This is a genomic window from Pseudomonas sp. WS 5146 (genome assembly GCF_012985495.1).
GTDB classification, from domain to species: Bacteria; Pseudomonadota; Gammaproteobacteria; order Pseudomonadales; family Pseudomonadaceae; genus Aquipseudomonas; species Aquipseudomonas edaphica.
The window spans coordinates 1-57,406 of sequence record NZ_JAAQWL010000004.1; the positions used below are offsets into that span (position 1 = coordinate 1).

Consider the following 57,406-nt stretch of genomic DNA (forward strand, 5'->3'; position numbering starts at 1 on the left):
CCCGTTAACCACGATGGCCGAACGCAGGCTTGAATCCGTGGGTAACCCGGCAGGACGCCGGGTTAGCCGCGCTGGGCCAAGGATGGCCCATCGCGGCGGCCCACGGATTCAAGCCGGAGTGAGGGCATGCCGAGCCCCAGCGAGGCACCGAGTGGTGGGGCGAAGACCTTTTGGTTACTTTTGGGGCGTTTGCCAAAAGTGACCCGCCGTAAGGGCGGAACCATAGGTAGCCGTTACCGCAGCAACGGATATGTACTCAACAACCCCCGCTACAACCGAGACTTGCGCAAAGGAAAAAGACTGTTAAGCGTATCAATCAAGCGCACCAGATAAATGGGCTTGCGAAACAAATCCAAAACCTGCAACCGCAGCATGTCACTCACATCATCCATCTCCGCATGCCCAGACATCACAATCACCGGCAAATGCTGACGATCCGTGTGCTCACGCAAGCGCTTGATCAACGATATCCCACTCTCCTCTGGCATACGCAGGTCAGTGATAACCAGGGCAATGTCAGGATTCAGCGTCAGTTCCTGCAATGCGTAAGTCACAGAGCTGGCGGTAAAACAAACGAAGCCCTCGTTCTCCAGCGACTCCGCCAGTTCTACGAGGGCATCTTCTTCGTCGTCCACCAACAGGATTTGTTGACGGAAAGGTACAGCTGCAGCATTCATGGGCACTACCTGATGTCACCACTCAAAACCATCTGAAATCAACAGCAGGCCGTCCCAAACTCACAACGCGGTGATCGCCGCCTGAATTCTGGCAAAGAAGGCCGTAATCTGAGGCCCCAGCGTCGTCCCGGCTGCCAGTATCACCAATGCTACAATCGCCACGAGAATGAGGTACTCAATCGCGGTCGCGCCCTCTTTGCGATGAAAAAGTAGCTGAAGTTGAACATGGAGTTTAATCAACAGTTCGAGGATCATCGTACTACTCCTATGGGCGACCAGACGCCCTAGCTCGGTGCTGCACAGTAATTGCCATGTGCCACCTGAGCATTGTCAACAAACCCCACCCTCACAACTGTAAGAACTGATTAATCACAAAGTAGTGGTCGTTTTGCTGGCGCCTGAATCCCTTGTTTTCAAGGCTATCGAGGCGCGCCACGAAGAAATCTTTCTGTCAGTAATGGCATTTTGTCCTAGCTGAACTACCTTCAAATAGCGAAATAGTTAGTCACTGTTCATAGCAGCCGAGTTGCGGAATTAGCCTGTTGGGATCGACGGATTTTGGTGCAACAGGAAAAGGAGAGCCGTCATGAACACGCGTCTCAGCATGGTACTTGCCGGTGTGCTCTTGGTCGGTGCGCTGTTTGCCGGTTATTGGGGGTTGGTGCTCAGCCGCGAACCTGCCCCGGCGCCGCCACCACCGCCCACCGCACCGGTAGAAAAAGCCGTCGCCGTGGTCGAGGACCAGACCCGCCAATCGGTGGTGGTACTGGCCCACGATGTACCGCCCTTTATTGCCCTGACCGCCGCAGACCTGAGCATCGAAAAACTGCGCACAGCGCCAGCGGGCAGTATGACCAGTGTTGACCAGGCCATCGGCCGCACACCATGGCGCGCCTTGCAGGCCGGCACCTGGCTCAACGATGAGAGTTTCAGCCCTGGTGGCCCACTGGCCCGCATGATCCGCCCCAACGAACGCGCCCTCGCGGTTGCCGTCGATGAAGTGATTGGCGCTGCCGGCCAACTGAGCCCTGGCGACTATGTGGACGTGTTGCTGTACCTGCGCCAGGACGTCGCCAACGTCGAACAATCCGCTCAAGTGGTGATCCCTGCCATGCGCCTGCTCAGTGTCGGCGATCAAATGGGCCTGACCAACGACGGCGTTCCCGCTTCACCACCAGCAATGACCGCCGAAGAAAAAGCCCAACGCCATGCCCCCTCTCGCACCGTGGTGCTGGCCGTGCCCGAACAACTGCTGAGCCAACTGATGCTGGCGACCCAGGCCGGCACCTTGCGCCTGGCGGTGCGCAGCGCCGATGAACGCTTGCTGAGCCACTACTGGGCCGGTGAGAGCGATGCACCGGGCAAGCTGCAAAGCGCTAACCGCGACCTCTACCAATTCACCCAGCTGGCCTTCGTCCAGGCGCCCAAAAAAGTCGCCCAGGGTGGCCCCGCGCGCCGCACCGGTGTTGAGGTAATACGCGGTAATCAAGCAACCCAACAAACACCCGACTGAACAAGGATGCTGTGCATGAACCGACGTTTCGCACCGGTGTTCACGCTGAAAATCGCCTGTGCCCTGATGCTGTCGAACTTGTCTGTGGGGCTCGTTGCAGCCGCCCCGGGCAACTGCGGCAGCCTGGGCCAATTACCCGCAGCACTCTCGGTGGGCGAGGGCCTGCAACAGGAGCTGCAATCCCCTGTCGCCATCACACGCCTGGCCATTGGCGACCCGAAAATTGCCGACGTACACCTCAATGGCGATCGCGGTTTCCTGCTCACCGGCGTGGCCTCCGGCACCACCAGCCTGATGGTCTGGACCGCCTGTTCGAACACGCCGCGCCAGAGCATGGTGTTCGTCAAAGGCAAGGCTACCTCGGCATTGACCAGCCTGTCGCTGTCGCCGTCGGAAGACCCGACGCTGCCCAGCCAGGTGCAAACCGACATCCGTTTCGTCGAAGTCAGCCGCTCCAAACTCAAGGAAGCCAGCACCAAGATCCTCGGCATCGGCAGCAACTTTTTCCTCGGCAGCCCAAAATTGCTCTCGCCTACCGTCGACACGTTCAAGCTGCCGGTGAGCACCACCAACTTCAATATCGGCTTTGGCGGCGGGCGGGTTTCTGCCCTGATCAATGCCCTGGAAAGCAGCGGTTTTGCCTACACCCTGGCACGCCCAAGCCTGGTGGCCATGAGCGGGCAAAGCGCGACGTTCCTGGCCGGCGGCGAAGTGCCGATCCCGGTGCCCAGCAGCGGCAGTAACAACATCTCGATCGAGTACAAAGAGTTCGGCATTCGCCTGACACTCACCCCGACCGTGATCGACCACAACCGCATTTCCCTCAAGGTAGCGCCGGAAGTCAGCGAGCTGGACTACACCAACGCCGTGGTCATCCAGAACATCCAGGTGCCGGCGCTGACCATCCGCCGCACCGACACCAGCGTGTCACTGGCCGACGGCGAAAGCTTCGTGATCAGCGGCCTGATCAGCAGCACCAACGTCACCAGCATCAGCAAGTTTCCAGGCCTGGGCGATATCCCGATTCTCGGTGCGTTCTTTCGCGATTCCTCGGTTAACCGCCAGGACAAAGAGCTGCTGATGATCGTCACCCCGCACTTGGTGCAGCCGCTGGCCGCCAACGCCCAACTGCCGTCCTTGCCCGGCGAGAAGCTGCGCAACTACGACCCGAACTGGTACCGCCTGTACTTCCTGGAAAACGGCAATTTCGACCGACTCAATGGGTTGTCTCAATGAGCGATAGCCTGAGCCAGACGTTTCTGGCAATCACGCGCAACACCACCGACCTGGAATGGCTGCAGGGCGCGCTGGCACCGCTTGGCCAAGTGGTCAGCGCCGGCAGCGGCACCCTCGACGAGTTGCTGGCGCTGGTGGACGTGACCTTCGCCAACCTGGTGTTTGTCGGCCTCGACCGCGAACACGTGGTGGCCCAAAGCGCGCTGATCGAAGGCGCGTTGGAGGCCAAGCCGATGCTTGCTATCGTCGCCCTCGGCGATGGCATGGACAACCAGCTTGTACTCAATGCCATGCGCGCCGGCGCCCGCGATTTTGTCGCCTATGGCTCACGCTCCAGCGAAGTCGCCGGGCTGGTACGTCGCCTGAGCAAACGCCTGCCGCCGGTGACCACCAACACCCAACTGGGTGGCCTGACCGTGCTCTACGGCACCCAGAGCAATGCCGACGGCGCATTGCTGACCAGCCACTTGGCGCTGGTGGTGCAAAAGAGCGGCCAGCAAACCCTGTTGCTAGACCTGGGCCTGCCGCGCGGTGACAGCCTGGCGTTGCTGGGGCTGGAAAGCTCGTTCAATTTCGGCGATGCCTTGCGCCACCTCAGGCGCCTGGACACCACCTTGATCAACAGCGCGTTTACCTGCGCCGAAGAGGGCCTGCGCATCCTTGCCTACGCCCCCAACGACGAGCCCCTGGCACAGACCAGCGCGGCCGAGCTTTACATGCTGCTCAGTGCCTTGCGCCAACACTTCCAGCACATCGTGGTGAACCTCGCCGGCCAGCCCGACAGCGAAGCGCTGCGCACCTTTGTCAGCCATTGCGACAAGCTGTTGTGGTGCACCGACCAGAGTGTGCTGGACTGCCGTCGCAACCTCGGCGTGCTGAACCAGTGGCGCGAAAAAGGCATGAAGCTGGAACACGCCAAGCTGCTGGTCGACCGCTACATCAAAGGTTGCGCGCCCGACGCCGAAGCCCTGGGCAAAAGCTATGGGCTGGAGGTGATCGCGGTGCTGCCGCTGAGCCCGGAGGTGCGCCTGAATGCCAAGAACCAAGGGCAAACCCTGTTCGCCCTGGCCCCACGCGAAACCCTGACCCACAACCTCAAAGCTTTGGGCGAGCGCCTGGCAAAGCGCTCCGAAGGCATGAAGCAACCCTCGCACACCTGGTTTGAACGCCTGCTGAGGGCTGGCAAATGAACGGTGAAAAACTCTTCGGCGCCCCCGCTCGCGGCCTCGGTGGCAACACTGACCACGACGGGCTCAAGCTGGTGCTGCATCGCTACATCATCGATGCCATCGAGGAGTCAGGCAAAAACTTGCTGGAGGGTTCACGCCCGCTGTTGGCGCAGTTTGTCATCGACAAAGTGGCTGAATACATCAACCGCATGCACCTGGCGATTTCCCGTTATGAGATGGAGCGCCTGGCCGAAGAGATCGTCGATGAACTGACCGGTTTCGGCCCGCTGGAAGTGCTGCTGCGCGACCCGTCAGTGACCGAAATCCTGGTCAACGGCCCGCACCGGGTGTTTATCGAACGTGACGGTTTGCTGCATCAAAGCGACCTGCGCTTTATCGATTCGCACCACGTTGAACGCGTGATGCAACGCATCCTCGCACCGCTGGGTCGGCGCCTGGATGAATCGTCGCCGATGGTCGACGCACGCCTGCCGGATGGCAGCCGGGTCAATGCGATCATCCCGCCGATTGCCCTGGACGGGCCGTGCCTGTCGATTCGTAAGTTTCGCAAGGACATGCTCAAAAGCAGCGACCTGGTGGCGATGCAGACCATCGACCAGAACATCTTTGACTTCTTCCAGGAAGCCGTGGGCAAGCGCTGCAATATCCTGATCAGCGGCGGTACCGGCACCGGTAAAACTACGCTGCTCAATATTCTCAGCCAACTGATCAACCCCCATGAACGCCTGGTCACCATCGAAGACGTGGCCGAGTTGCAATTGGGCCACCCCCACGTGGTGCGCCTGGAAACCCGCCCGCCGAATGCCGAGGGCCACGGCGAGGTCAAGGCCAGCGACCTGATTCGCAACGCCCTGCGGATGCGCCCCGACCGCATCATCCTTGGTGAGATCCGTGGCGTGGAAGTGCTTGATGTACTCACCGCCATGAACACCGGCCACGACGGTTCCATGAGTACCGTGCACGCCAACAACGCTGCCGATGCATTGCTGCGCCTGGAAACCCTGGTGGGCTTGACCGGCCGTGTGGTGGCGGAGAAAACCCTGCGGCAAATGATCTGCGCGGCGCTCGATGTGGTGATCCAGTTGACCCGTTTGCCGGACGGGCGTCGTTGCGTCAGCGAAGTGGTGGAGGTGGTGGGTATCCGCGAAGACGTGTACGTGACCAATACCCTGTTCCGCCATGACCGGCGCACTGGCTTCGGCTTCTTGCGCGAGGCGGTCAACCCTGCCGGCGATAAACTGCGCCGCGAACCGGCTTAGCCTTGAAAGGGACATGACCATGACCGGGGCCATCCTGCTACTTATCTGTTTGATCCTGATCGGCCTGTCGATCCGCTCCTTTCAGAACGGCCTGCGCCGTGCCCAGACCGAGCGGGTACTGAGCCGGCTCGCCGAGGGCCAGCCGCAGCTCACCGAAGAAGCCAACCAGTGGAGTGGCGTGGAGCGGATGTTTCTGCGCGCAGGCCTGGGCAAACCCACGGACAGCCTGGGCCTGTGGCTGGCGATCTGGGCCCTGGGCGTGGCGTTGGGGCTGCTGGTGGCCGGCTGGCTCGGCCTGCTGGTGATGCTGGTGCTGCCGCCGGTGCTGCTGCGCCTGTACATCGCCTGGCGCTACCAGCGGCGCATCAAGCGCATGATCGAACAGCTGCCGCAATTGCTCGACCACACCGTGCGCAGCCTCAAGGCCGGGCGCACCCTGGCCGACTCGGTGCTGGGCGGTATCGAGATCACCGAAGACCCGCTGCAACAGGCCATGGGCCGTATCCAGCGCAATGTGCAGTTGGGCGTAAGCCTGCCGGAGTCGACCCACGACTTTGCCGAGTTCTACGAGCGTGATGAGTTTCGCCTGTTTGCGCTGGGCTTGAAGATCAACCATCGCTATGGCGGCAATGCCAGCGAACTGTTGGAAAACCTGATCAAGATGATCCGCGAGCGCGAGCAGGCCGCCCGCCAGTTGCGCGCCCTGACCGGCGAAACCCGCGTGACCGCCTACGTGCTCGGCGCCCTGCCCATCTCGATGATCGGCTACTTCCTGGTGGTGAACCCGGCGTACCTGATGACCATGTGGAACGACGGCACCGGGCGCACGCTGTTGTTCGTGGCACTCGGCATGCAACTGCTGGGCTGCTTCACCTTGTGGCGCATGCTGCGGAGTGTATGAGATGGCTATCCCACTGCTGATCAGCGCCGTAATGCTCCTGGCCGCCCTGGCGCTGGTGCTGGCCAACCTGCTCAAACACCGGCGCGGCCAGCGCCTGGTCGCCCAGCGCTTGCAGGGCCAGATGGGCCGTGAACGCACGCTCAATACGTTGATGCGCCAATTGGGCAACAGCCCTATCGCGCAACGCTCGGTCAGTCTGGACAACGAAACCCAACTGCTGCTCAGCCGCGTCGGTTGGCGCCAGGCCAGCCAACGTTCCATGTTCGCCGCCCTGCAGGTCGGCACGCCGCTAGTGGCGCTGGGCGTGGTGCTGTTGGGCCAGGAGCTGCTGTTTCCTCACACGGCCTCGCCGTGGCTGGCGCCCGCAATCGGTATGGGCATCGGTTACCTGTTGCCCAAACGCATCCTGGCCTGGGCCGCCAAGGCGCGTCAGCAGCGCATTTCCCGTGAGGTCTCGACCTTCATTCCGCTGCTGCGCATCCTGTTCGAGTCCGGCATGGCGGTTGAACAAGCGCTGCGCGTGCTGAGCATTGAAGCGCAGCGCCTGCTGCCGGACCTGACTTATGAACTGCGCCTGATCCTGACGCGTGTCGACTCCGGCCTGGAGCTGAGCGAAGAGCTGGGCAAGACCGCGCGGATGCTGGCCGTGGATGAATTCACCGACACCTGCACCATCCTCCAGCAACTGGTCCAGCAAGGCGGCGGTGCAATGAAATCGCTGCTGGCGCTCAAACAATTGCTCGACGACCGCCGCCTTACGCGCATTCAGGAATTCGTGTCGAAGATGTCGGCAAAGATGTCGGTAGTGATGATGGTGTTCCTGTTTCCCGCCCTGCTGATCGTGCTCGGGGGGCCGGCGTTCATCGGCATCTCCCGGGCCTTGAGTAACTTATGAGGACCGCCCGATGAAAGCCTTGATAGCCGGTTTGAGCCTGTTGCTGCTCGGGGGGTGTGCCACCAACGGCCAAACGCCGTGGGCGGCCCTGACAGCGGGCGGCAGTTGCCCCAAACCTGGGTCGGACCAGGAACTGGCGCTGAACCTGGCCGATGAAATGGCCGGCGACGGCAAGCTGCACGCCAGCCTGGCGAACCTGCAGAGCCTGCCGGCCAACCTGCCCCAGGTGCGCCTGCGCCAGGCCAAGGCGTATCGCCTGCTCGGGCGTAGCGAGGCACAGCCGCTTTATCAAAGCCTGATCGGCACCTGCATGGCGGCTGAAGGCGAACACGGCCTGGGCCAGTTGGCCTCAGCCAAGGGCGACAACGGCCAAGCCATGGCGCACTTGCAACGCGCGGCCCGGTTGGCGCCGACGGATGAAAAAATCCGCAATGACCTGGGCGTGGTGTACCTCAACCAACTGCGCCTGGAAGACGCACGCTTCGAGTTCATGACTGCCATGGAGCTCAAGCAGAGCGACCCGCTGGCGGCGATCAATCTGGTGACCCTGATGATCTATCAGGACAACTGGAAGCAGGCCGCGCAGGTGGCCAGCCAAATGAACCTGAGCCCGGAACAAGTTACCGACGCCCAGGCCCGCGCCGAGAAACTCAAAGGCGCCAGCGTTCCCGTCGCCAAGGTCAAAGACCAGGTGGCTACCATGAGTGATACCGCAAGCACCCCGAGGAATTGATCATGAAAATGCTATATCTCACCAGCCTCGCCGTGCTGGCACTACCCCTCAGTGTCATGGCCATTGAGCCCGGCCCGTCATCGCCGCAGCAGGCGGTGACCGAAAGCTGGCTGACCTTGCAGTCCAGCGGGAAAGCGGCCTCAAGCACCCAGCAAAAAGCCTCAGCCGCCGAGCGTGACCTGGCGGCGCAACGCTTGCTGGAAAGCTACAAGCACCCGATTCCGGAGTACTTCGATCAGAAGGCGGGCGGGACAGCCCAGGGCGGTAGTTGATAGCAGGACGCGGAGCGTCCTGGGCGGCATTCCCACGCAGAGCGTGGGAACGATCATTCAGACACAAGCGGGCTTTCTGTGGCGAGCAAGCTTGCTTGCGCTGGGGTGAGAAGCGCCCCCAAAAAAGCCGGAGACTGCTGCGCAGTCAACGGGAGCAAGCTCCCTCGCCACAGCAAGCCCGCTCCCACTCAGTGGGCGGTGACTCGCTGGCGCATCGCCGAGTTGTTGGGCGACAACGCCAGCGCCAACTGCGTGCGGTTATGCATGTGCGTCAGGCGCAGCACCTGGGACACATACAGCTTCACGGTGTTCTCGGTAATGCCCAGCTCACAGGCAATCTGATAATTGGTCTGCCCCTTGCCCACCAGCCGCGCAACATCCAGCTGACGTGGCGACAGTTGGTTGAAGATCGCCGGAATCTCCACCGGCCCGGCCTCCTCGGCCGACGCCTCGTCATTCTCATGCCCTGGCGGGCTGCGGCGTGCTTTGTCGAGGTCCTGGTACAGGTCGTTGATGGACTCGGAAAGAAATTGCAGCTTCTGGTTCAAGTGCCCCAGTTGCAGCTCTTTCTTGCGCTCCTCCAACGCCGCTTCCTGGCGCTGCAAGCCTTCGAGCAGCTCATCGAGGTTGATTGGCTTCTGGTAGTAATCTGCGATCCCCGCACGCAGCGCCTTGATCACATCCTGCTTGTCCGCACGGCCGGTCAACATGATCGCCTCAAAGGCGCGCTGCTTGCCCGCAACCTTCTGCAGGGCCTGGACCAACTCGATGCCGTCCATGTCCGGCATATGCAGATCGCACAGCACCAGGCCAATCTCGGCGTCTTCGGTAAAACGCTTCAAGGCCTGCTGGCTGGATTCACACGGGACGCAGCGGAAACCGCTGCTTTCAAGAAATTCACAGAGCTCTTCCACGATCAGCGGTTGATCGTCGACCACGAGCACTTTTACTGCAGAGGTAAGCTTGTTCACGCGCTACTCCATGCATTGCAAGCCAAAAGTTTGACTAATCCTTCACCACGAATATTCCCGTACATCTACGTATTAAACGTAGACGTACTTTCCGACTATGTACATAGCGTTAATACCCTCAGACGATTAATGGATCCAAAACCAGGTGGCGGCGAACCCCACCAGTAAAAACGGCGCAAACGGCAGTTTTCTTGACGGGTCCGGCGCCAGATAACCCAGATGCTTTTTAACCCCTTGACTCATAAGCGGCCAAAGCTTTGGCGCTGCCAATAGCCACAGCAAATTGGCGATCGCGGCCCCCACAAATGAACCCAGCAAATAGTCGGCATTGGAGGCCAGCGCCAAGGCCGCGAGCAGCTTTACATCCCCCGCTCCAAGGCGGCCCAGGGCGTAACCGGGCAAGGTCAGCAGCAGCGCCAGGAAAAACGCCCACAGCCCCTGCCCGACGGAGGCGCCGAGCCAGGTGTTGCCCGTCCACACGAGGTAGATCAACGCCAACAACGCCGCGCCCAGCGTCAGGCGATTGGCAAGCAAGCGCTGGCGAACGTCCTGCACGGCACACAGCCCCAACCACAACAGCACCACTGCACTATGGATCACGTAAAAAACATCCCTTTTCGCCGATTGATTCTATGCTGATATCAAGTAGTAGCCGTCAGGGTAGACGCGGTGATGAAAACAAGCCTCCCGGAAAAGCAAAAAGGCGCGGCAGCCATCGAGTTCATTGCCGTGTTTGTGATTTTTTTTGCCGTGTTCTACGGCACGGTCAGCTATAGCCTGCCGCTGCTGCTGTTGCAGTCGTTCAACCAGGCCACCGCCGAAGCCGTGCGCCAGAGCGTAGGGCTGGACCCGAATATGCAAGGCTACCCCGCCGCCGTACAGGCCACTGCCAAAACGGCGGTCGCCAACCGTTTGGGGTGGATTCCCAACGCCTACAAATTCGACGCTTCCACCCAAGTCACCACCACCTTCACCAGCGGGCTGTTGTCGGTGCAGATCAACTACCCGTCGGCCAACCTCCAGGCGGTGCTGCCCTTTATTGTCCTGCCGGGCATCGGCACCGTGCCGCAGTTACCGGCAACTCTGCAGGCCCAGTCGAGCCTGCAGTTTTGACTTCGGGGGACAGACTTTTCGGGCGCTTGCTCGGTCGCAATGGCGCGCTGGAAATCGACACGCCCGCGCCGCCGTCTGCCGGGTTGCATGTGCAACTGGATAGCCAAGGCCGCGTGCTCGACCTCAGCGGCACGTTGCGCCCACAGTTGCCGCCACTGGTTAACTCGCCGCGTTTGCAAGAACTGCTGAGTGCCCATAGCGCCGTAACGGTTGAAGGCGTGCCCGCCGACTGGCAGCGCCACAGCCTCGACCTGGATTTTCACGGGATCGCCGGGCAAACCCTGCACACCCGCGGCACGCTTGAACCCCACGACAATGGCTGGCTGCTGCATGCCGTAGACATTGGTGATTTGCTCGGCGGCCGGCAATTGGCCGAGCAGCGCGAACAGAACCACCAATTGAGCAGCCGCGTCAGTGAACAACTGCGCGTGTGCAGCCTCAGCCGCCTGCCCGAGGTGTTCAACGAACAGTTAAGCAGCGTGGCGCAGCGCTGGCGTATCCCCTGCGTGGCCCTGGCGCTGCTCGATCAGGAAGACCAGGGTTGGAGGGTCTACAGCCAGTACGCCAACCATGATGCACCGTTGTTCTGGCACACTGGGCAACGCCTCGGGACCTGCCTGGACAGCCTCAACGGCACCACGCCGCTGAGCCTGAAAGCGCCTTATGGGCGCGGCGAGCACCCGCGTTTGCACAGTATTTTCGGCAATGCCGATGGGTTCCTTGTGCCCTATCGCGATGGCCAAGGCATCGCCGCATGGCTGCTGTGCGGCGCGTACAGTGGCCAACTGCACAGCAACGACCGCGACTGGCTGAACCTCGCCGCCGCCCTCGCCGCCCCACTGCTCAGCCGCCTGCGCGAACACCGTCACCATCAACAACTCGAGCGCCAGGAAGCGTTGCAAGGCCTGCTGGGCACGGGCTGGTTTGAGTTATTGCCCGCCAGCGGCGAAATCCAGCTCGCCCCCCAATTGATGCGCAACCTCGACCCGGAAGACGGCCCGACCCGGCAACCCCTCGAAGCGTGGCTGAACCACATTCACCCCGCCGACCGCCAGGAACTGCACAGCCGTCTACGCGACCTGCAAACCCTCGGCAAACCCTTGCTCGCCAGCGCGCGCCTCAACCGTGGCGACAGCGTCGCGCCGACCTGGTATCGCGTGCAGGGCCAGGTGCTGGGCGCCGGTGAACAGCGGCGCTGGGTCGGTTTTATGCTCGACATCAGCGACATCCAGAACCAGCAGCTGCAAGCCGATGCCGCCCGCGCCCGCCTGGATAACCTGATTGCCAGCTCACCGGCGGTGATCTATGTGCAGCGCTATGTGAATGGCGCGCTGCAGCCGGTGTTTTTCAGTCACAGTCTGCTGCCCTTGCTCGGTCGCACCCTGGCCGAATGCACCCATGACAGCCTGGTGCAATGGGTACACCCGGACGACCGCGACCTGTACTTCCAGCGCACCCGCCAATTGCTGCGTGAAGGCAGCGTGCGCAGCCGTTACCGCGTGCAAGACACACACGGGGATTACCACTGGCTGCTCGACGAAGCCAAGCTGCTGCGCGACGACTTGGGCGTGCCGGTAGAAGCGGTCGGCCTGTGGCTGGATGTGACCGAGGCAACCTTGGCCGCCCAGCAGGTCAAGGACAGTGAGGAGCGCTATCGCATCCTTGTGGAAGACTCCCCGGCAATGATCTGCCGCTACCGCCCGGACCTGACCCTGACCTTCGGCAACACGCCGCTGGCCAATTACCTGGAGTGCCTACCTGCGCAGTTGCGCGGGGTCAACCTGGGTGAATGGCTGTCGACCGAACAGCGCGAAGCGTTTGTGCAGCGCATACAGCAGTTGACGCCGGAGTTCCCGGTGAGCACAGCCGAAATCAGCCTGCAATTGCCCGGCCGCGAACATGCCTGGTGGGTGTGGTCGGACCGAGGCGTCTTTGATGAGCACGGCACCCTTGTGGAAGTGCAGGCCGTGGGCCGCGACAACACCGAAGTGCGGCGCTCCCAGCAGCAACTTACGCAAAGCGCGAAAATGGCCACCCTCGGTGAAATGGCCACGGGCCTGGCCCATGAGATCAACCAGCCGCTGAACGTGATGCGCATGGCCATCGTCAATGTGCTCAAGCGCCTGAGCAATGGCGACGTGCAGATCGACTACCTGACCGAAAAACTCCAGCGCATCGACGCCCAGGTACAGCGTGCGGCGCGGGTGGTCGACCATATGCGTGTGTTCGGCCGCCGCTCGGAGGTCGAGCAGCAACCTTTTGACCCGGCGCAGGCGTTGGAGGGCACCTTGTCGTTGCTCAGTGAAGGCCTGCGTGGCAAAGGTGTTGAAGTGCGCCTGACCCAGGCGGATATCCCGGTGCAGGTCAAAGGCTACGTCGACCAGCTTGAGCAAGTGCTGATCAACCTGATGGTCAACGCCCGCGATGCGCTGTTGAGCCAGCGCGGAAAAAACCCCGAGCTGCGCCCGTGGATTGCCTTGCACACCGAACACGACAGCCGCCACGTGCGTATCTGGGTCGAAGACAACGGCGGCGGCATCGACCCGCGCTTGCTGGAGCGCATCTTCGAGCCGTTTTTTACCACCAAGCCGATTGGCGTGGGCACCGGGTTGGGCTTGTCGGTGAGTTACGGCATCGTCGAGAACATGGGCGGGCGCCTGAGCGTCAGCAACGGCGAACACGGCGCACGGTTCTGCGTGGAACTGCCCAGGGCCATCGACGTTTAAATCACCAGGTAAGCCTCGCCGGTCTGGCCACAGGTGAGGTTGGCGCCGACGTTCACATTCACCAGGCTGATGCCGAGCATACTCAGCAGGTTGTTGAGGATCGGGTTGAGCAGCGGGCCGAGCAAGCCATCCACCACCGGCGTGACAATCGCGCTGACGGCACTGAGCAGCGCTGTGACCGTAGGCGCCAGAATGCCCAACGGGCTTCCTCCGGACGGTTGGTAAGCCGTGATGCCCACGCCATTGAGCGTGGTTGAAAGGCTGCTCACCACATTGGTGGCGGGTGCCGCAGCCTGATAGGTCGGCGCAAGGCCCACGTTCGGCGGCGTGGCAAACGGCGTGGTACTGGAGAACACCAGGGTTTGATTGCTCTGCGCAATCGGACTGACCACCTTGATCGCGATGCCACCACCGGCAAACGGCACGCGCGGGTCACAGCTGCCGATGCCGAGTATCTTGTGGCAGGTCTTGGTACCAATATCGATCAGGGGTAACGGCGCTACCGTCATCGGCAAGGTGGTGGAAAACGCATTGGTAATACTGCCCACATTCAACGACGCCAGCGAGGTGGTGGTGTACGCCGTCAGGCTCTTGGTGCCCGCGTTGCCGGTGGGGCAGCTGTAGGCGGTGACGTAACTGCCCGCGGCCCCGGCATCCAGTACGATGTTAATCGGCAGGTTGCCGGGTAGCACCAGCAAATCCGCCTGCTGGCAACCAGCGCCCAGCAAGCACAAGGCCGAGTTGATCGTGCTCACCAGGTTCAGGTTCAGCAGGCTGCCGAGCACCGGCGTCAGTGGACCCAACAAGTCGTTTACCGCCGTGTTCAGCCCCGACAACGCACTTAATACCGGCAAGCTCACGGTCACTTCAGTGCGCACCTGGGCGGTACGTACGTAAATTTTATTTGGCCCTGTAGGGTTGGCCGCCGCCAGCACCGGGTTGCCGATCGCCGACAACTGTGGCGGTTCGATCACTTTGACCTGGGTGGTGATATTGGCCAACCCCAGCACACTCACGGGCAAGGTCGCCGCCGCCGCGCTTTTGCTGTTGGACAGTTGCACCACCCCTTGGATCAGTTGGAACACCTGCAAGTTGGCATTCAGCGCCGCAGCGGTGGTGCCGGTCTGCAATTGCAGAATCTGCCCGACGGTCAACGGTGCCTGGTTGATCGCGGCGACTTGCAAGCTGCCCAGGGCGGTGATCACGTCCGCCGTTGCGCCGTTGGCGGTCAGTACGGTGACCGCGGCCTGGATCAACTGCGCGGCGGTGACGTTGGTGTTGAGCAGCTGGGTGTAGTTACCGGCGGCCACGTTGAGGTTGACCGCCAGTTGGTTGAGGTAACTGAGCAGGTTGATATTGGTATTGAGCAAACCATTCCACCCGGCGACCGTCAGGTTGACGTTACCGCCGAGCAAGCCACTGAACAGCGGGTTCAACAGGCTCGCACTTGCGGTGTTGACGCTGGCCAGGGTGCTGTTGATGGTCAGTTGGGCCGAAGGTGGCGTGGGCACCGCCGCTACGGCGGTCGCGGTCAATACGGTATTGATGCTCACCGGATTGCCGGAGAACAACGCCCAAACCCCGGCGGCCACGCTGGTGGTCACGGTTTTGCTCACCACCACTTGAATCGCCGATGACACTGCAGGGTTGGCACTGAACATGCGCCGGCCCGACGCGCCGGTGGTCACGGTGCCGCATTGGGTCACCAGGGTATTGCCGCTGCCCACCACAAAATGATTGCGCGCCACACTCTGCCCGGCAAACGCCGCCGCGCTCAACCCGCTCAGGCACGTGCCGCTGCGGCTCACCGCTTCCAGCGCCGCCGTGTCTGCCACGCCTTGCAGCTTACGCTTCTCCAGGTACAGGCGGCCGCTGTCGATCATCAGCAATGTAAAGGCCAGCGCCACCGCCAACACGCCGGCGGCCATCAGGCCGATTGCGCCACCTTGCCTGGAACCAAGTCGGGGAGACATCGAGCACTCCTGTGCCGGCGAGTTGCCGAGCGCTTACTCTCCTGGGATGCAATTGAGTGTAGACAAGGGCTGGAGGTGGTGAAGATCAAAAATGTGGGGCTTGCCCGCGATGGCCATCGATATCTGTACAACCGGTTATTGGCAAGTGGGCTGTTGTGGCGTGCAGGCTTGTCCTGCGTTGGGTCGCGAAGCGGCCCCAGTATAGGCACTGCAGTTTTCCTGAAAGAACTCAGCGTCCGGGTTTGGGGCTGCTTCGCGGCCCAACGCAGGACAAGCCTGCTCGCCACAGGAGAAATTGGCTGCCTTCAAACGTTGTGTAGATACCTGTGCCACGATGGCGGCGGATCAGTCAATGCATCGGTGACTGACAGACCGCTATCGCGGGCAAGCCCGCTCCCACAGGGTTTGGCGGTGGTCTTTAGTGCGGTGGGTAGTTGGAGAGGATCCTGGTCACCGTGCTGCGAATGGCATCACTGCGATCCTGCGGGTTCGGCGTGCTGGCCATCATCTGCTCGTCGCTGCCACGCCATACCAGTTTGCCGTCCTTGCCGTCGAGCAGGTCGATCTGGATGGTCGCCACTTTGTAGGTGATGTTGCGCGTTTCGTTGTACATCGGCCCGCCCCAGTAGCCATTCCACGGGCCGCCCCAGGCGCCGCCGTAGTTGGTGGTGACTTGTTGCTGGCGCTCTTCGACGATCAGGTAGGCCTGTACATTCAGGTCGGCCCTGGTGCCTGCGGCTGCGGGGCGCAGGCCGCGCTGGTCGAGTTGCTCGCCCACGGCCTGGCGAATGCGTTGCTCGGTGAGGTCGCTCTTGATCCGTGGATCATCCGGGCGGTATTGCAGGGCAGGGTCTTTCCAGGCCCAGTTGCGGTACGCGCCAAAATCGCGGCTGGCATCAAAGTCATGGTTGACCTGGCTGGTCTGGCAGCCACTCAACAAGACCACTACAGCGAGTGCAGCAAGGCGACGAAGCATGGGGGTTCTCCAAAAAATGGAATAAGCCTGAGATGAGAATAGCTGCTAACTGGGTGGATAAGCGCTCATTGCCTTCTGCATCGCTTCGCGCAACGCATCAGCGCGTTCGCTCAGGCTACCCTGGCTGGTGGTTTCGGCGCTGGTGCTCCATACCGGCTGGCGCGTGCGGGCATCGAACAGGCTCACGCGGGCCACCGCAACTGTCACTTCATAGGTGCGTACCACCGGCACCGTGTTGTACATGCCGTAGCCATTGCCATAGCGGTTATAGCCACCGTAGCCGTAGCCATAGTCGTCCTGCACCTGGCGCAGGCGTTTTTCCAGACGCACGTCAGCAGTTACCAGCAGGTCGGGGGCGCGGCTGTCATGCAAAGGGCGCAAGCCGCGCTGATCTAGAGCGCCGCTGACCGCTTCGGCTATTTGCGCCGAATCCGCCCAGGCCGTCCCCGCGGGCAACTGGCCGTTAAGCCAGCCCCAACTGCGGTAGGCGCCATAGTCGCGCATCGGCGCCGGGTAGGCGCTGGCATCAAAGGTATTCGCTGCCTGGGCCGGAGCCGGCGGCATCGGGGCCGAGGCGGCCACGTAGGGGTTGGGCGTGGAACAGGCACCCAAGCCGAGGGATAACAGGATCAAACAGAGACGACGCATTTCGACCTCCGCAGACTGGGCCGCTTAAACCGGACGGCAGATCCAGTGCAAATAACGCCCAAGTCCGGCAAAGCTTGGGTGACGACGGTGAGCGAGTTCCATCTCCAACAAGTCCTGCAGATTGGCGCGAGCCTGGAACTCCATCGGCATATAGTCGTGGAACACCCGCACGCCGCTTTGGCTTTCGACCTGCCAAAGCCCTTCGAGTTGCGCCGCCAGTTCCCGTGGGTCGAGCGGTTGTTGCGGGGTAAGGCTTTGCTTCTCGCCGGCCATGTCGTTCTTGCGCATTTTGCGGAAGTGGCCTTTGAGCAGGTTGCGGTAAATCAGCGCATCACGGTTGTAGAACGCCAGCGACAACCAGCCGCCGGGCACCGTGAGCTGGTGCAGCACCGGCAGGATCGCGTGAGGTTCGGCCAGCCATTCGAGCACGGCGTGGCACAGGACCAGGTCGTAGGGCTCGGTGAGTTGGCCGAGCAATTGCTGCCAGGGCGCATGGATAAAAGTCGCGGTCTGCCCGGCGTCGGCAAACCGCTGACGGGCGCCTTCAAGCATCGGCTCGGCGGGCTCGGCCAGGGTCACTTGATGGCCGCGCTCAGCCAGCCACAGCGACATATGCCCCAGGCCCGCGCCGATATCGAGTACGCGCAAAGGGCGCTCGGGCAAGGCTTCAGTCAGGTCGGCCTGCAACACTGCCAGGCGAATCGCGCCTTTGGCGCCACCGTAGATCTTCTCGGCAAAGCGCGTGGCCAACTGGTCGAAGTGACGGTCACTCATGGGCAAACCGCCGTTCGCTGTCGGCCAGTTTGGCGCGTACCACTTCGTTCATGTCCAGGCCCAGCTCACTGCACAGCAACAGCAGGTACAGCACGATATCGCCGACTTCCTGCCCGGCGTGGGTGAGTTTGTCCGCCGGCAGTTGGCGCGACTGGTCTTCGGTCAGCCACTGGAATATTTCCACCAGCTCGGACATTTCCACACTGGCGGCCATGGCCAGGTTTTTAGGGCTGTGGAAGCGCTTCCAGTCGTTGGTATCGCGAATACGGTGCAAGCGTTCGGTGAGGTGTTCGAGGTTCATGCGGGGGCTCCTGAAGGTGTATAGCTTCGGGCGGATGCCGAGCGAAGGCAAGTGAATCCCTGTAACGCGTAAACCTCTATGCTAAAAGGGAACTCGCTTGGTGTAATAACGACCAAAGGCTCAGCGACGCCCACCTCTTCATCAGGACACACACATGCAGGTAGAAAGCTTTTTCGAATGGTTGGGCCAGGCACTGGGGTCCGTCATCCGCTTTATCGTCGACGGGCTCAGCGGGCTGTTCGGCGCCTTGACCCACGCGGGCGGCAACTTTATTGAAGGCCTGTCGCGCACATTGGGCATGGACACCTCGATCATCAGCATCGCCGCCCTCATCATCGGGTTGATGTTGCTGTACTCGGCGGTGCGTGCGTTTATGCGCGCCTCGATCATTATGGGAATTATCTGGTTGATGCTGGGTTTGTGGTTGCTCAGCTGGGTTGTGCATTAATACTTGAAAACACTCACCCTGCTGACAGATTGGCGCGACCGCCGCACCCATCGCCGCGTCTGGGCATTGGCTGCGCCGATGATCTTGTCGAACATCTCGGTGCCGCTGGTGGCCCTGGTGGACAGCATGGTCATCGGCCACCTGCCCCACGCCCATCAACTCGGTGCTGTGGCCGTGGGCGCCAGCCTGTATACCTTCCTGGCCTGGGCCATGGGCTTTCTGCGCATGGGTTCCACCGGGTTTGCCGCACAAGCCGCCGGGCGCGGGGATGGCGCGGCGCTCAGGCAAATCCTGCTGCAAGGTTTGTTGCTGGCGCTGGGGCTGGCCATGCTGCTGGGCACGGTGGGCATTCCGCTGAGCCATCTGGCCCTGGAGTGGATGCAGCCCTCGCCCGAGCTGAACCAACTGACCCGCGATTTTTTCCACACCCGCTTGTTCGGCCTGCCCGCCGCGCTGGCCAGCTATGCCTTGGTCGGCTGGTTCCTCGGCACGCAAAATGCCCGCGCACCACTGGCTATCCTGCTGACCACCAACCTGGTCAACATCGCCTTGAACCTGTGGTTTGTACTCGGTCTGGATTGGGGTGTGGTCGGCTCAGCACGCGCCTCCGTTATCGCCGAATGGACCGGCGCCCTGCTCGGCCTGGCCCTCACGCAAAAAGCCCTGCGCGCGTATCCCGGGCATATCGCCTGGGCCGCTTTGCAGCGGTGGCAAAGCTGGCGGCCGCTGTTGGCGGTGAACCGCGATATTTTTATCCGCAGCCTGGCGCTGCAGTCGGTGTTTTTCATGATCACGGTGCAAGGCGCACGCCTGGGCGATGCCACCGTGGCGGCCAATGCGCTGCTGCTCAATGGTCTGCTGTTGACGGCCCACGCCCTCGACGGTCTGGCCCACGCAGTCGAAGCGCTGTGCGGGCACGCCATCGGTGCGCATGATCGCCAGGCATTGCGCCGCTCGCTGGTGGTCGCTTGTGGCTGGTCATTGATCGCCAGCCTAGGGTTCGCCCTGCTGTTCACCTTCGCCGGGCACTTGTTTATCGCCATGCAAACCGATATCCCCAGCGTGCGCGAAACCGCCGATATCTACCTGCCTTACCTGGCCGTACTGCCGTTGATTGCGGTGTGGAGCTATTTACTGGACGGCCTGTTTATCGGTGCAACCCGCGCGCGGGAAATGCGTAACGGCATGCTGTTGACGGTGGTGATTGTGCTGCCATTCGCATGGGCCTTGCAGGGCTTGGGCAATCATGGGCTGTGGGTCACCTTCCTGCTGTTCATGGCCCTGCGCAGCCTGACACTGTGGGCAATTGCCTGGCGCCTGAACAAACAGGACCGCTGGCTCAGCGCCCGTTAGTAAAGAATGGCCGGTTTGCAGCGTAAGAAAAACTCACAACTGCGCGTGGAGCCTTTGCAAGGGCTACAACCACAGAGGATCCGCCTGGCCCACTCTCGCGAGCCAGAAGGAAACAGGAGCCTGCGTGAACACAGTACTTCCCCGCATTCCCCTCGGCGCATCCGACGCTCCGACATTGGCACCCCAGCCTGAAACGCCCAGCCTGTTGGCACCCACGCCTGACATTGGGCAACAGACACATACGTTGTTCAACGAAGCCAATGTACTGATCAAACGCGAAGTGGAAACCTGGCAAGACAGTGCCGGCAACTATCACTCAGCCAGCATGACTCACATCGTCACCGGCGATCAGGCAGACAATATAAAGATCACAGCCCATGACAGCAGGACATTGACGGCCATCATCAATGGGAAAACCTACCCCTTCCCAATGCCCAAAAGCACAGACCTGCACATGATAAATATTGAGACCCAGGGCGGAAATGACTCGGTGGTCATTGGCCCTGGCGTTAAGGCACCTGTTCGGATCATCACGGGCGACGGCAATGACCGGGTCAAAACCGGCGCCGGCTATGCACGGGTCAATGGCGGCAGCGGCAACGACTCCATTCACCTGGGTAGCGGCGGCGGAATCGCCTTGGGTGGTGACGGCGATGATCGGATGCGCGCAGGCACGGGCAGTGCCGTGCTGAGGGGTGGCAAAGGCAATGACGTGCTGCATGCAGGCAAGGGCGCCAATCACCGACTGGTGTATTTGAACGGCGACCAAGGCAATGACCAGCTGTATGCAGGCGCAGGCATCAACGTTTTAAATGGAGGCCGCGGCGACGATAAACTGGTGGGCGCCCGCAAGACCACGTTTTACGCAGGCGCAGGCCATGACGTGATTCACTCCACGAGTAAAAAAGATCGCATTTACGCCAAAGCGTCCGACAAGATTCATCACAATGGGCCTTCAAACGTCACGTTTATGGAGGTCAAGGACGTCGGGAGAAAAGGGCTGAAGATAGAAGGCAAACCCGAGTTCATCGACGCCGTGCAAGACGTTCTCGACCAGCTTCGAGGTTCGCCTGTCGGCCAGCGGATGCTTGAGCAAATGGACGACTTCGTGGACGACATAAGGTCTCCCGTCACCCTGCGAGAGTCTGCCGACATGAACGCCAGTTACTACTACTTCCGCAATGCCTACAGCGACGCGCTTTCCGCTTGGCAATCTTCGCAGTTTCAAAGCGAATCAGAATTGGGCTACATCAAAAATGAGGTGCCCGGTGCAGTCGCCACTCACGCCGAAATAGAGCTTCAAACCTTTCATTTCGGCCAACAGCTGTCGACCACACCGATGCTTGCACTCCAGCACGAGTTGGCCCATGCCTTCAATGGCGCCACTGGCACCTACCAACCCGGAAACCAACAGGCTTTTGGCCTCGATGGAAACCCCATTGAGCGCTACGGTCAGCCGGTTTTCGTTAATAACGTCGAGTACCAAGCACTCGGCCTCGCCATTGAGGACGGGGAGCTGTTCGATCACGACAACAACCCGCTCACCCGGCCAACCACCCTCAATCCATCGCCCTTCACCGAGAATGCGCTACGCCAGGAAATGGGCGTGCCCTTGCGTGATCGCTACCTATGGGATGAGGCGCCGCACGCAGTTTAATCAATGGACGGGAGCCAACCTGTCAGTTCTCACAGGTTACAAACCCGACTTTCCGGCGTTGAATGGAGATCGCCGCTGAAGAGCCTTCAGCTTAAGGCTGCGATCTTATTGCACTCAAGGAAGAACCCACATGAGTAACAACACCTACTTGCTTATCGGCGCGTTGATAGTGGTCGCATTGATCGCCGCCGCTGTTATTCGCTCGTCCAAGAAGAAACAAGCCAAGCCCCCTGTCGAAGCCGTCGCCGAGCCGTCCGTTCAGGTTCCCCCCGTCACTCCGGACACGGGCGAATGGACACTCAAACTGGACGACGCTCCGTCAACACTCCCAGCGCAGCCCGCCATCCAGAAAGGCGTGGAGGTTTGGAATCAAACGGATTTCCACTTCTTCGTGACACAACAAGGCATAAGAGCGACGCTGCCACCCCAGGGTCGAACACTGATGGACAATAGCGCTAGTCTGACAGTCAGCCCTTCAGCGCAAAACACGCTGCAGTCTGTAGCGCTGGAGGAAACCAGCCCCGAGAGCTCAGCGCAGTACACCCTGATAATCCGGTAAAGCCAGCCTCACTGGCCTGGAGTGGAGCGAATAAACGCCGTGACCCGATCCAGCACCGGCGCCAGCCAGCGCAATGGCTTGGCAATGGATGCCACTAATGTCGCGTGGCTGGTTCTGGTGAAATAAAACGCCTCGACCGGCACCCCCGCTTCGTGCAGCTTTTTCGCCAGCCCGCCCGTGTTGCGTGTGGGGTTGACCAGCGTGTCGCTCTGCGAGGCGATCAACAGGCTCGGCGGTGCATCATGACTGACGTGGTTGATCGGCTGGGAATCGGGCGGTGAGTCCGGGAAGAAAAACACAGGGCGCACATCGCGGTTTTCAATCGGCAGGAAGTCATAAGGCCCGGCCAGGCCGATCCAACCCTTGAGCATCGAGGGTGACAGGTTCACTTCTTTGAGCCAACGCGCATCCAGCGCCAGCATCGAGGCGTTGTACGCGCCGGAGCTATGGCCCATCAGGTAGAGCTGCTTGGGGTCGGCGCCATATTCGGCGATGTGCTGATGAGTCCAGGCCACCGCTTGGGCGCCGTCCTGGAGAAAAGCGGGGTAACGCACTTGCGGATAGAGCCGGTAGTCCGCGACGACCACCACAATGCCGCGTGAAGCCAGGGCTTCGCCAACGAAACCGTAATCATCCTTGGAGCCGCTGTTCCAGCTGCCGCCGTAGAAAAACACCACGACCGGGGCGTTGGGCAAGGCGGTGACAGGGCGATAGACATCGAGCCTCTGGCGCGGGTCAGGGCCGTAGGCAATCGATGAGGTTTTGGTGAACGTGCTGGAAGGGGTCAGTGCGTTGAGCACTTTGATCGGCGAGCAGGCCGAGAGGAATGCGGCGACTGCCAGGGTTAACGCTTGCAGCCATTTGCTCGACATCGTTCAGACCTCACACAGAAGGTACGACCAAACGAAAATCCAAATGTGGGAGCTGGCTTGCCTGCGATGGCGGTGTGTCAGCCCTGAATGTGCGGACTGATACACCGCCATCGCGGGCAAGCCCGCTCCCACACTGGATCTCAGTCACTTTGAGATCCTTGTCAGCCTGGGAGCAGTGTACTTACGAGGACAGGTAGGACGAACGCGTCAGCCCCAGACGCAACGCATCCAGGAACTGCGTACGCTCGCTGGCACTGATCTTCGCGCTGGCGCACTTGTCGCGGTAGTGCGTCATCAACTCCTCCGGCGACAAGTGCACGTAGCGCAGCATGTCTTCGATGGTGTCGTGGGTCTCGATCCCGGCGCTGTACACCGAACCGTCTTCACGCTGGTAGATGTTTACCGAGTCGGTGTCACCGAACAGGTTGTGCATGTCACCGAGAATTTCCTGGTAAGCGCCCACCAGGAAGATGCCCAGCAAGTAGTCTTCACCTTCGTTCAAGCCATGCACCGGCAGGCTGGTCTCGATGCTCTGCTCGTCGACGTATTGCTTGATCTTGCCGTCGGAGTCGCAGGTCAGGTCTTGCAGCACGGCGCGGCGCAGCGGCTCTTCGTCGAGACGGTGCAGCGGCAGAATCGGCAGCACCTGGCCGATGGCCCAGGTGTCCGGCAAGCTTTGGAATACCGAGAAGTTGCAGATGTACTTGTCGGCCAGCTTGTCGTTGAGCTCGTCCAGCACTTGGCGGTGCGAGCGCTGGCGGGCTTTGAGCGAGTTATGCAGGCGACGGCACACGGCGAAGTAACACTGTTCGGCCAGGGCTTTTTCGGCCAGCGTCAGCTTGCCGTCGGCGTACTGGGTAGCCACGTCGCTCATGTAGTGAGTGGCGCGCCAATACGTCTCGGTGACCATTTCGATGTCGGTCGGGCCCAGCAGGTCCACCAGCCACTGCACGGTTTCCGGCAGGCTTTCCTTGTTCTCGATCTGCGGCACGTCGTCGTTGTGTTTTTCAACGTCGGTGACCTGTACCACCAGCATGGCGTGGTGGGCGGTCAGGGAGCGGCCGCTTTCGGAGAAGATGTGCGGGTGCGGCAGGCTCTGCGCGTCGCAGAATTCCTTGAGCATGCCCACGACCACACCGGCGTAATCGTCCATGTCGTAGTTGATCGAACTGGCGTTACGCGAGTGCGTGCCGTCGTAGTCCACGCCCAGGCCACCGCCCACATCGATGTGATCGACCGGCAGGCCGAGGTTGCGCAATTCGCCGTAGTAACGAATGGCTTCCTTGAAACCGTGCTGGTAGTCGGCCAGGTTGGCGATCTGCGAACCCATATGAAAGTGCAGCAGGCGGATGCCCTGGTCCAGGCCGGCAGCGCGGAAGCGCTCGACCACCGACAGCAATTGCGCCGCCGACAAACCGAACTTGGACTTCTCGCCACCGGTGTCGGCCCATTTGCTCGACGCCAGCGACGACAAACGCACACGCAGGCCAACCTGCGGCTTGACCTTGAGGCTCGCAGCCTCTTCGATTACCAGACCGACTTCGGATTCTTTCTCGATCACGATAAACACATTGTGGCCAAGCTTCTGGCCCATCAGCGCCAGACGGATGAACTCACGGTCCTTGTAACCGTTGCAGACGATGGTGCCGCCCTTGGGTGCCAGGGCCAGCACGGCCAGCAGCTCGGGCTTGGAGCCGGCTTCCAGGCCGATCGACACGTTCTGGGTGGCGATGATGTTCTCGATCACCGCTTCCTGCTGGTTCACCTTGATCGGGTACAGCGCGGTGTACTTGCTCTGGTATTCCAGGCGCTCGATGTTCGAATCGAACGCGCCGGTCAGTTGGCGTACACGGTCTTGCAGGATGTCGGGGAAACGCACCAGCAGCGGCAAGGACAGGCCGCTTTTGCGCAGCTCGTCAACTTGCTCGTACAGATCAACCGGCGTGCTGTTCGGGCCGTTCGGACGGACTTCAACGCGACCGGCATCATTGATCGCGAAATACCCGGCCCCCCAATGGCGAATCCCATAAACACTGCGGCTGTCCGCAACTGTCCATTGGCTGCCATCGTCTTTGCGTGTGCGTCGTACGGACATCGAAGTCCCCTATATAAAGTCGAAGATCACCACGCCCTTCTTGCAAGGCTGGCGAAGTCTAAAGAATGAAAATGACGATTTGCCTGTAAGGAAGGTAGACCCCACTCGCAGGACAGAGTTTAGACACCGGTCAGGAACAGGCTCTGTGAAAACCATGGAGACGACAGTTTGCGTTCAGCAAAGGGCCATCGGGGTGGGTTTCACAGAGGCTGCTAGCCGCCGGATTTCTTCGCTTTGTAACCCAGCTTGATCAGCTCGGCCAACAGCAACTCGACGTGATCGCCCTGGATCTCGATGACACCGTCTTTCAACGCGCCACCGGTGCCACAGCGCTTTTTCAGCGTGGTAGCCAGTTCCTTCAGGGCTTCTTCAGCCAAAGGCACGCCAGTGATGGTAGTCACCGTCTTGCCGCCACGGCCTTTGCTCTCGCGTCGTACGCGGGCAATGCCGTCGCCTTCAGGGATCAGGGTCTGTTTGCAGGTACACGAATCCACGGGCTGACGACAGTCCGGGCAGTGTCGACCTGCGTCGGTGGAAAATACCAGGCCACCAAGGGCGGCGAAGGATGCGGCTTTTTTGGCCACCGGCAATCCTCTTGGGAGGACAAAGACTGATCGGAACCCGGCTCTCGTTACAAAAGGCAGCTTACCGACCGCGAAGCCCCACTCAGGCAGGGGCAGCGCTACCGAAACGCCAAGGCGGTTCGGGTGAAAAGGCGCGCAGTGTAACGGCAAAAAGCCGGCTTGCTAAGAGCCAAATAGCGCCAATTTATGCAACTTTAGCGACGTGAGGCCAGATAGCGCCGCAAGCCCTCTTGAGCATCCGGGCAGTAAGGCTTTTGTTGAGCTTCCTGCAGGACCGTTTCAAGGGGCAGAAACCGCGCTTCCATGACCTCCTCGGGCTGCAAGCGCAATGGGCCATCCCAGACTGCCGAGTAAGATTTGCACCAGAGCCGGCTGCCCTCCTCCTCAAAGTAGAAGTGGTCGTGCTCGACCAGTTCCACACCGCCCACGCCGAGTTCTTCTTCCAGCTCACGGGCAGCCGAAACCGCGTAGGTCTCGCCCGCCGCCACCATGCCACCTGCCGCCGTGTCCCAAAAGCCGGGATACAGGGCTTTGCTCAGGGTGCGTCGGTGCACACACAGTTCACCGGCGGAGTTGAACAGGAAGATAAAGGTGCAACGGCCGATCAGGCCGCGCTGGCGCAGGTCGGACCTGACAAGGTCGCCGAGCAGGTTGTCCTGCTCGTCCACCCAGCAGATCAGTTCAGCATCAGAGGCCTCACGGTGTGCGACCTCCTTTTGAGAAGCGTCCATCATTACCCCTGGTTGAGGAGCTGACGCAAATCTATAACTGCAGCGTTTGCCCGGGAAATATAGTTGGCCATGACCAACGAGTGGTTGGCGAGGATGCCAAAGCCACTGCCGTTAAGAATCATAGGGCTCCACACCGGCTCCTGCGAGGCTTCCAGCTCGCGAATGATCTGACGCACGCTGACGGTGGCGTTTTTCTTGGCCAGCACGTCGGCGAAGTCGACTTCAATCGCGCGCAACAGGTGAGACAAGGCCCACGCCTGGCCACGGGCTTCGTAGAACACGTTGTCGATCTGCATCCATGGGGTTTCCACCACTTCTTCATCGACCTGCGGCACTTCACCCGGCGCCAGGGCTTCGGTTTTCAGTGCGGTGTTGAGCTTCACCCGACCCACACTGGCCGACAGGCGTTGCGACAACGAACCCAGGCGCGTGGCGACATCACCCAGCCAGTTGTTCAGGTTGTCGGCGCGGGCATAGAACAGCGCGCCCTTCTGGTTCGGGTCGGACAGTCGTGCCTCGTAGCGGCTCAGGGAGTTGATGCCTTCCTGGTATTCCGACTCGCTGGACGGCAGCACCCAGCTCTTGTTGTCGAAGTTAAAGCGCGGTTCAGCCTTGGCCAAATCCGCGTCTTCAGCCGACTGCGACTGTGAACGGGCGAAGTCTTTACGCAAGGCGCGGGTCAGGTCACGCACCTGCACCAGCACGCCATATTCCCAGCTCGGCATGTTATCCATCCACAGGCCTGGCGGGAAACGGTCGTTGGAAATGTAGCCACCAGGCTTGTTCAGCAAGGTGCCGACCACGGTCTTGAGGGTTTCGACGGTGGTGTAGCCAATCACCATCTGCTTGCCTTCCTTCTCGGCGGCAAGCTGGGCGTTTTGCTGGACCGGGAACAGCGCCGGCTCTTCGCTCCAGTACCAACCCAGGCCGCCGGTGACCAACAGGTACAAGGCCAGCACGCTGAGCAGCGCTTTGCTCATCAGCAGGTTGCGAAAGTAGCCGCGTTGGGTCGACTTTGGCTCAGGGGCGGGGCCTTTGGCACTGCCTGCACGGTTTTTCCAGTCCAGCATGGCGATATCCTTTCAATCACTTGAGTTCATGCACGTCAATTGTCCGGGTGCGGTCAAACACTCCGACCACAACCCTACCCCATCGTGCCCATCGGCGCGGGGCTTTTAACCGAAAGTGGCAGGTGGGAGACGTTCGACTATAAAGGATGCACGCTTTTTACGCAGCGTGACCATTGGGTCGGTAACTGAATCCCCAAGACTTGCACTTAATTGACGTATGACACTCATGCAACAGAAAAGAGGTGCTAGCATAGAGCCATCAGTCGACCTCAGCATGCACCCTCACTAGTAGTCAGGATATGACCGAGCCAGAAGACCCCAGCCGTGAGCGTCTCAAGCACCATTTTGCCCAGCGGGTAATTCATCAGGCACGTCAAATTCTTGAGATCTGGCAACGCCTGCAACGCAGCGAATGGTCGAACACCGATTTGTCCGAACTCAGCGAAGCCAACCTGCGCCTGCTGCGCTTTGCCGAGCGTTTCGAACAGCCGGAACACGGCCAGCTGGCACGGCACATCGGCGAATCGCTCAAGGTGGTGGACGAAAATCGCGGCCGGCTGAGCAGCCAGGTCATCACCGAACTCAACCGCCTGATGCAACGCCTGTCCCGCACCGGTCTGCGCCAGGGTGATCAGCTGGAACAAACCTTACTGCCGCCGATGCGCAAGCCCATCTACGTGATGCTGGCCGATCACGACCGCGCCGAACGCCTGGCCAAGCAGTTGGAATTCTTTGGCATGAGCGCCCAGTCCCTGGACAGTGTGCCGGCGTTTCGTGCCTCCCTCGCCGAGCGCCTGCCGTCGGCGATTGTGATGGATGTGGACTTCTGCGGGGCGGGTCTGGGCCTCAAGCTGGCCGCCGAAGCCCAGGAAGGCCTCGAGCAAAAGCTGCCGCTGCTGTTTTTCAGCTTGCACGAAACCGACACGCCAACGCGCCTGGCCGCCGTGCGCGCCGGTGGCCAGGAGTTCCTCACCGGCACCCTGGAAGCGTCGAGCCTGCTGGAAAAGATTGAAGTGCTGACCTGCGTAGCGCAATACGAACCTTATAAAGTGCTGATCATCGATGACTCGCGGGCACAAGCGCTGCACACCGAGCGCCTGCTCAACAGCGCCGGCATCGTCACGCGCACCTTGATCGAACCGATCCAGGCCATGGCCGAACTGGCGGATTTCCAGCCGGACCTGATCATCCTCGACATGTATATGCCTGCCTGTACCGGCACCGAACTGGCCAAGGTGATTCGCCACAACGACCGGTACGTCAGTGTACCGATCATCTACCTGTCGGCCGAAGACGACCTGGATAAACAACTGGACGCCATGAGCGAAGGCGGCGACGACTTCCTCACCAAGCCGATCAAGCCGCGCCACCTGATCACCACCGTGCGCAACCGAGCCGCCCGTGCCCGTAACCTCAAGGCGCGAATGGTGCGCGACAGCCTGACCGGGTTGTACAACCACACCCATATCCTGCAATTGCTCGAAGACTGCAGCTTCCGCGCCCGCCGCGAGAACAAGCCACTGAGCTTTGCGATGCTCGACATCGACCACTTCAAGCGCGTCAACGACAGCCACGGCCACCCCATGGGCGACCGCGTGATCAAGAGCCTGGCGCTGTTTCTCAAGCAACGCCTGCGCAAGACCGACTACATCGGGCGCTACGGCGGCGAAGAGTTCGCCATCGTGATGCCCGACACCGACCTGGAGTCGGCCTGCAAGGTACTGGACGAAATCCGTGGGCGCTTTGCCGAAATTCACTACCCGGCCCAGCCGCAGGATTTATGGTGCACCTTCAGCGCCGGGCTGGTAGAGCTGTGCGACGGCTCCGACAGCCTGATGATGGCTGCCCAGGCCGACGAGGCGCTGTACCGCGCCAAGGACGCAGGACGCAACCGCGTGCAAGCCGCTCGTACATCAAAGCAAAGTGCCACCTTTTCACCGGAATCCACCGAATCCGTCATAACTTTGTAATGGAAACGCAATAACTTCAGGCACTTATCTTTTGCTGTCGGTTGAAACCACGCATGCGCCTGAAGCTGCTGACCAATCTCAATACCCTTCTGCTGGTGGCCGTGTGCCTGGCCCTTGGAGCGACGCTATGGTGGTCGCAACGTGCGCTGGAACGGCCTTATCTGCTGATGGAACGCTACCTGGGCCTGTCGCAGACCTTTCAGAACCAGGCCGCACGCAACATTGATGATTACCTCTCCAGCGGCGATGCCCTGCGTTTGAGCAGCGCCAGTCAAAGCCTGGAAAACCTGTTGCAGCATCTTGACGAATTGCCGGCAGAACTTGGGCAAAACCTGCGCCCCAGCCTGGTGGATCTGGACACCTTCAGCAAAACCGACCTGCTCGCCGCCGGCAAACTGGCGGGCGACCCGCAAGCCCTGTTGCTGCAAGCCGAACGTGAGCTGGGCGCGAACCTTGAGCAACTGAGCCAATACGCCACGGGCGTCAACTCTCCAGACGCCGCTCGCTACCTGCCGCCCTTGCTGGCCGCGTCCCAGCACTTGGGTAAACTGTCCCTGGCCCGCGACAAACTGGTCAGCAGCGGGCGCGCGGAGTTGGCCGATGACGTGGAGCGCGAAGTCGCCAGTATCCGCACTCAGGCCGACGTATTGGCGGGGTTGCCATTGCTTGGTGTCAAGGCCAGCAGTGAATCCAGCGCCGATGATTTTTCCGCCATGATGGGCCTGGAAAACAGCGAGAAAGCCGAAGTTCAGGACACCGGCGTCGACCTCAAGCGCGAACTCAACAGCCTGTTGACCCGCTACCCCGCCGAACTCAAGCGTACCCGCGAGCAAATCCAGCAGCGCACCGCACTGGCCGCCGCCACTCATTTAAAAATCGCCGCCGTGCAACAGGCCATCTCCGGCCTGGAGCCGGTGGTACGCGCCCAACACGCCAGGATCCAGGGCGAAGTTCGCCTGTTACAAGGCGTGATGATCGGCCTGATCCTGCTGATTGCCTTGCTGATCGACACCCTGCAACGGCGCCTGGCGCGGGTGCTGACCAACCTCGCGCCCGCCCTGTCGACCTGGGCCGAAGGTGATTTCAGCCAGCCGATTGCGCTGGGCAAGACCAACCGCGAACTGCACGATATTGAAGCCTCGCTGAACCGCTTGCGCGCTTACCTGGTGGACCTGGTGGGCACCATTCGCGCAAATGCCGAACAAGTCGCCGGCAGCAGCCGCGCCCTGGCCGAGCTGAGCAGTGGCCTGCACGACGGGGCCGAGCGTCAGGCCGGCGATACCGCGCAGATCCGCGATTCCCTGGGCGAGCTGGAAGCCACCATTCAGCAAGTGGCCGGCGATGCCAGCCAGGCCGCCGGTGCCAGCCGCAGTGCAGGCCTGGCCGTGGAACAGGGCCAACGGGTGATCGGCCTGAGCCTCACCGGCTTGCACGCACTGGTGGGTGAAGTGCAGCAAAATGCGCAGATGATCGAAAAACTCGCGGAAGAATCCGCCACCATCGGCGGCGTGCTCACCGTGATTCGCTCGATTGCCGACCAGACCAACCTGCTGGCCCTCAACGCCGCCATCGAGGCTGCGCGCGCCGGGGAAGCCGGGCGTGGGTTTGCCGTGGTGGCTGACGAAGTGCGCACCCTGGCCCAGCGCACGGCGGGCGCCACCGCTGAAATCCAGGGTTTGATCACCGGCCTGCAAAGCGCCGCCCATCAGTCGGTGCAGGGCATGCGCGCGCAGGTCGAACACGCCGAAGCCACCGCCCAGCAGGCCCAGGCGGCCGACGGCGCGCTGGATGAAATCGTCGGGGCGATCCAGACCATTTCCGACACTGCCGTGCGCATCGCCGATGTGACCGCGCAGCAGAGTGGCGCCGTCAGTGAGATTCGTGACAACAGCGAGCGGATTCACCAGCTGGGCGAGGATAATCTGCTGCGAATCGGCCAAGGCCGCAGCCAGGGTGAGCATCTGTTGGAACTGGGTGGGCAACTGAACACTGCCGTGCAGGCGTTTCGCGTTTAATGCGATCGAGATCGTGCCCACGCTCTGCGTGGTCATGCATCCTGTGACGCTCTGCGTCACGACTTTAGAGCGGGACGCGGAGCGTCCGGGGCGGCATTCCCACGCGGAGCGTGGGAACGATCAATCACTGACCAAATCCAGCCTCACAGTCACAAATTTTGCGCAATCATCGCTAATCGTGCCGCCTACTGCATAGAACTGGACAGTCACAAAGGCTTTGCGGCATAGTCGCCGGGTTCTGACGCACCCACATCAATAACAAGGAACAGCCGATGGCGACCTTACTGGTTCTTCACGGACCCAACCTGAACCTGCTCGGTACCCGTGAACCGGGTGTCTACGGGGCGGTGACCCTGGAACAGATCAACCTTGATCTGGAACGCCGGGCGCGTGAAGCCGGCCACCATTTGCTGTACCTGCAAAGCAATGCCGAGTACGAATTGATTGATCGCATCCATGCCGCGCGTGGCGAAGGCGTGGACTTTATCCTGATCAATCCCGCCGCTTTTACGCATACAAGTGTTGCATTACGTGACGCGCTGCTGGCGGTGAGCATCCCATTTATCGAAGTGCATTTGTCGAACGTGCACAAACGCGAAGCTTTCCGCCATCACTCCTACTTCTCCGACGTAGCAGTAGGTGTGATCTGCGGCCTTGGCGCCAGCGGTTACCGACTGGCCCTGGAGGCCGCCCTGGAACAACTTGAACAACCGGCCAAGCGCCCCTGACCGACCCTTGGGAGTTGATGATTCATGGATATCCGTAAAGTTAAGAAACTGATCGAACTGCTGGAAGAATCCGGTATCGACGAGCTGGAAATCAAGGAAGGCGAAGAGTCCGTACGGATCAGCCGCCACAGCAAGACCCCGGCTCAACAGTTCTACGCGCCACAGATGCAAGCACCTGCTCCGGCTGCCGCACCTGCCGCCGCCCCGGCTGCTGCCGCTGCACCTGCCGCCCCAGCCGCGCCTGCGCTGAACGGCTTCGTGGTCAAGTCGCCAATGGTCGGTACTTTCTACCGCACCCCGGCACCGACCTCGCCAGCCTTCGTTGAAGTCGGCGCAACCGTGAAAGTGGGCGACACCATCTGCATCGTTGAAGCGATGAAAATGATGAACCACATCACCGCTGAAAAAGCCGGCGTCATCGAATCCATCCTGGTAGAAAACGGTCAGCCGGTTGAGTACGACCAGCCGCTGTTCACCATCGTTTGAACCGCGGAGCGCCTTCGATGTTGAAACCTGCGAAGAAACTGCAAAAAGTCCTGATCGCCAACCGCGGCGAGATCGCGCTGCGTATCCTGCGCGCCTGTAAGGAAGAGGGCATCAAGACCGTCGCTGTTTACTCGACGGCCGATACCGAATTGATGCACGTGAAACTGGCGGACGAAAGCATTTGCATCGGCCCGCCACTGGCCACGAACTCGTACCTGAAAGTCTCGAACATCATCGCGGCCGCTGAAGTGACCGGCGCTGATGGCATCCACCCAGGCTACGGCTTCCTCGCGGAAAACGCCGATTTCGCCGAACAGGTGGAAAAATCCGGCTTCGCCTTCATCGGCCCTAAAGCCGAAACCATCCGCCTGATGGGCGACAAGGTTTCGGCCAAGGACGCCATGATCGCAGCCGGCGTGCCAACCGTTCCAGGTTCCGACGGCCCACTGCCGGAAGACGAGGCAACCGCCCTGCGCATTGGTCGCGAAGTCGGTTACCCGGTGATCATCAAGGCCGCCGGTGGCGGTGGTGGTCGCGGCATGCGTGTGGTGCACAAAGAAGAAGACCTGATCGAAGCTGCCAAGCAGACCCGCTCCGAAGCGGCTGCCTGGTTCGGCAACCCGATGGTCTACCTGGAGAAGTACCTGACCAACCCACGTCACGTGGAAGTGCAGGTACTGTCCGACGGCCAGGGCCACGCCATCCACCTGGGCGACCGCGATTGCTCGCTGCAACGTCGTCACCAGAAGGTGTTGGAAGAAGCTCCGGCACCGGGCCTGGACGAAACCGCGCGCCAGGAAGTACTGGCTCGTTGCGTCAAGGCGTGCATCGACATCAACTACCGTGGCGCCGGTACCTTTGAGTTCCTCTACGAGAACGGCCGCTTCTACTTCATCGAGATGAACACTCGTGTGCAGGTAGAGCATCCGGTTTCGGAGATGGTCACCGGTATCGACATCGTCAAGGAGATGCTGAGCATCGCCGCCGGCAACGTGCTGTCCTTCACCCAGGACGACGTCAAGATCCACGGCCACTCCCTGGAGTGCCGGATCAACGCCGAAGACCCGAAAACCTTTATCCCAAGCCCTGGCCTGGTCAAGCATTTCCACGCGCCGGGCGGCAACGGCGTGCGTGTGGATTCGCACCTGTACAGCGGCTACAAGGTTCCGTCCAACTACGACTCGCTGATCGGCAAGCTGATCACCTGGGGCGCCACCCGCGACGAGGCCATGGCCCGTATGCGCAATGCCCTGGACGAAATCGTGGTAGACGGCATCAAGACCAACATCCCGCTGCATCGGGATCTGGTACGCGATGAAGGCTTCTGCGAAGGTGGTGTGAACATTCACTACCTGGAACACAAGCTGGCCAACCAGTAAGTGCTCCACCCAACAAAGCCGCCTTCGGGCGGCTTTGTTGTTTGTGGGCCCGCAAGAACACCGCCGCCCCCATGTGTGCGGGCTTGTGTGGGAGCTGGCTTGTGTGGGAGCTGGCTCCCACACAAGCCAGCTCGCCACAAACTCGCCGCTCGCGTAAACTTGCGCGCTTTCGCGACCCAGCCGTCGCACACTCATTTTTTCAAAGGTGCCCGCCATGCCTTGGCTGCAAGTCCGTCTCGCCATCAGCCCAGAACAAGCCGAAACCTACGAAGACGCTTTCCTCGAAGTCGGCGCCGTGTCGGTGACCTTCATGGACGCCGAAGACCAGCCGATCTTCGAACCGGAACTCAATACCACGCCGCTGTGGTCCCACACCCATCTGCTGGCCCTGTTCGAAGACGGCACCGATGCCGCCGCCGTGCTGGCCCACATGGAACTGCTCACCGGCAGCCCGCTGCCCGAGCACCACAGCGAAGTGATCGAAGACCAGGATTGGGAACGCAGCTGGATGGACAACTTCCAGCCGATGCGTTTCGGCCAGCGCCTGTGGATCGTGCCAAGCTGGCACGCCGCGCCTGAGCCGAATGCCGTCAACTTGCTGCTGGACCCGGGCCTGGCGTTCGGCACCGGCACCCACCCTACCACCGCGCTGTGCCTGGAATGGCTGGACGGCCAGGACCTGAGCGACTGCAACGTGCTGGATTTCGGCTGCGGCTCAGGGATCCTGGCGATTGCCGCGCTGCTGCTGGGCGCCAAGGAAGCGGTCGGCACCGATATCGACGTGCAAGCCCTGGAAGCTTCCCGTGATAACGCCGGGCGCAATAACATTGCTGAAGGCAAATTCCCACTCTACCTGCCGGAAGATTTGCCCCAGGTGCAGGCCGATGTGCTGGTGGCCAATATCCTCGCCGGCCCGCTGGTGTCGTTGGCGCCGCAGCTGTCGAGCCTGGTCAAGCCGGGCGGGCGCCTGGCGCTGTCGGGCATCCTCGCCGAGCAAGGCGAAGACGTGGCCGCTGCCTACGCCAAGGATTTCGAACTGGACCCGATCGCCAACCGTGATGGCTGGGTACGCATCAGTGGTCGTCGGCGCTAGAATGAGCGCTTGCCTGAATCGGATGGCCGCATGACCGACAGTTTCGTCACCCAGTGCCCACACTGCCAAGCCCGTTTTCGCGTCAGCCACGCACAACTGAGTGTGGCCCGCGGCGTGGTGCGCTGCGGCTCGTGCCTGCAAGTGTTCAACGCCGCTCGCCAGTTGCTGGAGCAGCGCGGCCAGGTGCCTGCGCCTGAGCAGCCGGCCGTTGCCGAGAAGGCCACTGAGCCGACCGCCGAGGCCCCACGGGCCATCAGCCAGAAGCAGTGGAACGCCGAAGAACTGGACCTGGACAACCTGGACCTGGACGAAGAACTGGCCAAGCTGGAGCGTCGTCAGGCACCCGCTGACCGTCGCCAGCCTGAAGATGCCCTGAGCGCTACGCGCGGCACTGCCAAGGCCGAAGAAGAACAGTGGGCCGCCAGCCTGTTCAGTGAACCGCCCGAGGAGCGCACCCCAGCGCCCGAGGACGAGCCAGAGCCAGAGCCGGCCACTGCGACACGCCAGCGCACCGAACCCTCCATGTCGTTTCGCCTTGACGACATCGACGGTGAACCGCCACTGCGCTCGGCGCCCCACGTTGAAGATGACGATATCGACCCGCCGTTCACGCCCTTGACCCAGGCCCTGGACGAACCGGCCCCCGAAGATCGCCCGCAACCGCGTCGCAAGCGCACGCGCCCCGAGCCAAGTGTTCACGATGACGTACTCCAGGACCTGGAAGACGACCCGCTGCACCTTTACGCCCAAAAGCGCCCGTCCGGCTGGGGCCGCCGCCTGATCTGGATGCTGCTGGTGCTGATCGCCGCCGCAGGCCTTGCAGGCCAGTACATCGCGTATCAATTCGACGACCTGGCCCGCCAGGATGCCTACCGCCCATGGTTTCAGCAGCTATGCCCGTCACTGGGTTGCACGGTGCCGTCGCGGGTCGATATCGCCCATATCAAGAGCAGCAACCTGGTGGTGCGCAGCAACCCGGAGTTTGCCGGGGCGCTGGTGGTGGATGCGATCATCTATAACCGGGCGACGTTTTCCCAGCCCTTTCCGTTGCTGGAACTGCGTTTCGCCGACATGAACGGCAATCTGATCGCCAGTCGTCGCTTCAAACCCGGCGAATACCTGAGCGGCGAATTGGCCGGCGTCAGCGAAATGCCATCGCAGACACCGATCCACATCTCCCTGGATATCCTTGACCCAGGCAATAAAGCGGTGAATTACAGCCTGAGTTTTCACTCGCCCGAGTGAACCGGCGCAGGTTCTGAGGTTTGACGGCAAATTATTGACTTTGCGCTGCGCAACCAAACCGGCAGCGATAAAGAAATAACTGTTCAGATTTTATCCAATTCAGCCTTTATCCAGTCATCGAGAGCGGGTATCATGCCAACCCTTTTTCGAACTCTAATGATCCGGCCCCACAACAGGGAAGTCCTATGTCGGCGGTACGCATCGGCCCATACACATTGCAAAACGGCTTGATCCTCGCCCCGATGGCGGGCGTCACCGACCAGCCCTTTCGTCAGCTGTGCAAGCGTTTGGGCGCGGGTCTAGTAGTCTCTGAAATGGTCACCAGCGACATGAGCTTGTGGAACACCCGCAAATCGCGGATGCGCATGATCCACGAAGGTGATCCCGAGCCCCGCTCGGTGCAGATCGCCGGGGGTGATGCGCAAATGCTGGCAGATGCGGCCCGAGCCAACGTGGAGTTGGGCGCACAGATCATCGACATCAACATGGGCTGCCCGGCCAAGAAGGTCTGCAACAAGGCCGCCGGTTCCGCATTGTTGAAAGATGAGCAGTTGGTAGCCGAGATCCTGCAGGCCGTTGTCGCCGCAGTGGATGTGCCGGTCACCCTGAAAATTCGTACCGGCTGGGACCGGGACAACAAAAATGGCCTGACAGTGGCGAAGATCGCTGAACAGGCCGGGATTAGAGCGCTGGCGGTGCATGGCCGCACCCGCGCCGACCTTTACACCGGTGAAGCCGAGTACGACACCATTGCCGCGATCAAGCAGGCGGTGTCGATGCCGGTCTTTGCCAATGGCGATATCGACTCAGCCGAGAAAGCCCGGCGCGTGCTGCACGCAACCGGCGCCGATGGCTTGTTGATTGGCCGGGCCGCCCAGGGGCGGCCATGGATTTTTCGTGAGATCGAACACTTTCTGCGTACCGGCGAAGTCTTGCCGGCACCGGAGTTGATCGAGGTGGAACGTATTCTGCTAGAGCATCTGGCCGCCCTGCACGCCTTCTATGGAGACGTGATGGGAGTACGCATTGCTCGCAAGCATGTCGGCTGGTATCTCGCCACCTTGCCGGGCGCCAAGGAATTCCGCGCTCAGTTCAATCGTTTGGATGAAACGCAGGCACAGATCGCCACCGTTCGTGAGTTCTTCGCCGAACGTGACAAGAGCCTGGGAACAGGGGATGGAGAGGGGGTGGCCGCATGACGATGATGACCGAGACTTTAGTGAGTGGAACAGCACCCGTGAGCGACAACGTCAATTTGAAACAGCACCTGAACACGCCGAGCGAAGAAGGTCAGACCCTTCGTGGGAGTGTCGAGAAGGCGCTGCACAATTATTTCGCCCACCTTGAGGGCGCTTCCGTCACGGACGTGTACAACCTGGTGCTCTCCGAAGTCGAGGCGCCGTTGCTCGAAAGCGTGATGAACTACGTCAAGGGCAACCAGACCAAAGCCAGTGAGCTGCTGGGCCTCAACCGTGGCACCTTGCGCAAAAAGCTCAAACAATACGATTTGCTGTAAGCATTCAATCAAACCAGAAAGGCGCCCGCGTAAAAACGGTCGCCTTTTTTGCTGACTCCTTTGCTTTTGATGGAAATTGAAATGACCGACCAGACCACCCGCCTGCCGATCCGCCGCGCCTTGATCAGTGTCTCCGACAAGACCGGGATCCTCGAATTTGCCCGGGAGCTGGAAGCCCTTGGCGTGGAAATCCTCTCCACAGGCGGGACCTTCAAACTGCTGCAGGACAACGGCGTGGCCGCAGTAGAAGTCGCGGACTACACCGGTTTCGCAGAAATGATGGACGGTCGGGTCAAGACCCTGCACCCGAAAATCCACGGCGGGATCCTCGGTCGTCGCGGTATCGATGACGCCATCATGAGCGAACACGGCATCAAGCCGATCGACCTGGTAGCCGTTAACCTTTACCCGTTCGAAGCCACCATCAACAAGCCAGGCTGCGACCTGCCGACCGCCATCGAGAACATCGATATCGGCGGCCCGACCATGGTTCGCTCCGCTGCCAAGAACCACAAAGACGTGGCCATCGTGGTTAACGCCAGCGACTACGCGCAAGTATTGGAAAGCCTGAAAGCCGGCGGCCTGACCTACGCCCAGCGTTTCGACCTGATGCTCAAGGCGTTCGAACACACCGCCGCCTACGACGGCATGATCGCCAACTACATGGGCACCGTGAACCAGGCCGCTGAAACCCTGAGCACAGAAGGCCGCAGCCAGTTCCCGCGCACCTTCAACAGCCAGTTCATCAAGGCCCAGGAAATGCGCTACGGCGAGAACCCGCACCAGAGCGCGGCGTTCTACGTGGAAGCCAAGCCTGCCGAAGTCGGCATCGCCACCGCGACCCAGCTGCAGGGCAAGGAGCTGTCCTACAACAACGTGGCCGACACCGACGCCGCGCTGGAATGTGTGAAGAGCTTCGTCAAGCCAGCCTGCGTGATCGTCAAGCACGCCAACCCGTGCGGCGTGGCTGTGAGCCCGGACGCTGAAGGCGGCATTCGCCAGGCCTACGAACTGGCGTATGCCACTGACACTGAATCCGCGTTTGGCGGCATCATTGCCTTCAACCGTGAGCTGGACGCCGAGACCGCCAAGGCGATCGTCGAGCGCCAGTTCGTTGAAGTGATCATTGCCCCATCCGTCAGTGAAGAAGCTCGCGCCATCGTCGCCGCCAAAGCCAACGTGCGCCTGCTGGCCTGCGGCGAGTGGTCAGCAGACCGCGCCGCTGCCTGGGACTACAAGCGCGTCAATGGCGGCTTGCTGGTACAGAGCCGCGACATCGGCATGATCGGCAGCCAAGACTTGAAGGTCGTGACCAAGCGCGCCCCGACCGAGCAAGAGATCAACGACCTGATCTTCGCCTGGAAAGTCGCCAAGTACGTTAAGTCCAACGCGATTGTCTACGCCAAGAACCGCCAGACCATCGGTGTCGGCGCCGGCCAGATGAGCCGCGTGAACTCGGCGCGTATCGCCGCGATCAAGGCAGAACACGCAGGCTTGCAGGTAGCGGGTTCGGTGATGGCTTCCGACGCGTTCTTCCCGTTCCGTGATGGCCTGGACAACGCCGCGAAAGCCGGTGTTACCGCCGTGATCCAACCGGGTGGCTCGATGCGTGATGCTGAAGTGATCGCGGCCGCTGATGAAGCGGGCATCGCGATGGTCTTCACCGGCATGCGCCACTTCCGCCACTGATTGATCGTTCCCACGCTCCGCGTGGGAACGCAGCCAGGGACGCTCCGCGTCCCTCGGACGCAGAGCGTCCGTAGAGGCATTCCCACGCAGAGCGTGGGAACGATCATCCTAACGAGGGTTTTGAAATGAATGTTTTGATCATTGGCAGCGGTGGCCGCGAACACGCCCTGGCCTGGAAAGTTGCCCAGGACCCACGCGTTCAGAAGGTTTTCGTCGCCCCCGGCAACGCCGGCACCGCCATTGAAGCCAAGTGCGAAAACGTCGCTATCGACGTGCTGGCCCTTGAGCAGCTTGCTGATTTTGCCGAAAAAAATGTTTCCCTGACCATCGTCGGCCCGGAAGTACCGCTGGTTGCCGGCGTTGTGGACCTGTTCCGCAGCCGTGGCCTGGACTGCTTCGGCCCAACCGCCGGTGCCGCCCAACTGGAAGGCTCCAAAGCCTTTACCAAGGATTTCCTGGCTCGCCACAAGATCCCGACGGCGGACTACCAGAACTTCACCGAGATTGAGCCGGCCCTGGCTTACCTGCGTGAAAAAGGCGCACCGATCGTGATCAAGGCCGATGGCCTGGCCGCCGGTAAAGGCGTGATCGTCGCCATGACCTTGCAGGAAGCCGAAGACGCCGTACGCGACATGCTCGCCGGTAACGCGTTTGGTGATGCAGGCTCGCGTGTGGTGATCGAGGAGTTCCTCGACGGCGAAGAAGCCAGCTTCATCGTGATGGTCGATGGCAAAAATGTGTTGCCGATGGCCACCAGCCAGGACCACAAACGTGTTGGCGATGGCGACAGCGGCCCGAACACCGGTGGCATGGGTGCCTACTCCCCTGCCCCGGTCGTCACCGCCGACGTGCACAAACGCGTGATGGACCTGGTGATCTGGCCAACCGTGCGCGGCATGGCCGACGAAGGCAATGTGTACACCGGTTTCCTCTACGCTGGCCTGATGATCGACAAAGCCGGCAACCCGAAAGTCATCGAGTTCAACTGCCGCTTCGGCGACCCGGAAACCCAACCGGTGATGCTGCGTCTGCAATCAAGCCTGGTGCTGCTGGTGGAAGCCGCATTGGCCCAGGCCCTGGACAAGGTTGAAGCACAGTGGGACCCGCGCCCGAGTGTCGGCATCGTACTGGCGGCCGGTGGTTACCCTGCCGACTACGCCAAGGGCGATGTGATTGAAGGCCTGGATGCGGCTGCTACGCTGGAAGGCAAGGTGTTCCATGCAGGCACCGCGCTCAAGGACGGCAAAGTTGTAACCGCAGGTGGCCGTGTATTGTGCGCCACCGCAATGGGTGCCAGTGTCGACGCCGCGCAGCAACAGGCGTACAAACTGGCGGCAAAAATCGACTGGAAAGGTTGCTTCTACCGCACGGACATCGGCTATCGCGCCATTGCCCGTGAACGCGGCGAGAACAACTGAACAGCTACGCTTGCGTAGCTATCCGTTCGGCTAGGTAAGGGCCTCTGGCCCTTGCCGTACCCATGTCGCCCCGCGCATAGTTAACCCGTGCATCAACCTACGAAGGGATTTCGCCGTGCGCTGGCTCAGGATCGCCATAGGTTTTACAGTCAGCTTGCTGACCCTGCTCTGCTTGTTCCCGGCCCAGGCCGCCGCGCAAGGCAGTGGTTGGGCAGTATTGCTTGATGAACAGGCCGACCTGCAACTGAGCGACATCCGCTCCGCCCGCTACACCAATCAATTCAGCCCCATCGAACTCGACCGGATTACCGCCGCGGAGCCGGACGGTGCGTTGTGGGTACGCTTCAAGCTGCAACCCGGCAAGCACGAACAAGTACTGCGAGTATTCGCCCCGGACCTCTCGCACCTGAACCTGTATGTGCTCGACGGCGACATGCTGGTGGAGCAGCAAAGCACCGGTACCCGCCAGCCCCAGGCGGAACGCCCGCTGCCCAGCAGCGATTTCATGCTGCCGATGCCCCAGAGCCAGAAGCCCCTTGAGGTGTACCTGCGCCTGGTCTCGGAACACGAACTGCGCCCCTACATCACCCTGGAACCGGCCGTGCTCGCCGCCGCCGACCAGACCCAGACGCTGATCTACGGCCTGCTGTTCGGCTGCCTGCTGATGCTGATCCTGCACAACCTCACACGCTTCGCCTATCACCGCTCGCGCAGCAGCCTGTGGCTGGCGGCCTGCGAAGTGCTGTTGATGCTGAGCCTGGCGCTGTTGCTCAACCTGGTGGGGCCGTGGCTGCCAAACTGGCACGCGGTGCAGACCCCGGGCGCCTACCTCGCGCTGCTGCTGACTGCGCCGTGCGGGCTGATGTTTGCCTATCGCTTCTTCATGCCCTTGGGCCCGCACCCACTGAACAAGCTGTTGATGGCCGACATCCTGCTGATCGTGCTGTGCGGCCTGCTGCTGTTGTTCGTCAACACCTTGCCGCTGAACATCATCACCTACGCGCTGGTCGCCCTGGCAGGCTTGAGCATGTTGTTTATCTCGGCTTACCACTGGCAGAAAGGCTACCGGCCGGCGCGCTTGTTTGTGGTGGCGATGGTGGTGTTCAACATCGGCACCCTGATCATCCTGCCCGCCCTGCTGGGCCTGACGCTGGTGGCACCGCAAGGCTTGATCGTGACCCTGCTGAGCTTTATCTGCCTGAGCGGCCTGCTGATGAGCCTGGCCCTGGGCGAACGCCAGCGCGCCATTGTCGAAGCACGCTTCAGCCTCAGCCGCGACCTGGCGGCCAGCAATGCCGAGATCGCCGCCAAGGCCGAATTCCTGGCCAAGATCAGCCACGAAATCCGCACGCCCATGAACGGCGTGCTGGGCATGACCGAGTTGCTGCTCGGCACGCCGCTGTCGGTGAAGCAGCGTGACTATGTGCAGACCATCCACAGCGCCGGCAATGAACTGCTGACGCTGATCAACGAGATCCTCGACATCTCCAAGCTCGAATCCGGGCAGATCGAACTGGACGACGTGCAATTTGACCTCAACGCGCTGATCGATGACTGCTTGAGTATCTTCCGCGCCAAGGCCGAACAGCAGAACGTCGAGCTGATCAGCTTTATCCAGCCGCAGGTGCCCCGTGTGATCAGTGGCGACCCCACGCGCCTGCGCCAGGCGCTGTTGAGCCTGCTGGAAAACGCCCTGCAAAAAACCGATGAAGGCGAAGTGCTGATCGTGGTCGCCCTGGACGAACGCAGCACCAAGCCACGCCTGCGCATCGCCGTACAAGACAGCGGCCTGCCGATGGATGCCGCCGAACGCGACGCGCTGCTGCACAGCGAACTGCACAGCAAGAACTTCCTCTCGGCTACGCGCCTGAGCGGCCACCTGGGCCTGGTCATCGCCCGCCAGTTGATCCTGTTGATGAACGGCGAGTTCGGCATCAAGAGCGGCAGCCACCAGGGCAGCACGCTGTGGCTGACCCTGCCACTGGACCCGGAACGCCTGGAGCACCCGACGTCCGACCTCGACGGGCCGCTCAAAGGCGCGCGGGTGTTGGTGGTCGATGACAACGACACCTGCCGCAAAGTGCTGGTGCAGCAATGCACCGCCTGGGGCTTGAACGTCAGCGCCGTGCCGTCCGGCAAAGAAGCCCTGGCGCTGCTGCGCACCAAAGCGCACCTGCGCGACTACTTCGACGTAGTGCTGCTGGACCAGAACATGCCCGGCATGACCGGCATGCAACTGGCGGCGAAGATCAAGGAAGACCCGAGCCTGAACCACGACATTCTGCTGATCATGCTCACCGGCATCAGCAATGCGCCGAGCAAGATCATCGCGCGCAACAGCGGGATCAAACGCATCCTCGCCAAGCCAGTGGCCGGCTACACACTCAAGACCACCCTGGCCGACGAACTGACCCAGCGCAGCAAGGGCACAATTGCGCCGCGCCCTGCTCTCAGCGCGCCGGCAGCAGTCACCGTGCCCAGTGATTTCAAGATCCTGGTGGCCGAAGACAACAGCATCTCCACCAAAGTGATTCGCGGCATGCTCGGCAAGCTCAACCTCAACCCGGACACCGCCAGCAACGGCGAGGAAGCGCTGGAGGCGATGAAAGCCCAGCGTTACGACCTGGTGTTGATGGACTGCGAAATGCCGATCCTCGATGGATTCTCTGCCACCCAGCAATTGCGCGCGTGGGAAGTCAGCCACCAGCGTATTCGCACGCCGGTGGTGGCGCTGACGGCGCATATCCTGTCGGAACATAAAGAACGCGCACGCCAGGCCGGCATGGATGGCCACATGGCCAAGCCGGTGGAATTGTCGCAGTTGCGTGAACTGGTGGAGTTTTGGGTGGCGCAGCGTCAGCAGCGGCCGGAACACGCCCCGTCGTGACCTTGAAATGCAGCCTCCGTGGGAGCTGGCTTGCCTGCGATGGCGGTGTGTCAATCACACACCCTTTGTCTGCTCCACCGCTATCGCAGGCAAGCCAGCTCCCACATTTGCCCGGTTGCGCCTGATAGACTCCGCAAACCTCTCCTATCGCGAGCCGCGCCCATGCTCCACGTGTTATTCAGCGTCTACCTGAAAATGCTGGTGCTCTACAGCCCGTTCTTTGTGCTGTCCTGCTTTATCAGCCTGACCCGTGGTTACTCCAGCAAAGAACGGCGCCGGCTGGCCTGGAAGGTCGCGTTGGCCACGCTGGTGTCGAGCGTGTTGCTCTACCTGTTCGGCCGGGTGATTTTCAGTGTGTTCGGCATCACCGTGGATGCCTTTCGCATCGGCGCCGGCAGCGTGCTGTTTATCTCGGCGCTGGGCATGGCCCAGGGCAAGTCGGCGGTGCAGACCGACAATGTGCAGCAGGACGTGACCATCGTACCGCTGACCATCCCGCTCACGGTCGGCCCCGGCACCATCGGTGCACTGTTGGTGATGGGCGTGAGCCAGCCCCACTGGGATGACAAGTTCATGGCCATCGTCAGCATTGCCCTGGCCAGCTTCACGGTCGGTGTGGTGCTGTATTTGTCCAACCGTATCGAACGCATTCTGGGTGACCAGGGCTTGCAGATTGTCAGTCGGTTGATGGGGTTGTTCGTGTGTGCGCTGGCCGCGCAGATCATCTTTACCGGCGTGCGCGGTTATCTGGTGCCTTAAATCCGGTACTTCGCGATTGCCAGTTGCACCTTGTCGCCGGCACTCTCGCGCATCAGCTGGATGGTTTTTTCATTGACCACAGAGGTGTTGAGCACCAGGCAAGTCTGGCCGCTGAAAGCCTCGACCGAAGAGCTGTCCCACTCCAGAAACGGCAGGCCCAGCTGTTTGCTCACACCGTGGGTGCTGTAAGTCACCAGCACCATCATCACCTCTCCCGCCGTTTCAGCACAGGACGCCAGGCCGAAATCACCGCCCTGATGCACGGTGCTATTGCGCTTGAACAGCTCAAACGAGGCAGGCTGTTGCTTCAAGGCCAGCAGCGCATCCGCCGCCAGTTTCGGCAACGCCGCCAGCAGCGGCCCTGCCAACGAGGCCGCCGCCAGCGCGGCGATGATATTCAGCGCCGCCACCTGCACCGTCAGCCCTTTGCCGGAGCTTGATACCCGCTCAAAAGCGCTGCGCACCGGCAACCAGCCCAGGCTGACCATCACCTTGATAAATTCGTCATACCAGGCCTCACTCCCCCGTTGGACCTTCAACACATCACTCACATAACTGCTGGCCAGCAGGTAGCTTTTACGAATGTATTCACGGTTCAGCGCCGACATGCCCTCGATAAACGAAATCACGCCGTTGTTCACGACGGCTGCATTGCTGTCATCTTCCGCGTCCAGGAACACCGAGCGTTTGGCGCCCGGCGCCCCTGGCAGCTTGTAGGCGGCAATCAACTTGCGCCTTTTGGCACTGATGATCCTTTTGTGATGTCGCTCCATTTTCAGTTCTCCACAAGCACCCCACATGGGGCTTGTCTCCACACTAGTCCAGCCGCTGGCGCGCTTTCCAGACCACAAACATCGCTTGGCGCCCCCGTCGAAAAAACGTCAACCAGCAATAACGAGGCATACCGGTAGACCTTCCTTTTTTCATCGGCAAAAAAAGAAAAAGCCCCGAGTAACAACAGGTTTTCACCCTGCGTTACTCGGAGCCTTCTTACCTGCCGCGAGCTGATTTCAGGAAGCGGGTTTCTCGCCGTACCAGCGTGGCGTGTACACCCATTCGCCGCCACCGGCGCGGGGGAATACGCAGGTGGTGGACGAGCCGATCAGCACCATGGTGCGCATATCCACTTGCTCAGGCGTCAACTGCCCCAACGTGGTGACGCGCAAAGTCTGGCCAGGGCGGCCAATGTCGCGACCCAGCACCACCGGTGTTTCGGGAGTGCGGTGCAACGCGACAATTTCCAGGGCGCGCCCCAATTGCCAAGGCCGCGAACGCGAGATCGGGTTGTAGAACGCCAGCGCCAGGTCGGCCTGGGATGCAAGGTCCAGGCGTTTTTCGATAATCGACCAGGGCTTGAGGTTGTCCGACAACGACATCACGCAGAAGTCATGCCCCAATGGCGCACCCGCCTGGGCGGCAGTAGCCAGCGAGGCTGAGACGCCCGGCAGAATGTCCAGCTCGACCTGATGCCAGGCCGGGTCACTGGATTCGTGCAACGCCTCAAGCACCGCCGCCGCCATGGCAAATACGCCAGGGTCACCGGACGACACCACCACCACCGAACGGCCTTGAGCGGCCAATTCGAAAGCATGGCGAGCACGCTGCATTTCTTCGCGGTTGTCGGTGCAGTGTTGCACTTGGTCGTCGCGGAACGGCCCGGCCATGCGCACATAGGTTTCGTAGCCCAGCACATCGGTGCAACGCGCCAGCTCGGCCTTCACCGCCGGCACCATCAACTCGGCTGCGCCAGGGCCAAGGCCGATCACGGCAAGGCGGCCACGGGCACGGCCGACCTGCGACAGGTCCAGCGGTTGCTCTGCCACTGTGATAACGATGTCCGCGCCTTGCGCCACTTGCGCAAAACGCAACGGCACACCTAATTCCACTGCGGCTTGCTGCAACGAGGCTTCGGCCATCTGCGTGTCGCTGGCCAGCAGGCACGCCAGGGATTGCACGGCGATACCGGCGTCATGCAAAGCCGTTCGCACGCGCAGAGCTAAATCCACACCTGGCTTACAGGTGACACACACCGTCTTCGGATAAATCAGCAACTCATTGGCAGCCGGCACGCGCTCGGCACTGCCCACGTGAATCGCCAACCGTGCGTGCTGATCCTGCGGCAAATTCGCCTGATCCAGCCACGGCGCCACACCTTCGATGCGCACGCTTTCGCCGGCCAACAGGTCCGAGACAAACCGCTTGCCCAGTTCCAGGTCCGCCAACGCATAACCCGCTGGCGGGTTGAGCAGGCAGGTGCCAAAACGCAGCTCGCCGCTGGTGGTGATCGCTGCGGCGACGCCGAGTGCCGCGCCAATGTCGCGCGCCATCCGGTTCACACCGCCCAGGCCGCCGAGCAACGGCACCACGGCGCTGCCATCTTCAGCCACGGCCAGCACGGCGGGCTCTTCGCCTTTTTCCAGCAGCAGCGGCGCCAGCGTGCGGATCACGATACCGGCAGCACACAGGGCAATCAGTGGCGTGCCTTGTTGGTAAAGCTGGCGCAGGGTCGCGCCGAACTCACTGTAGGTCTGGTCCGCCCCTTCAACTCGCCCGGCCAAGCCGTGGATCAGCGCGCCAGGGTAAACCTGCGCGATCTTGCGCGCCGTCGCCAGGCTGCCTTGGCCGAGAATGACAATCGCCGGGCGCATCAACCTTGCCACCTTTCACCCGGCACGATGATCAGCGAGAAGTACGGCGAAGACGCCGGGTCGACTTGATCCAGCGGCACTATTTTCTGATTAGCCATGGTCGCACGCTCCACGTAGAGCGCACGCTCGGCCAAGCCGAGTTCTTGCAGCACCTGGCGCACCTTGGGGAAATTACGCCCCAGCTTCATGATCACGGCGGCATCGGCATCCGCCAACCGACGCTTGAGGTCGTCGTGGGGCAGCACGCCGGAGAGCACCGACAGGCTTTGGTTGCGGTACACCAACGGCGCGCCAAGCACCGAAGCGCCGCCGAGCATTGAGCAGACGCCGGGGATAACCTGGGCTTCATAACGCTCGGCCAAACGGTCGTGCAGGTACATGTAGGAGCCGTAGAAGAACGGATCGCCTTCGCAGATCACCGCCACATCGCGGCCAGCGTCCAGGTGCGCGGCCACGTCGAGGCTGGCGTTGTCGTAAAAGTCGCTGATGATCTGCTCGTAAGACATCGGTGCCGGCAGCACTTCGGTGGTCACTGGGTACACCAGTGGCATCAAGGTCTGCTGCGCCACCAAGTGGTCTTCGATAATACCGAAAGCATTGCCTTTCTTGCCCTTGGCCACGAAATACGCCACCACCGGCGACTCGCGCAGCAGGCGCAGCGCCTTGAGGGTGATCAGTTCGGGGTCACCGGGGCCAACGCCCAGGCCAATCAAACGTCCGCGTGCCTGCATTACTCGACCTCCGTGGCCAAGGCGTTGACCGCCGCGGCAGCCATCGCACTGCCGCCCAGGCGGCCTTGCATGATCACAAACGGCACGCCACGGCTGTCGGCCGCCAGCATCGCCTTGGATTCGGCGGCACCAACAAAGCCCACCGGGAAGCCCAGAATCAACGCTGGTTTCGGCGCGCCGGCGTCGAGCATTTCCAGCAGGTAGAACAGCGCCGTCGGCGCGTTGCCGATCACCACCACGCTGCCTTCCAGGTGCGGGCGCCACAGTTCCAGCGCGGCAGCTGAACGGGTGTTGCCCAGCTCCCGCGCCAACTCCGGCACGCTGTCGTCGCGCAAGGTGCAGATCACCTGGTTATTGGCCGGCAGGCGCGCGCGGGTCACGCCTTCGGAGACCATGCGCGCATCACACAAAATCGGCGCGCCAGCGGCCAGCGCATCGCGCCCGGCCTTGCCTGCGCCTTCGGAGAACTGCAGGCCGTCGATGGCGTCGACCATGCCGCAGGCATGAATCACCCGCACCGCGAGTTTTTCCAGGTCGGCAGGGATGCGCTCCAACTTGGCTTCCGCGCGAATAATGGCGAAGGAGTTGCGATAGATCTCCTGACCGTCGCGGATGTAATCAATCATCGGTGTTGCTCCGTGTGCGGCCGCGTAACAGGGCGCCCGCCGCTTCAATGGAAAGAGTGCGTGCGTGCAGCCGGCCGAAACCGGGGTGGGCTGCCTCGCGAAAATAAACGTCGTAGTGGCCGGGGCTTACCGCCAGCAAGGTGACCGGCGCGGTGTGTGCGGCAGCGCAAGAGCGTGGGCAGCCGGACAGGTGCACCTCGGCGCCAGGTTGCAGCGCGGCCAGTTGCAGGGCATCGGCCTTGGTGTCGGCCAGGCCTTTGGCGCAGCCGCTTGAACCGGTGCAGGCGATCATGCGTGCCAGGGGTTGGTCGACTGAGCCAAGGAAGCCCAATTGCTCCAAGCCTTCAGTCACGGCGCCGTGGTTTTTAAGGTTGGGCAGCAGTACGCCCTGCCACGGCGTAAAACGCAACGTGCCGTCGCCGAACTCACTGGCCAACTGTGCGGCGCCTTTGAGCATGCTTGAGTCCAGACGACCCAGCGGCGCAATGGCGGCAACGTAAAACAGATCTTTTTGTCGCTGTGGATAAGTGCCCAAGTGCAACAAATCCCCACTGGGCTGGCGTTTTAACCCATCCACCGACAGTAACGGCAGGTTCAGGCGGGCCAATAAGTTATCAACAGCCAGATGACGCATGCGGGTTTGCGTGGGTGTCGCCAGGTCGAGAAACGCTTCCAGCACCGCCACGACCAAGGCATAGCCTTGCTCCAGCGGCACAGCGCCCAAGGGTGCATCCAGCCCCGGACAACCGGCCAGGCCGAAGGCCAATAGTGTTTCGCCATCGCGCTCGAACGCCGACAGCCACAAGTCATGGTGATGTTCGAGCATCGCCAGGGCTTCACCGCCATCCAACTGAACGGCGAACTTGGCCGACAGCTCATGGAAACGTGGATGGTTTTGCAAGGTGGCAAGGATCTGATCGGCCAGCGGGCGAGTGTCGAACAGCATCTGGGGGTCGATACCTGCGCTGGGGCTGAGCATCAGATTGCGCACGTCATCGCCAGCGGCGTTGTTCGGGCCAAGGCCTGCGGCCAGCAGCGCGGCGATCAACGCCTCTTGCTCGGCACCGATCCCGCGAATCTGCAAATTGGCGCGGTTGGTCGCCTCAATCACCCCACCCGCATAGGCCTGCGCCGCGTCCGCCACAGCAACTGCCTGGGCGGCAGTGATAGAACCACCGGCCAATTTGATCCGGCATATCCCGCCATCCAGCGCCTGGACGATACGCAGCAACCCCGGACAAGCCGAGGGGCGCAAGGTATTCAGAACGGGCGTTGGGTTCACGGGGCTACCGGTTGACGGGTAAAGGCGCGGTATTATGCCTGCTTTGTCCGGCGGCATGAAAAGCCTGCCCGTCGGATGTCGTTCAAGGAATTCTTATGTCGCCCTGGCTGACGGTTGTAGGCATCGGTGAAGACGGCTTCAAGGGGCTGGGCAGAAACGCCCGGCATGCCCTGTTGCGCGCCACCCGGATTATAGGCGGCCAGCGCCAGTTGGACCTGCTGCCGGTGTGTATTCGTGGCGAGCGCCAGCTATGGCCAAGCCCGTTTTCCCTGGAGCCGGTGCTGGCCAGTCGTGGCGAGCCGGTCTGCGTACTGGCCAGCGGCGACCCGATGTTCTATGGCGTAGGTGCCAGCCTGGCGCGACAGGTGGCCGCTGAGGAATTGCTGATTTTACCGGCGCCGTCCTCCGTGTCGTTGGCCGCGGCGCGTTTGGGCTGGCCGTTGCAGGAGGTGGTGACCTTATCCCTGGTGGCGCGGCCATTGGCGGCGATTAATACGCACCTGGCCACTGGCGTGCGGTTGCTGGTGCTGAGTAATGACGGACGCAGCCCTGCCGCGATTGCAGCGCTGTTAGCCGAGTCCGGTTTCGGGTTCAGCCGGTTGAGCGTGTTTGAACACTTGGGCGGCGTAGATGAACAGCGCATCGACGGGCTGGCTGCTGATTGGCAACACGCTTCGGTTGCGGATCTGAATCTCGTCGCCATCGACTGCCTGGCCGACGCCAACACCCCGCGCCTGTCACGCCTCGCCGGGCTGCCGGATTCGGCCTTCAAACATGACGGCCAACTGACCAAGCGCGATGTACGCGCCATGACCCTCGCCCGGCTCGCGCCAATGCCGGGCGAATTGCTCTGGGACGTGGGCGCGGGCAGCGGCTCCATCGGCATCGAGTGGATGCGCACTCACCCGAGCTGCCGCGCCCTGGCGATTGAAGCCGACGCAGGTCGCCAAGGGCTGATCGAACATAACCGCGATGCCCTCGGCGTGCCCGGCCTGCAACTGGTTCGAGGCAAGGCGCCGGACGCGTTACTCGGCCTGGAAGCACCGGACGCGATCTTTATCGGCGGCGGCGTCACCCGCGACGGTGTGCTCGACACCTGCTGGCAGCACCTGCGCCCTGGTGGGCGTTTGGTCGCCAATGCGGTGACCCTGCAAAGCGAAATGACCTTGATGGCGTGGCGCGCGCAACATGGCGGCGAGCTGACGCGCATCCATGTGGCCCAAGCCCAGCCGCTGGGTGAGTTCGACACCTGGCGCCAGGCGCTGCCGATCACCTTGCTGGACGTGGTCAAGCCGCTATGAAACGCATCCTGTTGTTGGGCGGCGTCACCGAAGCGCTGGCCATCGCCCGCACGCTGGGGCCGGAGCATATCTATAGCCTGGCTGGGGTTGGGCGCGTGCCCACTGACCTCACCTGCCAAGTGCGCGTCGGCGGCTACGGTGGGCATGCAGGCTTGGCGCAATTTGTGCGCGATGAGCAGATCAGCCTGATCCTCGATGCCACCCACCCGTACGCGGCGCAGATCAGCCAGAACGCTGCCACGGCGGCAAAAATGTGCGGCATTCCCTGCTGGGCGTTGCGGCGCCCGGCGTGGCAGCCGCAGGCGGGTGATGACTGGCGCGAGGTGGGGGATTGGGCTGAGCTGATCGAAGCCTTGAAACCCTTCAAACGTCCGTTGTTCACCTTGGGGCGTGAGCCGTTGCAGCACCTTGACGAAATCCCCGCCGATCAATTCTGGACGCTGCGCGCACTGGATGTATATCCGGGCAATGAGCGCTGTGAAGTCATCGGCGCGCGTGGGCCGTTTCTGATTGAGGACGAGCGCGCGTTGTTTGAACGGCGTGGAATTGATGTGTTGATCAGCAAGAACAGCGGCAGTGCGGCGACCGAGCCGAAGCTGGAAGTGGCACGCGAGCGTGGCGTGCCGGTGTTGGTGTTGAAGCGGCCGGTGTTGGCGCAGGTAGATCGAGAGTTCACCGACGTGGCTGCGGTGCTGCAGGCAACCAGCACTCTCTAAACACCACCACTCCCACACTTGGATGCATTATCAGGCTGCTGCCGTCGACTGCCCTATGCCTTCATGCACGCGTTCAGCCAGCAATTGCGCCAGCTCAATCAACTGCGCAACGCCCAGCAATTCCTCTCGCTTCGGGCCATCCAGGTCAAACGCAAGGTCGCAACTCAGCGCATTAGCCGAGGCGAGTGTTTCGCTGAGGTTGACCAGCAGGTCTTCGGTGCTGATTCCGTCGGCTACGGTGAATAGCCGTACGGGGGGATTTGGGGTGGGTTTGATCATTGTGAATTTCCTTAATCTAAATGGAGCCGCCACTGATCGCCGCGATGCGATAGAGGGTGGCAGCTGTGCGCAGGTTCGCGGACCGGAGATTAAGGAAACCGGCATACCCGAAGGTATCCCGCGCACAGCCACCATAGCGCCGCACAGTAGACGATAAAAAAGCGTCAACTGAAAGGAGGCAATGCTTAATCAATCCGGGCCGCGACGCCCGACCGCTGCGTGTGCAGCGGTGTACGCAGACTAGAGATCTACCTTCCTAGGGACAACCTTAAATCCCTGTCGGACGTTTCCGTAGACGACCACTACATTTAGGTTATGTACAGGCTCAACTAGAAGCGGCCTACATGAGCAGGGCATTGCTCGTGCAATCAGCAAGCTCAACACCAAGCCATAGCCAAACACACACCAAACTGTGGGAGCTGGCTTGCCTGCGATAGCATCGCCTCAGTACTGCAGGAAAACCGAGTTGTCCGCATCGCAGGCAAGCCAGCTCCCACAGGGTTCAGCGTCACGCTGGAGATTGCAACCCGTCGGTAAAATTGGCAATCCGTGGTTCCCGGCTATCATGAAGGCAACCACTGCGACACCAAACCACACCGCCGCTTTTTACTTATGCCCCCCGATCAGGCTAAATACCCACCTGATCGCTTAACCCTACGGATTGTCCGCCATGGCCCGTCAACGCTTTGCAATTGTGTGGATCGCCTGCTTTGCAGTGCTGTTCAACGCCTTTGCCATGCCGCTGGCCAGCGCGATGCAACAGTCGCAAGACCCCGTGCGGCAATTGCTGTGGGGCAGTTTCTGTTCCTCCAATGGCGCCAGCCTCAAGACCATTGCCTTGGGCAAGTTGGACATCCCAACGCCGCCCCAGGAAGATCATTCCGCCATGCAGCATTGCTGGTGTTGCTCGGGCTCACCGCCGCTGGTGGCGTTACCGGGGCATGTGCCGCAGCTGTATGTCACACGTTTTGATGCCGTGCCGGGCCTGTCGCCGCCCGCACTGCAAGCCCCTACCCCGCGCCAGCAATGGCCGAGTCTTAACCCCCGCGCTTCTCCAACGGTCTGATTTCTTCGCAAGTGAACTGCGTTTAGAACCGTTCTGGAGAACTGCCATGCTTAAATCTTCCCTGCTTCTGGCTGCGTTGTTGCTGCCGGTGTGTGTTGCTGCGAATGCCGATGACTACAAGGCCGGCGACCTGCTGGTCAGTGATCCCTGGTCCCAGGAATTGCCGCCGAATGCGCCGACTGTCGCCGCCTATTTTGTGATTCATAACCAGGGCGAAAGCGCTGATCGCTTGCTTAGCGTCGACACGCCCGTGGCGGCCACAGCCGAGTTGCATGAGCATGTGATGCAAGGCGACCTGATGAAGATGCAACAAGTGCCCAGCGTTGCCGTACCGGCCAAGGGTGATCTGACCTTCGCGCCGATGGCCTACCACGTGATGCTGCTGGACCTGAAAGACCGCAGCCAACTGCGCGACGGCCAACACTTCCCACTCACCCTGAACTTCGAAAAAGCCGGCCCGGTGCAGGTTCAGGTCTCGGTACAAAAAGCGCCGCCGATGGCCGGCCACGAGCATATGCACGCCCAATAGGCCAACGTAAATGGGCGCCCCTCGCGCCAGGTTGTCGCCACACCGCCGCAGGCCCATGAGCCTGGCGCGCGGCAGTTGGATCAGCCTGTTCGCCATGTTGATGATTTTTATCGGTCCGCTGATTTCCCAAGCGATGCCGATGGATCATCACGCCGGTATGTCGATGCAAATGTCCATGGACATGCCGTCGACCAGCCATGGCGAGCACACGCCAGCTCCCAGCGAACACCACGCCCTCTGGGCAAAGTGCGGTTATTGCGACCTGCTCTTCAGTTGCCCGGCCCTGCCCGGCAGCGTGTCCCATGTCAGCCTCGGCACCCCGCCACCGGCGAATGCCCTGACGCCCGCCACCCGCCTGGGCCACGCCCGGCAGAGCATCTTCCCTGGCGCCCGCAGCCGCGCCCCACCTATCGCTTCGTAAGCACTTCACAGCATCACTTCACACCGGCCGACTTTAGACAGACAGCCGCAGGCTGCTGGCCGTGTTGTTTACGATTGATTGATGGAATTTGTCATGTCCAGGTTTTCTGCTGACTCCCGATTGGGATGTACCCCCGTTCTCGCCGTTCTGTGTGGCGCGCTGTTGGCACCACACGCGCAGGCTGAAGATCACGAGTTGAGCCCCACGGTGATCACCGCAATCGCCCCCAGCTCACCGCTGACCGTTGTCACCAACCCCAAAGACCCACGCCAACCGGTGCCCGCCAGCGATGGCGGCGACTACCTCAAGACCATCCCCGGCTTCGCGCTGGTGCGCAACGGTGGCACCAATGGCGACCCGGTGCTGCGCGGTATGTTCGGTTCACGCCTGAATATCCTCACCAATGGCGGCATGATGCTCGGCGCCTGCCCAGGGCGGATGGACGCGCCCACCTCGTATATTTCGCCGGAAACCTACGACAAGCTCACCGTGATCAAAGGCCCGCAAACCGTGCTCTGGGGGCCTGGCGCGTCAGCCGGCACCATCCTGTTCGAGCGCGAGCCCGAGCAATTCGGCGAGCTGGGCACACGGGTCAATGCCAGTGTGCTGGCCGGCTCCAACGGGCGCTTCGACAAGGTGGTCGATGCCGCTGCCGGTGGGCCTTTGGGCTATGTGAGGGTGATCGGCAATCAGGCCCACGCCGATGATTACAAGGACGGCAGTAACAACACCGTCGCCTCGCGCTACGACAAGTGGAATGGCGACGTGGCCGTCGGTTTCACCCCCGATGCCGACACCCTGCTGGAGCTCACTGCCGGCCGTGGCGATGGCGAAGCGCGCTACGCCGGGCGCGGCATGGATGGCTCGCAGTTTCTGCGCGAAAGCCTGGGGCTGCGGTTTGAAAAGTCCAATATCGGTGAGGTACTGGATAAGGTCGAAGCGCAGGTCTACTACAACTACGCCGACCATGTGATGGACAACTACAGCCTGCGTACGCCGTCGGGCACCGGCATGATGGCCGGGCCGATGGCCTCCAACGTCGACCGCCGCACCCTCGGTGCACGCATCAAGGCGACCTGGCGCTGGGCCGATGTGCAACTGATCAGCGGCCTGGATGCGCAGACCAACGAGCATCGCCAGCGCAGCAGCATGGGCATCGACACCTACAAGGAACTGCCACGGGTCAAGGATGCCAATTTCCACAACTACGGCGTGTTCAGCGAGCTGACCTGGTACGCCGCCGACCGCGATCGGCTGATCACCGGCGCCCGCCTGGACCGCGCCTCGGCCAAGGATTTCCGCCAGACCACAGGTTCGGGAATGATGTCGCGCCCCAACCCGACCGCCGACAACACTCGCGCTGAAACCTTGCCATCGGGCTTTGTGCGTTATGAGCACGACCTGGCCGACACACCCACCACCGTCTACGCAGGGCTCGGGCATTCGGAGCGTTTCCCGGATTACTGGGAGCTGTTTTCGCCCAACACCGGCGCGGTCGGTTCGGTAAATGCCTTCGACGGCGTCAAGCCGGAGAAAACCACCCAACTCGACTTCGGCGCGCAGTACAAAACCGCCGACCTTGAAGCCTGGGCCTCGGGCTATATCGGCCGGGTGCAGGACTTTATCCTGTTCGACTACAAGCCCGGCATGATGGGTACCACGTCCCAGGCCCGCAATGTCGACGCGCGCATCATGGGCGGTGAACTGGGCGCAGCGTACAAACTGACCCAGCACTGGAAAGCCGACGCCAGCCTCGCCTACGCCTGGGGCAAGAACACCAGCGACGGCAAGGCGCTGCCGCAGATGCCACCGCTGGACGCGCGTTTGGGCCTCACCTACAGCCAGGACGACTGGAGCGCCGGCGCCTTGTGGCGCGTGGTCGCGGCGCAAAACCGCATCGACCAGAACAAGGGCAACGTGGTCGGCAAGGACTTCGACAAAAGCAGCGGTTTTGGCGTGTTCTCGCTGAACGCGGCGTACCGCATCAATAAAAACTTCAAGGTCAGCACCGGCGTCGACAACCTGTTCGGCAAAGCCTATGCCGAGCATTTGAACCTGGCCGGTAACGCAGGCTTCGGCTACCCGGCCAACGACCCGCAAGCCATCAAGGAGCCGGGGCGTACGCTCTGGACCAAAGTCGACATGAGCTTCTAAAAGCATCGCGGGCAAGCCCGCTCCCACAGGGAAATGCATTCCAAATGTGGGAGCTGGCTTGCCTGCGATAGCGGCCTGACAGACAAAAAATATCTAAAGCCTTGCGGAGCCTAATGATGACCACCCCAAAAATTTCCTTCTACAACCTGGCCTGGCGCTGGCACTTCTACGCCGGCCTCTTCGTCGCCCCGTTCATGGTGCTGCTGGCCCTCACCGGCATCATCTACCTGTTCAAACCCCAGCTCGACCCGCTGATGTACGGCAACCTGCTCAACGTGCAAAGCGCCGAGCGCGCCCTCAGCGCCGACGAACAACTGCAACGCGCCCAGGCAGCTTTTCCCCAGGGCAAAATCAGCAAATACCTGCCACCCGCCGACGCCACCAGCAGCGCACAATTCGTGATGCACAACGATGACCGCGAAGTGACGGTGTTCGTCGACCCGTATCGCGGCACCGTCCTCGGTGAACAGGATGCCCAATACAACCTGCAAGCCATCGCCCGCGCACTGCATGGCGAGCTGATGATCGGCACCGTCGGCGACCGTTTGGTGGAACTCGCCGCCGGTTGGGGCGTGATGCTGGTGGTATCCGGCGTGTACCTGTGGTGGCCACGCGGCAAGTCTTCGGCGGGCGTGTTGTGGCCTCGCTTGAACAGCCGTGGCCGAGTGTTCTGGCGCGATATGCACGCGGTCGCCGGTTTCTGGGGCGCGACATTTTTGCTGGTGATGCTGCTCAGCGGCATGACCTGGACCGGCTTCTGGGGCAAACAATACGCCGAGCTGTGGAATAAGTTTCCCGCCGCGATGTGGAACAACGTGCCGCAGTCCGACCAGCAAGCGCGCAGCCTCAATACGGCCAGCCAGCAGACTGTGCCGTGGGCAATGGAGAACACGCCAATGCCGATGTCCGGCGACCACGCCGAACATATGAACCACGGTGCG

53 protein-coding genes and 1 pseudogene (1 of these 54 cut by a window edge) are annotated in these 57,406 nt (G+C 61.5%); 34 read left to right on the plus strand and 20 right to left on the minus strand.

Annotation, left to right across the window (positions count from 1 at the left end; genetic code table 11):
- Window positions 1–269: 269 nt before the first annotated feature.
- The gene (locus HBO41_RS12305) at window positions 270–677 is read right to left on the minus strand and encodes a response regulator (protein ID WP_017136715.1); all 408 of its coding nucleotides are present in this window, start codon (window positions 675–677) and stop codon (window positions 270–272) included.
- 60 nt (window positions 678–737) lie between these two features.
- On the minus strand, window positions 738–932 hold the full coding sequence (locus HBO41_RS12310; RefSeq protein WP_017136716.1) for a Flp family type IVb pilin: 195 nt from the start codon (window positions 930–932) through the stop codon (window positions 738–740).
- A 331-nt stretch (window positions 933–1,263) separates the two neighbouring features.
- On the opposite strand from HBO41_RS12310, the gene cpaB reads away from it, so the two are divergent.
- Genes cpaB through HBO41_RS12350 form a run of 8 tightly spaced genes read left to right on the plus strand, consistent with a single transcriptional unit; the run spans window position 1,264 to window position 8,676 of the window.
- Complete coding sequence (gene cpaB / locus HBO41_RS12315; protein WP_099488030.1) at window positions 1,264–2,190, plus strand: Flp pilus assembly protein CpaB; 927 nt, start codon at window positions 1,264–1,266, stop codon at window positions 2,188–2,190.
- Between the two features lie 15 nt (window positions 2,191–2,205).
- Complete coding sequence (locus HBO41_RS12320) at window positions 2,206–3,426, plus strand: type II and III secretion system protein family protein (RefSeq protein WP_017136718.1); 1,221 nt, start codon at window positions 2,206–2,208, stop codon at window positions 3,424–3,426.
- The gene (locus HBO41_RS12325) at window positions 3,423–4,616 is read left to right on the plus strand and encodes a pilus assembly protein (protein WP_169986463.1); all 1,194 of its coding nucleotides are present in this window, start codon (window positions 3,423–3,425) and stop codon (window positions 4,614–4,616) included. The genes HBO41_RS12320 and HBO41_RS12325 overlap by 4 nt, the downstream gene beginning before the upstream one ends.
- Window positions 4,613–5,875, plus strand: a complete 1,263-nt coding sequence (locus tag HBO41_RS12330) for a CpaF family protein (RefSeq protein WP_017136720.1) — start codon at window positions 4,613–4,615, stop codon at window positions 5,873–5,875. Before HBO41_RS12325 ends, HBO41_RS12330 begins: the two co-directional genes overlap by 4 nt.
- Window positions 5,876–5,894: 19 nt before the next feature.
- Window positions 5,895–6,776 (plus strand): type II secretion system F family protein, encoded by an 882-nt coding sequence (locus tag HBO41_RS12335; RefSeq protein ID WP_026013678.1) that lies wholly within the window; start codon window positions 5,895–5,897, stop codon window positions 6,774–6,776.
- Window position 6,777: 1 nt separating this feature from the next.
- On the plus strand, window positions 6,778–7,671 hold the full coding sequence (locus HBO41_RS12340; protein ID WP_017136722.1) for a type II secretion system F family protein: 894 nt from the start codon (window positions 6,778–6,780) through the stop codon (window positions 7,669–7,671).
- A 10-nt stretch (window positions 7,672–7,681) separates the two neighbouring features.
- Window positions 7,682–8,404, plus strand: coding sequence for a tetratricopeptide repeat protein (locus HBO41_RS12345; RefSeq protein ID WP_169986465.1), 723 nt, complete (start codon window positions 7,682–7,684; stop codon window positions 8,402–8,404).
- A 2-nt stretch (window positions 8,405–8,406) separates the two neighbouring features.
- Window positions 8,407–8,676, plus strand: a complete 270-nt coding sequence (locus tag HBO41_RS12350; RefSeq protein WP_017136724.1) for a DUF3613 domain-containing protein — start codon at window positions 8,407–8,409, stop codon at window positions 8,674–8,676.
- Window positions 8,677–8,864: 188 nt separating this feature from the next.
- On the opposite strand, the gene HBO41_RS12355 is transcribed toward HBO41_RS12350, so the two are convergent.
- Together HBO41_RS12355 and HBO41_RS12360 are read right to left on the minus strand one after the other, a co-directional pair.
- Window positions 8,865–9,647 carry a response regulator transcription factor gene (locus tag HBO41_RS12355; RefSeq protein WP_017136725.1) on the minus strand — a complete coding sequence of 261 codons (783 nt, stop codon included), beginning with the start codon at window positions 9,645–9,647 and terminating at the stop codon, window positions 8,865–8,867.
- 126 nt (window positions 9,648–9,773) lie between these two features.
- Window positions 9,774–10,247, minus strand: coding sequence for a prepilin peptidase (locus HBO41_RS12360; RefSeq protein WP_138449923.1), 474 nt, complete (start codon window positions 10,245–10,247; stop codon window positions 9,774–9,776).
- A gap of 72 nt (window positions 10,248–10,319) precedes the next feature.
- Between HBO41_RS12360 and HBO41_RS12365 the strand changes: the two genes are divergently transcribed.
- Both HBO41_RS12365 and HBO41_RS12370 read left to right on the plus strand, forming a co-directional pair.
- The gene (locus HBO41_RS12365) at window positions 10,320–10,760 is read left to right on the plus strand and encodes a TadE/TadG family type IV pilus assembly protein (RefSeq protein ID WP_017136727.1); all 441 of its coding nucleotides are present in this window, start codon (window positions 10,320–10,322) and stop codon (window positions 10,758–10,760) included.
- Window positions 10,757–13,486 (plus strand): PAS domain-containing sensor histidine kinase, encoded by a 2,730-nt coding sequence (locus HBO41_RS12370; protein WP_169986467.1) that lies wholly within the window; start codon window positions 10,757–10,759, stop codon window positions 13,484–13,486. Before HBO41_RS12365 ends, HBO41_RS12370 begins: the two co-directional genes overlap by 4 nt.
- On the opposite strand, the gene HBO41_RS12375 is transcribed toward HBO41_RS12370, so the two are convergent.
- The 5 genes from HBO41_RS12375 to HBO41_RS12395 form a co-directional block, all read right to left on the minus strand.
- A complete protein-coding gene (locus HBO41_RS12375) occupies window positions 13,483–15,459 on the minus strand; it encodes a pilus assembly protein TadG-related protein (protein ID WP_169986469.1) in 1,977 nt (658 codons plus the stop codon). The two genes, HBO41_RS12370 and HBO41_RS12375, sit on opposite strands and share 4 nt — an antisense overlap.
- A gap of 418 nt (window positions 15,460–15,877) precedes the next feature.
- Window positions 15,878–16,435: a DUF4136 domain-containing protein gene (locus HBO41_RS12380; RefSeq protein WP_099548144.1), complete on the minus strand. Its 558-nt coding sequence runs from the start codon at window positions 16,433–16,435 to the stop codon at window positions 15,878–15,880.
- Window positions 16,436–16,480: 45 nt separating this feature from the next.
- Window positions 16,481–17,083: a DUF4136 domain-containing protein gene (locus HBO41_RS12385; protein WP_017136730.1), complete on the minus strand. Its 603-nt coding sequence runs from the start codon at window positions 17,081–17,083 to the stop codon at window positions 16,481–16,483.
- Window positions 17,084–17,107: 24 nt separating this feature from the next.
- Window positions 17,108–17,857: a methyltransferase gene (locus tag HBO41_RS12390; RefSeq protein ID WP_017136731.1), complete on the minus strand. Its 750-nt coding sequence runs from the start codon at window positions 17,855–17,857 to the stop codon at window positions 17,108–17,110.
- Window positions 17,850–18,158, minus strand: a complete 309-nt coding sequence (locus tag HBO41_RS12395) for a MazG-like family protein (protein ID WP_017136732.1) — start codon at window positions 18,156–18,158, stop codon at window positions 17,850–17,852. The genes HBO41_RS12390 and HBO41_RS12395 overlap by 8 nt, the downstream gene beginning before the upstream one ends.
- A 154-nt stretch (window positions 18,159–18,312) precedes the next feature.
- Between HBO41_RS12395 and HBO41_RS12400 the strand changes: the two genes are divergently transcribed.
- The 4 genes from HBO41_RS12400 (at window position 18,313) to HBO41_RS12415 (ending at window position 22,175) form a co-directional block, all read left to right on the plus strand.
- Entirely contained in the window at window positions 18,313–18,606 is a 294-nt protein-coding gene (locus HBO41_RS12400) for a hypothetical protein (protein WP_017136733.1), read from the plus strand.
- Between the two features lie 3 nt (window positions 18,607–18,609).
- Window positions 18,610–19,959, plus strand: a complete 1,350-nt coding sequence (locus HBO41_RS12405) for an MATE family efflux transporter (RefSeq protein ID WP_017136734.1) — start codon at window positions 18,610–18,612, stop codon at window positions 19,957–19,959.
- A 124-nt stretch (window positions 19,960–20,083) separates the two neighbouring features.
- Complete coding sequence (locus HBO41_RS12410) at window positions 20,084–21,616, plus strand: M91 family zinc metallopeptidase (protein ID WP_169986471.1); 1,533 nt, start codon at window positions 20,084–20,086, stop codon at window positions 21,614–21,616.
- A 130-nt stretch (window positions 21,617–21,746) separates the two neighbouring features.
- Window positions 21,747–22,175 (plus strand): hypothetical protein, encoded by a 429-nt coding sequence (locus tag HBO41_RS12415; RefSeq protein WP_099548141.1) that lies wholly within the window; start codon window positions 21,747–21,749, stop codon window positions 22,173–22,175.
- An 8-nt stretch (window positions 22,176–22,183) separates the two neighbouring features.
- On the opposite strand, the gene HBO41_RS12420 is transcribed toward HBO41_RS12415, so the two are convergent.
- From HBO41_RS12420 to HBO41_RS12440, 5 genes are all read right to left on the minus strand, one after another.
- Window positions 22,184–23,047 carry an alpha/beta hydrolase gene (locus HBO41_RS12420; RefSeq protein WP_017136737.1) on the minus strand — a complete coding sequence of 288 codons (864 nt, stop codon included), beginning with the start codon at window positions 23,045–23,047 and terminating at the stop codon, window positions 22,184–22,186.
- 181 nt (window positions 23,048–23,228) lie between these two features.
- Window positions 23,229–25,142: an arginine decarboxylase gene (gene speA / locus HBO41_RS12425; protein ID WP_017136738.1), complete on the minus strand. Its 1,914-nt coding sequence runs from the start codon at window positions 25,140–25,142 to the stop codon at window positions 23,229–23,231.
- 212 nt (window positions 25,143–25,354) lie between these two features.
- Window positions 25,355–25,726, minus strand: a complete 372-nt coding sequence (locus HBO41_RS12430) for a translation initiation factor Sui1 (RefSeq protein ID WP_012722004.1) — start codon at window positions 25,724–25,726, stop codon at window positions 25,355–25,357.
- A gap of 194 nt (window positions 25,727–25,920) precedes the next feature.
- On the minus strand, window positions 25,921–26,457 hold the full coding sequence (locus tag HBO41_RS12435; protein WP_026013681.1) for an NUDIX hydrolase: 537 nt from the start codon (window positions 26,455–26,457) through the stop codon (window positions 25,921–25,923).
- Window positions 26,458–26,459: 2 nt separating this feature from the next.
- Window positions 26,460–27,437: a DUF2333 family protein gene (locus tag HBO41_RS12440; RefSeq protein ID WP_370589438.1), complete on the minus strand. Its 978-nt coding sequence runs from the start codon at window positions 27,435–27,437 to the stop codon at window positions 26,460–26,462.
- A gap of 389 nt (window positions 27,438–27,826) precedes the next feature.
- Between HBO41_RS12440 and HBO41_RS12445 the strand changes: the two genes are divergently transcribed.
- From HBO41_RS12445 to HBO41_RS12505, 13 genes and pseudogenes are all read left to right on the plus strand, one after another.
- Complete coding sequence (locus tag HBO41_RS12445) at window positions 27,827–29,497, plus strand: PleD family two-component system response regulator (RefSeq protein WP_017136741.1); 1,671 nt, start codon at window positions 27,827–27,829, stop codon at window positions 29,495–29,497.
- Window positions 29,498–30,996: 1,499 nt separating this feature from the next.
- Window positions 30,997–31,512: pseudogene (locus tag HBO41_RS29825) on the plus strand (methyl-accepting chemotaxis protein); the annotation flags it as partial.
- 272 nt (window positions 31,513–31,784) lie between these two features.
- The gene (gene aroQ / locus HBO41_RS12455; protein ID WP_017136743.1) at window positions 31,785–32,240 is read left to right on the plus strand and encodes a type II 3-dehydroquinate dehydratase; all 456 of its coding nucleotides are present in this window, start codon (window positions 31,785–31,787) and stop codon (window positions 32,238–32,240) included.
- Window positions 32,241–32,264: 24 nt separating this feature from the next.
- A complete protein-coding gene (accB, locus tag HBO41_RS12460; RefSeq protein ID WP_017136744.1) occupies window positions 32,265–32,726 on the plus strand; it encodes an acetyl-CoA carboxylase biotin carboxyl carrier protein in 462 nt (153 codons plus the stop codon).
- Window positions 32,727–32,743: 17 nt separating this feature from the next.
- The gene (gene accC / locus HBO41_RS12465) at window positions 32,744–34,105 is read left to right on the plus strand and encodes an acetyl-CoA carboxylase biotin carboxylase subunit (RefSeq protein ID WP_017136745.1); all 1,362 of its coding nucleotides are present in this window, start codon (window positions 32,744–32,746) and stop codon (window positions 34,103–34,105) included.
- Between the two features lie 214 nt (window positions 34,106–34,319).
- A complete protein-coding gene (gene prmA / locus HBO41_RS12470) occupies window positions 34,320–35,198 on the plus strand; it encodes a 50S ribosomal protein L11 methyltransferase (RefSeq protein ID WP_017136746.1) in 879 nt (292 codons plus the stop codon).
- 30 nt (window positions 35,199–35,228) lie between these two features.
- The gene (locus HBO41_RS12475; RefSeq protein WP_169986473.1) at window positions 35,229–36,443 is read left to right on the plus strand and encodes a DUF3426 domain-containing protein; all 1,215 of its coding nucleotides are present in this window, start codon (window positions 35,229–35,231) and stop codon (window positions 36,441–36,443) included.
- Window positions 36,444–36,628: 185 nt separating this feature from the next.
- Entirely contained in the window at window positions 36,629–37,642 is a 1,014-nt protein-coding gene (dusB, locus tag HBO41_RS12480) for a tRNA dihydrouridine synthase DusB (protein ID WP_169986475.1), read from the plus strand.
- Window positions 37,639–37,959: a DNA-binding transcriptional regulator Fis gene (fis, locus tag HBO41_RS12485; protein WP_003221275.1), complete on the plus strand. Its 321-nt coding sequence runs from the start codon at window positions 37,639–37,641 to the stop codon at window positions 37,957–37,959. Before dusB ends, fis begins: the two co-directional genes overlap by 4 nt.
- Window positions 37,960–38,040: 81 nt before the next feature.
- Entirely contained in the window at window positions 38,041–39,648 is a 1,608-nt protein-coding gene (gene purH, locus HBO41_RS12490; protein ID WP_169986477.1) for a bifunctional phosphoribosylaminoimidazolecarboxamide formyltransferase/IMP cyclohydrolase, read from the plus strand.
- 125 nt (window positions 39,649–39,773) lie between these two features.
- Window positions 39,774–41,066: a phosphoribosylamine--glycine ligase gene (purD, locus tag HBO41_RS12495; RefSeq protein WP_017136750.1), complete on the plus strand. Its 1,293-nt coding sequence runs from the start codon at window positions 39,774–39,776 to the stop codon at window positions 41,064–41,066.
- A gap of 115 nt (window positions 41,067–41,181) precedes the next feature.
- Entirely contained in the window at window positions 41,182–43,953 is a 2,772-nt protein-coding gene (locus HBO41_RS12500) for a hybrid sensor histidine kinase/response regulator (RefSeq protein ID WP_017136751.1), read from the plus strand.
- Window positions 43,954–44,115: 162 nt separating this feature from the next.
- Entirely contained in the window at window positions 44,116–44,712 is a 597-nt protein-coding gene (locus tag HBO41_RS12505; protein ID WP_017136752.1) for a MarC family protein, read from the plus strand.
- Here the strand turns inward: HBO41_RS12505 and HBO41_RS12510 are convergent.
- The 5 genes from HBO41_RS12510 to cobG all read right to left on the minus strand — a co-directional run bounded on the left by HBO41_RS12510 (window position 44,709) and on the right by cobG (window position 50,056).
- Window positions 44,709–45,485 (minus strand): hypothetical protein, encoded by a 777-nt coding sequence (locus HBO41_RS12510; RefSeq protein WP_017136753.1) that lies wholly within the window; start codon window positions 45,483–45,485, stop codon window positions 44,709–44,711. The two genes, HBO41_RS12505 and HBO41_RS12510, sit on opposite strands and share 4 nt — an antisense overlap.
- Window positions 45,486–45,722: 237 nt before the next feature.
- The gene (gene cobJ / locus HBO41_RS12515) at window positions 45,723–47,360 is read right to left on the minus strand and encodes a precorrin-3B C(17)-methyltransferase (RefSeq protein WP_169986479.1); all 1,638 of its coding nucleotides are present in this window, start codon (window positions 47,358–47,360) and stop codon (window positions 45,723–45,725) included.
- Window positions 47,360–48,091, minus strand: coding sequence for a precorrin-2 C(20)-methyltransferase (locus tag HBO41_RS12520; RefSeq protein WP_017136755.1), 732 nt, complete (start codon window positions 48,089–48,091; stop codon window positions 47,360–47,362). Before HBO41_RS12520 ends, cobJ begins: the two co-directional genes overlap by 1 nt.
- On the minus strand, window positions 48,091–48,717 hold the full coding sequence (locus HBO41_RS12525; RefSeq protein ID WP_017136756.1) for a precorrin-8X methylmutase: 627 nt from the start codon (window positions 48,715–48,717) through the stop codon (window positions 48,091–48,093). Before HBO41_RS12525 ends, HBO41_RS12520 begins: the two co-directional genes overlap by 1 nt.
- Window positions 48,710–50,056, minus strand: a complete 1,347-nt coding sequence (cobG, locus tag HBO41_RS12530) for a precorrin-3B synthase (protein WP_169986481.1) — start codon at window positions 50,054–50,056, stop codon at window positions 48,710–48,712. Before cobG ends, HBO41_RS12525 begins: the two co-directional genes overlap by 8 nt.
- Window positions 50,057–50,094: 38 nt before the next feature.
- Between cobG and cbiE the strand changes: the two genes are divergently transcribed.
- Complete coding sequence (gene cbiE / locus HBO41_RS12535; RefSeq protein WP_169986483.1) at window positions 50,095–51,300, plus strand: precorrin-6y C5,15-methyltransferase (decarboxylating) subunit CbiE; 1,206 nt, start codon at window positions 50,095–50,097, stop codon at window positions 51,298–51,300.
- A complete protein-coding gene (locus HBO41_RS12540; RefSeq protein ID WP_099548129.1) occupies window positions 51,297–52,016 on the plus strand; it encodes a cobalt-precorrin-6A reductase in 720 nt (239 codons plus the stop codon). The genes cbiE and HBO41_RS12540 overlap by 4 nt, the downstream gene beginning before the upstream one ends.
- A gap of 30 nt (window positions 52,017–52,046) precedes the next feature.
- Here the strand turns inward: HBO41_RS12540 and HBO41_RS12545 are convergent, their stop codons facing one another.
- Window positions 52,047–52,295 (minus strand): DUF6124 family protein, encoded by a 249-nt coding sequence (locus HBO41_RS12545; RefSeq protein ID WP_099548128.1) that lies wholly within the window; start codon window positions 52,293–52,295, stop codon window positions 52,047–52,049.
- A 670-nt stretch (window positions 52,296–52,965) separates the two neighbouring features.
- Here HBO41_RS12545 and HBO41_RS12550 point away from each other — a divergent pair.
- The 5 genes from HBO41_RS12550 to HBO41_RS12570 all read left to right on the plus strand — a co-directional run.
- Entirely contained in the window at window positions 52,966–53,361 is a 396-nt protein-coding gene (locus tag HBO41_RS12550) for a DUF2946 domain-containing protein (RefSeq protein WP_017136761.1), read from the plus strand.
- A 46-nt stretch (window positions 53,362–53,407) separates the two neighbouring features.
- The gene (locus HBO41_RS12555; RefSeq protein ID WP_169986485.1) at window positions 53,408–53,890 is read left to right on the plus strand and encodes a copper chaperone PCu(A)C; all 483 of its coding nucleotides are present in this window, start codon (window positions 53,408–53,410) and stop codon (window positions 53,888–53,890) included.
- Window positions 53,891–53,900: 10 nt separating this feature from the next.
- A complete protein-coding gene (locus HBO41_RS12560) occupies window positions 53,901–54,311 on the plus strand; it encodes a DUF2946 domain-containing protein (protein ID WP_017136763.1) in 411 nt (136 codons plus the stop codon).
- Between the two features lie 93 nt (window positions 54,312–54,404).
- A complete protein-coding gene (locus HBO41_RS12565) occupies window positions 54,405–56,465 on the plus strand; it encodes a TonB-dependent copper receptor (RefSeq protein ID WP_138451572.1) in 2,061 nt (686 codons plus the stop codon).
- Window positions 56,466–56,581: 116 nt separating this feature from the next.
- Window positions 56,582–57,406: the 5' portion of a PepSY domain-containing protein gene (locus HBO41_RS12570; protein ID WP_169986487.1), read on the plus strand. Its footprint extends 558 nt past the window's final position; the window shows 825 of its 1,383 coding nt (coding positions 1–825); it begins with the start codon at window positions 56,582–56,584; its stop codon lies off the right edge, out of view.

Coding starts and splice junctions, on each gene's coding strand:
- HBO41_RS12305 (WP_017136715.1), bottom strand. CDS start 677: ATGAATGCTGCAGCTGTACCTTTCCGTCAACAAATCCTGTTGGTGGAC.
- HBO41_RS12310 (WP_017136716.1), bottom strand. CDS start 932: ATGATCCTCGAACTGTTGATTAAACTCCATGTTCAACTTCAGCTACTT.
- cpaB (WP_099488030.1), top strand. CDS start 1,264: ATGAACACGCGTCTCAGCATGGTACTTGCCGGTGTGCTCTTGGTCGGT.
- HBO41_RS12320 (WP_017136718.1), top strand. CDS start 2,206: ATGAACCGACGTTTCGCACCGGTGTTCACGCTGAAAATCGCCTGTGCC.
- HBO41_RS12325 (WP_169986463.1), top strand. CDS start 3,423: ATGAGCGATAGCCTGAGCCAGACGTTTCTGGCAATCACGCGCAACACC.
- HBO41_RS12330 (WP_017136720.1), top strand. CDS start 4,613: ATGAACGGTGAAAAACTCTTCGGCGCCCCCGCTCGCGGCCTCGGTGGC.
- HBO41_RS12335 (WP_026013678.1), top strand. CDS start 5,895: ATGACCGGGGCCATCCTGCTACTTATCTGTTTGATCCTGATCGGCCTG.
- HBO41_RS12340 (WP_017136722.1), top strand. CDS start 6,778: ATGGCTATCCCACTGCTGATCAGCGCCGTAATGCTCCTGGCCGCCCTG.
- HBO41_RS12345 (WP_169986465.1), top strand. CDS start 7,682: ATGAAAGCCTTGATAGCCGGTTTGAGCCTGTTGCTGCTCGGGGGGTGT.
- HBO41_RS12350 (WP_017136724.1), top strand. CDS start 8,407: ATGAAAATGCTATATCTCACCAGCCTCGCCGTGCTGGCACTACCCCTC.
- HBO41_RS12365 (WP_017136727.1), top strand. CDS start 10,320: ATGAAAACAAGCCTCCCGGAAAAGCAAAAAGGCGCGGCAGCCATCGAG.
- HBO41_RS12375 (WP_169986469.1), bottom strand. CDS start 15,459: ATGTCTCCCCGACTTGGTTCCAGGCAAGGTGGCGCAATCGGCCTGATG.
- HBO41_RS12380 (WP_099548144.1), bottom strand. CDS start 16,435: ATGCTTCGTCGCCTTGCTGCACTCGCTGTAGTGGTCTTGTTGAGTGGC.
- HBO41_RS12385 (WP_017136730.1), bottom strand. CDS start 17,083: ATGCGTCGTCTCTGTTTGATCCTGTTATCCCTCGGCTTGGGTGCCTGT.
- HBO41_RS12390 (WP_017136731.1), bottom strand. CDS start 17,857: ATGAGTGACCGTCACTTCGACCAGTTGGCCACGCGCTTTGCCGAGAAG.
- HBO41_RS12395 (WP_017136732.1), bottom strand. CDS start 18,158: ATGAACCTCGAACACCTCACCGAACGCTTGCACCGTATTCGCGATACC.
- HBO41_RS12400 (WP_017136733.1), top strand. CDS start 18,313: ATGCAGGTAGAAAGCTTTTTCGAATGGTTGGGCCAGGCACTGGGGTCC.
- HBO41_RS12415 (WP_099548141.1), top strand. CDS start 21,747: ATGAGTAACAACACCTACTTGCTTATCGGCGCGTTGATAGTGGTCGCA.
- HBO41_RS12420 (WP_017136737.1), bottom strand. CDS start 23,047: ATGTCGAGCAAATGGCTGCAAGCGTTAACCCTGGCAGTCGCCGCATTC.
- speA (WP_017136738.1), bottom strand. CDS start 25,142: ATGTCCGTACGACGCACACGCAAAGACGATGGCAGCCAATGGACAGTT.
- HBO41_RS12435 (WP_026013681.1), bottom strand. CDS start 26,457: ATGGACGCTTCTCAAAAGGAGGTCGCACACCGTGAGGCCTCTGATGCT.
- HBO41_RS12440 (WP_370589438.1), bottom strand. CDS start 27,437: ATGAGCAAAGCGCTGCTCAGCGTGCTGGCCTTGTACCTGTTGGTCACC.
- HBO41_RS12445 (WP_017136741.1), top strand. CDS start 27,827: ATGACCGAGCCAGAAGACCCCAGCCGTGAGCGTCTCAAGCACCATTTT.
- aroQ (WP_017136743.1), top strand. CDS start 31,785: ATGGCGACCTTACTGGTTCTTCACGGACCCAACCTGAACCTGCTCGGT.
- accB (WP_017136744.1), top strand. CDS start 32,265: ATGGATATCCGTAAAGTTAAGAAACTGATCGAACTGCTGGAAGAATCC.
- accC (WP_017136745.1), top strand. CDS start 32,744: ATGTTGAAACCTGCGAAGAAACTGCAAAAAGTCCTGATCGCCAACCGC.
- prmA (WP_017136746.1), top strand. CDS start 34,320: ATGCCTTGGCTGCAAGTCCGTCTCGCCATCAGCCCAGAACAAGCCGAA.
- HBO41_RS12475 (WP_169986473.1), top strand. CDS start 35,229: ATGACCGACAGTTTCGTCACCCAGTGCCCACACTGCCAAGCCCGTTTT.
- dusB (WP_169986475.1), top strand. CDS start 36,629: ATGTCGGCGGTACGCATCGGCCCATACACATTGCAAAACGGCTTGATC.
- fis (WP_003221275.1), top strand. CDS start 37,639: ATGACGATGATGACCGAGACTTTAGTGAGTGGAACAGCACCCGTGAGC.
- purH (WP_169986477.1), top strand. CDS start 38,041: ATGACCGACCAGACCACCCGCCTGCCGATCCGCCGCGCCTTGATCAGT.
- purD (WP_017136750.1), top strand. CDS start 39,774: ATGAATGTTTTGATCATTGGCAGCGGTGGCCGCGAACACGCCCTGGCC.
- HBO41_RS12505 (WP_017136752.1), top strand. CDS start 44,116: ATGCTCCACGTGTTATTCAGCGTCTACCTGAAAATGCTGGTGCTCTAC.
- HBO41_RS12510 (WP_017136753.1), bottom strand. CDS start 45,485: ATGGAGCGACATCACAAAAGGATCATCAGTGCCAAAAGGCGCAAGTTG.
- cobJ (WP_169986479.1), bottom strand. CDS start 47,360: ATGCGCCCGGCGATTGTCATTCTCGGCCAAGGCAGCCTGGCGACGGCG.
- HBO41_RS12520 (WP_017136755.1), bottom strand. CDS start 48,091: ATGCAGGCACGCGGACGTTTGATTGGCCTGGGCGTTGGCCCCGGTGAC.
- HBO41_RS12525 (WP_017136756.1), bottom strand. CDS start 48,717: ATGATTGATTACATCCGCGACGGTCAGGAGATCTATCGCAACTCCTTC.
- cobG (WP_169986481.1), bottom strand. CDS start 50,056: ATGCCGCCGGACAAAGCAGGCATAATACCGCGCCTTTACCCGTCAACC.
- cbiE (WP_169986483.1), top strand. CDS start 50,095: ATGTCGCCCTGGCTGACGGTTGTAGGCATCGGTGAAGACGGCTTCAAG.
- HBO41_RS12540 (WP_099548129.1), top strand. CDS start 51,297: ATGAAACGCATCCTGTTGTTGGGCGGCGTCACCGAAGCGCTGGCCATC.
- HBO41_RS12545 (WP_099548128.1), bottom strand. CDS start 52,295: ATGATCAAACCCACCCCAAATCCCCCCGTACGGCTATTCACCGTAGCC.
- HBO41_RS12550 (WP_017136761.1), top strand. CDS start 52,966: ATGGCCCGTCAACGCTTTGCAATTGTGTGGATCGCCTGCTTTGCAGTG.
- HBO41_RS12555 (WP_169986485.1), top strand. CDS start 53,408: ATGCTTAAATCTTCCCTGCTTCTGGCTGCGTTGTTGCTGCCGGTGTGT.
- HBO41_RS12560 (WP_017136763.1), top strand. CDS start 53,901: ATGGGCGCCCCTCGCGCCAGGTTGTCGCCACACCGCCGCAGGCCCATG.
- HBO41_RS12565 (WP_138451572.1), top strand. CDS start 54,405: ATGTCCAGGTTTTCTGCTGACTCCCGATTGGGATGTACCCCCGTTCTC.